A 45,386-nucleotide genomic window follows, 5' to 3' on the forward strand; every position below is an offset into this window, starting at 1 on the left:
GTTATACCCTAAGAGCAAACCACCCTTTTTAAGGGTGGTTCTGATTGGGCTTGTTCGTTTTTTATAAGAGGGGTGGTACTTGATGTGTGCTGTTTTTGAATTTCTTCAGGCCTTGTGTCCGGTTGCAACTATTTTTTTGACGGGATTTGTTGCATGGCGTGACACGACACACATGCATAAGGAAGAAGCTCGTCGAAGAGAGGCGGACATGCTGTCTCAGCCCTCTTCGGTTGCCGCTTGGCTCGAAGGCGATTTACGGGGCTTATCGCATATTGTTATTCGAAATGACAGCGATCTTCCTATTTATGAGGTCGTGGTTACCGTTGTTATCACTAAAGGACATGGATGTACTAAAGGAGAAGACTTAAAGGGCTGCAGCGAATATCGGAAAAAGTTCGCCCTGATTCCTCCTGGGCTCTATATTGCCGATGTCGACATGAATGGTTTTGGTGGCATGCACAGATTTCCATTGATTGAGATTGGTTTTATATGTGCAAACGGAAAGTCGTGGGTTCGCCGTGGAGATGGATCACTTGATCAAATTGACTCATCTCCCATCCTCCATTTTGAACTGGGTTTGCCCGTTGAATTTGATCCCGTCGTTCCTTACCAAATCGGATGATGCAGTTTTGTTCTAACCGTTGTTGGTTCACGGTCGCTTCTAATGGGTTGGCGGGAAGTGGGATTCGGTCGGCGTCGCGCCTCGCCTTTCTCAGTGCCGCTACGGATCTCTGGCGGCACATATAACGTTTGACGTGCTGGTCGGGTACCAATTGGAGGATGGTCTGAAAAAGGGGCGAGAATCTAGGATTCCGTTGATGGACAATAAGGGATTCATGAAAGAGCCGAACATCGAATGAAATACCTACATGCGGCGCGATGGCTATTGATTTAAGTTGCAATGTCGGTAGTTGTTGACGGTTTCGTTCTTGCGGACCGTATACGTGCAGTAAATGGGCAAGCGGTAATTGCCGTAGATGCATGCCCCGGTAACTACGGACGCTTCGAGCGGATCGCCCTGCCCGCCAGGCAGGCCATGGTAGTAGCCGGCCGCGTTCATATAGAATCGCCCGTTCATCAGGTCGTCGATGTACGCCTCCTTGGGTGCGAACTTTAGCAGGTAGGCGATGTCGTTGTTGGGCATGGTGTTTCATTTCTTGAGTAGTGATGTCCCGGGCCGCTTTGTGCGTTCGGGGTGCTTGCTACCAAGGTAATGGCGCTAGGCTGGACCCTCGTGCCGGGAGTGGTGTGTGGCGTTTGCCTGGGCTGTGCTATTTCGAGTTGACTGGGTGGTCAAGAAGTTAAGACTCGCGTCGGCTCCATTTGTCATGTCCACAAATCCGTTGGTGTTTGGTGTTAGCATCCCTAGTGTTCGCCTTGCTAGGGACATTGTTAATTGCCACAGGTATGGCTATTGCTCTATTAGGGGGATTCCCTTGGCAGATCTAGTCCATGTTTTGCCGTTCAAATCGGTGAGTGTCGAAGCTCAGAAAGCGCTCTCAAAGATTGAGTATCTCGAGGGCGATTCTGTAACCAAAGTGAAAGAGTATGACGACGTTGTACGGTCACTTTGGGAGGTTAACCAACTGTATGAACAGTTTCGATGGAACTATGGTGAACTGAGGCGCTTGGTTCCGTGCGATCAGTTCGACTTCTTACCCGACGGCTTTGCCAATGGGGGTTTTGGCGAGAGGACTGTCGTTAACGCTGCCTTTGGAAATTATGTTTCCGCAGCCCGCGGTCTTGTCGATAGAATGCAGGCAGTTATGCGGATGTATGACCGAGGTTCAAATAAAGAACTATATAAAGACTATTGGGAACTACCTTCTTCTTGGTATGACCAAGGTGGCCTCTACGTTTTTATGTATGAGATTCGAAATCCAGTTCAGCATGGTCAAACCGTTGTTTCGCTTGTCAGGGAAAATGGTGTGACTAGGGTCAGATTTGATCTTGATCAAATTGTTGATATGCGCGAATACAATACCTCGCCAAAACTTCGCGCCTTTCTAAACAAGACAATTTCGAAAATCAAAGACCATGATTCATCCGATTGTCCGTATCTTTGTTTTCGTTATACAAACATGAGTTACAACGAACTTGTTATTGAGTTATTCTGTCATTTCCTGAAATGTGCTGAGCCTAGAGTGCGCGCCGCTCGCAAGGATATGCATAGTTTGCTATTACAACACAGTAAAGCAGTCGGCAAGCTGGGCGGCTCTTCCTTTGTTGCATATGTTGATGGCGATATGACCCATGTTTATGATGAAGTTGATGTTGATCCGGTTAAGCAATTAAAAGATATACACCGAAAGGCGCGGAAGCATCTAAAGGATGCTCAAAATGCAATTGCGGCTGAGCGAAGGTTAATTCGCTAGAGAAGATCACACTCATGTTTCGAAGTCTTTCTTTCTTAGTCGACCGAGATGTCGATCGAGTTCGTACAAGGCGTCAATGTAGACTTGGGCTGAGTTGCGGATATCGCACATATCCAGGCAACATCTTTCAAAATGTAGCTTGCTATTTTCTGTTTTATTTCGGCGGCAGGTCATTAGTGCAATTTCGTTGTCCTCGACACTGTCGGTTTCTTTGAATCCTTTTGGTGTGATGCGATAGATCACTCTGCCCGGATATGAGTCGAGAAGGCTTTTCCGTCGCATATCAATACAAATTCGTCCTTCTGGACCAAAGCCGTATTCTTCATGCCTCGTCGAATTTAAGGGGTGTGCAATTACGATTGAGCGAACCGCCTCAAGATAATTACGTGCCTCTGTGAGTTCATTCTGTCTTGAGAACTCGAATTTGGTTCTAATTACTTCTTTCAAGCAGGCGTAATTAATCTGCCAGTATGCATCTTTAATCCAGGTGGCAAGTGCTACCAGAAATACGGTGTCCTTAATGTTGGGAGAAAATCCGTCTTTGATGGCAGCATTAAAGTCCTGAATGCTGTAATTAGCCTTAAGAATAAGATCAGACATTAATTCATAGTGATCTAGGTCTTTCCAAGGCCACTTCTTCCAAATGCCGCCTTTGCCTTCGCCAAGATCGTCCGTGGTTTTTAGAGGTTCGATTGATTGCACGTTGTTCCCGCCTACTTGAGTTCCGCTCGGGCTCCTCATCGTTGTACGTTGTTAATTATCATAACGACACGACGGCAAAGCGAGGGGTTGGGTCACATTTTCTGGTACCGTCAAGTTTCTTTCGCAAATTGATTTAGCCGTCCTCGGCTCCGTCTCCTTCTAGCCCTCCGCTTTTCCCTTCAGCTCGTCCATCTCTTCCGGTTTGGACATGTCCAGGTACCTCCTCTTGCCCCATTCGTGCTCCGCCATGCACTTCAGCCTCGCTGACACCAGCATGAGGGCCGATTTGCCGTCCGGGAAGGTTCCGACGGCCCTCGTCCTCCTCCTGATCTCGCGGTTGATGCGCTCGATCCCGTTGTTCGTCCTGATTCGGTGCCAGTGCTTCGGCGGGAATTCCGTGTAAGCAAGTGTCTCGGCGAGCCCGCCGCGCACCGTCCTCGCGGCCGCTCCGAGCCGTACCGACTCCAACTCGTCCGCCACCTCCTCGGCCTTCCTGCCGCATGCCTCGCGCGTGGATCGCCTTCAACATGCGCGCCATGGCCTTTCGCCTGGTCACGGAACCCCTCCCGGCACGTTGCGGTAGAGATGCACCGTGTGCAGCGCTGGCAGCGGGTCCCCCGGGGAACATTTCCTCGAGCGCGCCGAGCATCCCCGTGCACTAGACTCGACCTCCCCGGCCCCGGTGACGAGCTTTCTGGCGTAGTGGCCGCCGCGGTGGGCCTCCCGGCCCGCCGCCCTCTCGTAGCGCCCGGTCCCGACGAGCTCGGACGCCTCCTCGTCGAGCAGCGCGTTGAGCGTCTCCTCGACGGTCTTCCTCACCAGATTCTTTATGTCCTTGCGCAGCGACTCCTCGTCGACTGTTACGATGTTCGCAGACACGGCCCGTGCCCCTTTCGTCGTTGATTTGTTGTTTAGCCGCTAGAAATCATATGACGGGGCGCGGGCCGTGTTCCGCTATGCGGTTGTCAATTTGCGAAAGAAATTATGCGTCACCATTGCGCTCCTTATGGTTGTCAATCCGTGCTATCAACTTTCTCGGCTTCGTAATGGCAGGCTTCATGGGTGTTCCTTGTCGTGTGTGCTTCGCTTATTTAGTTTCTATGTCCCTGATGACAGATGTCGCTGAAAACTTCAATCAAGTTGGCACTGCGCAGCATCGCGTACGACATCTCGGATTGTTTGTGCGCGGCGTTGTCGCCCGCCTCGATTCCATACGCTACGGCGCCTGGGGCGTGCGTCCGTCGATTTCGAGCACGTGGTAGTGTCGAGAAAGTTGGTGTAGCGTCCGATCCGAAGCGAGTCGGCCCGGCGTCCTGGAACCTGGAACACGGTTGATATCCTATGCCGCCTCGATCCTGTCCGTAAGCTCGAGGCCCGATTCGATTATCTTCCTGGCTCCGCTTCCAGCCGCGCCCAGTCGACCGTCCCTTCGATCTCGCACGTGCGACCCTCGTCGTAGAGCTCGCTCATCTTTGCCTCCGAAAAGGCACCTCGACTCCTGCCATGCCTCGTCCTGCTCGCTCATGACCGAGCCGGCCAGACGCATCAGCGATGCCGTCGAGGGGAACGCCTGCACCACCCTCGACCTGCACTTTATCTCGCGGTTTGTCTGCTCCTGGACGTTGGTGATGCGCAAGCGCTTCCTGTGCGACAGCGGGAAATCGTGGTATGCCAGGGCGTCCGGCTCGGCCTCCTCGAGGATTGCCACCGCCCTCGGGCAGCACCCTTTCAGCATGTCGCACGCCCGCGCGGTACATGGCGGTCACGGTGGCGGCGTCGCGCCTGCGGAACACCTGTGAGACGATCCTGCCCACGCGGCGCCTGAGCTGCCAGGAGCCGGCCTCGCGCATGCAGCCGCGGCAATGGGTGCGGAATCGCGTACTCGTTGTCGCTAGATGGCTTCTACATTAAAGTGATATGTAAACAGGGTTAATCTGTTCTGGATGTAAGGGGATTGCGTGATGAAAACTCAGTTATTGGTTTACAGGCAGCAGAATTGCGGATTCACGGAAACAAATGACCTTACGATTAGGGAATTTAGCAAGGCGGACGCATTCGATGCCTTTGATCTAACAATCATTGACCTGCAAGATAATCATTTATGGAAAAGCGATTTCTCTAACGATAAGCTAATGTACGATCATGCGGACATATCCTCTATCCGGCAAATGATGCTGCAGTCAAATAGTGCTAAATGTATCGTCACGCTCCCACAAAACTACAGGTATTCATATTGCTATGGATATAACCTGGGGACTCATGCGGAGGAATACAAGCACAATAAACCGCTAAAGGATTTTATTAAAGATTTTGCTGACTCTCCGATAGGCGAACTGTTCCCCTTGCCGCTTCGAATTTGTTTTGGAAAATCGAAAACTATCCTATCAAATAAAGAGTTTCATTCAGATTTTTCTTTCAGCACGCCGTTTACTGCTTCTTCTAAGCCACTATTAGTTTCGAACGCTTCTACAGTTACAGCTGTACTGATATCCGAGACCTTCGCAGCTACTACTCTTCAGATTAATAATAATGACGAACTATCGACGGTTGTTGATGGTATTTTTCCAGCTAAAGTGCAGCCTGCTCGTACTCCTGATTGGCTGGACGAAGTTGAATATCATGATGAAGAAGCGCAAAGAGTACGAATTAAAGAGATTAACGAGAAAATGGCTCTCCTCAACGAGGAGAGGAAAGGAATTGAGGAAGTACTTTCTGATTATCAGAACATTAAGTCGGTCCTTTGCACCAAAGACTTCGACCTCGAAAACAAAGCTCGTCATCTCTTGGCAAAGATTGCCGAGGTTGATGAGGACTTTCAAGACAATAAGGAAGAGGATTTTAGGTTCTCATACGATGACACTCTCTTTTTAATAGAAATAAAAGGTAGCAATGGTGGGTTAAAACGACAGCATGTGTCTAAGACATATGATCATGTCCAAATTAAAGCCGATGCTATGGAAGACGAAGGATGCTCCGGTAAGTTAAAAGGTGTCCTTATATTTGCATCGCAAATTGAAATTAGACCCGGAGAGCGCGATCCGTTCCCTGCTACTCAGATTGCAATTGCTCGTAAAAATGACATTGCAGTTCTTTCGACTGAGACGTTGCTTCGTTGCTATGAAGCCTATATAGAGAAACGTCTGACTTCGGCTTCTTTTAAGGAGACCTTGCGTCAAACGTGTGGGCTTATAGGCATAGATGCGTTTGGGTTAGACGCATCCGATCACTGCTAGCGAATAGTGAGGGTGGCGACTGTGGTGAATTTGGTGTACCGGTCAATCTCAGTGGTCAAAGGCCAAAAGTTAAAAAATCGTACATAATTTATGCACCAAGGCGCCATTAATTGCATGAGTCGATTTCTCATAAGCTGTTTAATCAAAGCAAGAATGGGAATAAAGCTTACTGCCCATCGCGAATTGGCGATGGGGTACGCTACTGCCGTCAATATCGCAAACGACGCAATTCCGACGTTCGCAACATTGACACCAGCGTTGCCTGCGGCTAGCTGGATAAGGGCTTCGATGGTCATAAGTACCAATTCCTCGCTTTCGTCTAGTATGCCATAGGCAAGCATTGCTTTAGGTGGCCGCGAAAGCGTTGGCTGCACTTGCTGCGCCTTTAATTAGCCTGTCCGGGGAGGGTTAGCCGCCGCTTGTTGATCCGGACAGGTTGATTTATTTGGGGGTATTTTGGCCGAGTTCGATATCACTCGTATTCCTCGATATAGTTCCAAAAGTTCATATGCCCATTTTGATCATAGGGTTTCTTTTGCCGAAGCTCAGACCAAGATCTTAGATTCAGAGTACGTTTCCCACCACGCGTTCTACCCTTTAATTTCCAACGAGATCATTGCTGTTCGGTATCGTGGAGGTAAGCGAAGCTGCAAGGTTCGCAATATCGCTTATGCCTCTCATTTTGATCACCGCGTCCTCCAGTACTACTCTTATCTGTGGTCGGACTTATATAACAAGAAGGCTATTGCCGAAGAGTTTAATGAGGTTGCCGTAGCATACCGCTCTTCCCTTTCATCAGACTGCGCCGTAACTGCTGCCAGCAATATTTCCTCAGCTAAAAAGGCTTTCGATTATATACGCGAGCAAGATTCGGCTTTTGTGCTTACGGGTGATTTCGAGAGCTTCTTCGACAACTTAAATCATGCTCATCTAATGACGTCGTTGCGTTCGTTGTTTCCCAGTGGACGCTTACCGGACGATCACTATCAAGTCATTAAAAATATCCTTCGCTATTCGTGCTGGCCTATTGCTGATTTGGCTGCTCGACATGAATTGCCATGGCCAGCAATCGATCCTACTCGGGAGAAAATGATCAATGAAGCGGCTATCGAACTTCGGTTCAAGTCTATTCGTGAACTTAATAAGCTAGATGTTATCTTGCCAAAGTCTGAATTTCTTGCAAACAAGAGCAATATTATTACCAGACCTTGGGTACGGGATGGCTCTGCGCTGGGCATTCCTCAGGGTCTTGCCGCAAGCGGAGTGCTCGCTAACATTTATATGGCCGATATCGATATGAAAGTCAGACTTGCCGTTGAACGAGTTGGCGGCTTGTATCTTCGTTATTGCGATGACTTTATTGTTGCCGTTCCAAAGTCTGGCTTTGATGCACTTGTAGAAGCCATCAATTTAATGGCCGATGTCGATTCCGTTAAACTGCAACCTGAGAAAACCAAGGTGTTCCGGGTTGATGGCGACGGAGTTGCTCAGCTTGATTTTGAAAGCGTTCGTGCAGGTAAGGTCTATTCGTACTCCGGTGCACATCCGGCGCAGAAAGTTAGTTTCCTGGGGTTTGACTTTGACGGGCGCGTTGTAAGACTTCGACAGTCTACGGTTGGAAGGTACCATAAGCGTCTCCGTGAGGCGGCCACTGCGATTGCGCGTTCTAATGAGGGAGAGGGGAGACACGCGTCCAAGAAACGGGTCTCTGCTTTGTATCAACATTATTCGCCGCTTGGTATTAAGGGAAGAAGGTTATGCCCATCGGGTGATGCTGGCCCTTCTGTATTTTCTCGCTATGGGAACTTTCTTTCCTACGTAGCGAGAGCCCAAAAGGCGTTTCCAAATGATCCGATTGCCCCTGATGAGGCTAAGATTTACAGGAAGATTCAACGCTTGAGTGCTCGGTAATTTTTCTGCTATAGCTCCGATCGATTTCGACTACAAATAGACGATTAATTAAAACAATTGATAGTTGCCGGTCGCTGTTACTCGGTAGCTCCCTTCGTTTGTCCATGTGGGACGCTATAATTCCCAAAAAGACAAGGGTTCAATTATAAGGGGTTGGCTTGGCGAGTAATCTATCCGTGACGGTCATGGTTGGCAATGGATTTGATTTGTCGGCAGGGTTGAAGACAAGCACCACTAGGTTTATGGATTTCTTCTCCAAAAACCATGCTTCGGATGAAGGCCCAGTTGGCCGTTTGGCAGGTTGTATCGAAAAAGAAGGAGCGCGGGAGTGGGCCGATTTTGAGAAAAAATTAGGTGAGTACACTTCCAATCTTGAGGCTGACGAGGAAGACCCAGTTGAATCCGCGCTTGATTGCAAAGAAGCAATAGATATCGATCTTGCCGCTTTCATCGCATTGGAAGATAAAAGGGCAACCGATGAATTCATCGAAGCTAACTCTGAATCTGTTATGGCCTCTTTGTCATATTGGTACTCTGCGTTGCAACCTCTGGAAAGACAGCGGATTCTTGGTCACTATTCAACTGATTTTGTGCTGAGTGTTTCGATTGTCACATTTAACTACACTACGTTACTTCCTCGTATATTTAACGCTGTCGAAGCAAACGGGTGTGCTGCCCCTGAGGATGGCTTGGGTGTTTCTTCTATCCGGCTCACTCGACTTGTCCAAGCTCATGGTGCTCTCGGACGTGAACCCATATGCGGAGTTAATGATGTGTCCCAGATTGGATCGGACGCTCTTTCCAAAAACGAAGATATTGCGTCCACCTTTGTAAAAGGCGAGATACAGAAGCTATTCGGTTCCGTCGATGACCATAAAGCAGAAGATTTTATTCTTAGGTCCAATATACTAATAATTTTTGGTTTGTCGCTTGGAGAGACGGATATACGCTGGTGGGAAACTGTGGTGAAGCTTCTAAGATCAGGCGAAAATCGCTTTGTTTTGATAGCTTCGACTGAAACTGTATCCGCTAGAAGGAGCCCTGCGTCTTTCCGCCGTTTTTCAAAAGAGCTTAAGGAAAAATTGTTGAGCCGCGGCGGCGCGAACGATGATGAGAAGCGATTGCTTTCCGAACGAATTTTTATTATCCCCGCCGGTTCAATTTTCAGATTTAAAAGCCATATTCCTGATGCTGATTAGGTCTGATATATGATCGCTTCGATTAATGAGCGACTCATGAGAGGGCTCAAAGGTTGATTTGCGAGTTTGATGGCATTGGATTGACGACCACCGAGTGTCTCTCGTTCACCTCAATGGTTCTTCTAAAGACGGAGTGTTGGCGTTACCAGCGTAGTGGCGGTATGGAGGCGTTGCGGTCATTATCTGGGGATCGGAATTGGTCAAAATCGTTTGACTATTAGTGGCTAAAATCGCCCGGCGCTAACGATGAGCCGAAGTGCTATCACGGCCTTTACTAAGAAAACTGATCTCATGACGGGGTGTTCGTTGGCGCATTCAAAAAACTATCTGCTTTGAAAGGCTACCTATCCAATGAACCCGCGCATCTCTCATCAGCTTCTTGTTCTCGGTAACGGTTTTGATATTACATGCGGTTTAAATTCTCGGTTTGTTCAGTTCTTCAGACCGAGGATGGCTGTTATCGATAATAATAAAAACATCAGTAAAAATGGCTGGGCAAAAACTCTCTCTGCCTCAGGTATTACCGCCTGGGACTTGATTCTCTATTTCCGTAAAGAATTTGCTGATAAAGGCTATGACGTTAATTGGAGTGACGTCGAGTTAGCGGTCTCCAATGTTATCGAAATGGAGCGCAACTCTGGGGCGCTTCCGTCCTCCTCACCTATTGATAGACAACATTTTGTCGCTATTCGAACTCTCCTCGAGTATTTTGTGTTTCTGCAGTCTCATCCCTGGATTAAATGGCCGAATCACTATTTAACACAATTGAATGAGAAGATCGAAAAATCGACTGGATACGATTGGGGCAAACTGCAAGAAGACGTTTTCCGCGAAATGCGTGAAGCGGGATATTTTGAAGATGACGACGATTCCGGGCGTCTCCACACTGTCTCCGATATCTTCCCCTATACGTATGCGGATATTGATGACTATCGAGATGCGTTGAAGGAGCAAACGCCGGGTCTTGCTGTCGAAGTCGTTGCTAGCTTTCTCTGCGGCGTATATGTGGACGTTAAAAGTTGGACGCAAAACCCTCTTCGTTCGGTGCTCGAACAAGAGCTTCATAAGCTAGAAGCTGAGTTCAGTCGATATCTTAGTCGCGAAGTAAAACTTAACAACGAGTATTACGAGGCTTCGGAATAGCTAATGGAACAGTTGTTGTCTGGCATAGCGAGCTGGGATGGCGGTTGCGTTACAGCGGCTACTGTGCTCAGTTTTAACTACACAAGCCCGTCGATTCCATCAGTTTGGCGGAGCGAGGCGACGTTTAAATTCATTAATATCCACGGCAAGCTTAACGGAGATATTATCTTTGGTGCCGATGGTACAAACTGTATGGATGATCCTGGGGCGGCAAGATTTTTTAAGACATTTAGAATTATTCGTTCTGGGAGGCCCGGCGGGGGAGAGCCAATTGCATTTGGCGCGCCATTAAAAGAAGAACCTCGAGAAACAGTTGTTATCAAAGTGTTCGGGCATTCTCTTGCGAAGGCTGATTACGCTTATTTTCAAGCAATATTTGACATTGTTGATATATATACAGGTCCGGTTGAACTGGTGTTTTTCTACAAATCCTATTGCGAAACTGCTCGTGAGGAGCTGCTCCTTAATATATCAAGGCTGCTTGACTCGTACGGCGCATCAATGGACAACCGGGATCACGGGAAGAATTTGATGCATCGGTTGATTTTGGAGGGGCGGCTGTCTGTCGTTGAACTTCCATGATGATTGGGGATTTGTGGCCGTCCTCAGCCAAGGCATAGCCTTTTGTTTGTGCTAATCGTCAGTACCCCTGCACCACTATTTCAACGCGATTATTCACTGACCCCGTCACGAGTAATTTTGTCCGCGCGATAGATTAGTCTTTTAATCGGTTTGCCACATTTAAGCTGGCGTGAGTATGTATCTTCTTGTGTCTTCGGCGTGCGCCTTATTTTAGCGGGGAGCGATTTGGCATTTGAAGATATGTATGGTTGGCTACCTTGACGAGGAAGATGGTGGGCATTGGAAAACAACGACCAACGCTACAAGGTTATCGATCACGGTGGCCTGATGGAGTTTCTTCGAGAGGATATGATTGATCAGCTTCGAGGGGAGGAGATGACTCTTAGCACCCTTTCGGGTGAGAATTTTTATACTCCTCGCAATAGCCTTCTAGAAGTCTGTCGAGAGTATCTTGAGCGCGATCCCCAAACCGATGCGGTTTTGATCCAATATCCCCATGGGATCATTCTCGAACAATCTAAGAGGCGATTTTTCTATCGAGGCGAAAAGCAGATTTATCCACGGTCTGAATCATCGCTCAAGAGAAAACTTCGACAGTTTAGCAATATTAAAGACCAAGAGCTGTATCGTCTCGTGGCAGATATGCGGCTATTTGAGTTCAGCCGCTTTATTGATCAGTTTCAGTCCGTGCGGGAATGGAATCGTTGCGATGTTCTTTATGAACTTTTGGGTCAGCATTACGGCTTGGAGACCAATTGGCTGGACGTGACGAACGATTTCTCATCGGCGCTCTTTTTTGCAACTTGCGTTTGGGATAAAGGCCGCTGGCGTCCGCTTTCGCATCGGGACATCGAGCGAGATGAGTGTTCCAAATGGGGCGTTATTTATAGAAAGAGCGCTGCGCGTGTTGGGCTGGACGAATGCATGCGCATGGGAAAGTACATTCATCGCTTGCATGAGCCGCGTCCACTATTAAAGGATGTTGGGAGTAACATCCCCGTTCCAATTGGATACCAGCCTTTTGTGCGTAGCTTTATCCAGAGTGGTTACGCAATATATGACCGCGGAGCAATGCCGCTGCAGGAGGACCCTTCCTTTGAGCAGTACAGGTTTGAGCAAGACCCTGAATTTTCCAAAGACATTTTTGACATGATGAATGGCGGGAAAAGGATTTATCCGGATGAAAGTCTTACTGAGGCGCTTCCAATTATTGGCTCAATTGCGTGCGCGACGTCATTTCCCAAGGAAGCCTTAAACTACACCCTTACAAGGAGCCATTATTATCGTGCCGAAGATTTTGGAGCAGCGCTAGCCGATCTATCTAATTTTCGAGTGGATGGAAAGCCTATCGAGATTAAAGCTGAACATCCCTGGAGCCTGCCGCGTTACCTAAGAAGGCGGGTTGATCGTCTTGGTAAAACGGAGAGGCGAATAATGGACAGCCTCCAGATGACAACTAGACTATCTCCAATGAGTCGTGGTCTTGAAATTTGGGCGCCATGGATGCTTCCAGAATGCGAGTCCGATCGGGGTGTCCTAGATATGGATCCCAGAATGATTGATGATGGGAACCATACGGTGTTTACGGATCGGTTCTACTTTCGCATGATGTACAGCACGATGATGGGAGAGCTAAGCCCATTTTAGGGCGGAAACGCTTCTTTTCCTATTAGCGGGGTACGTTCAATTGGCGAAAGCGGCTGAGAAAGTGCCTTAGCCAATCAACATCAACTGTTATCTAATGATTAGGCGCTGATGCTCTATTGGGCTGCATTATTTGTTCCATAAGTTGGTTGGTGCCCGTGCGATTACGAGTGATATTTATAGCAATATACAAACAAATGTTCTATAATTTATTAAATTGTGAAGTTGGGAGGCGTTAAGGTGGAAGCCGAAAGAAATGACATTGTAGACAGCGTTGTTAGCCTGATAAATGGAGTGGGCCGTAGTCCCTATCTATTCGTTGGCTCGGGGTTTTCCCGTAGATATATGGGGACCGACGATTGGGACGGCTTGTTAAGACACCTTTGCTCCCGTCTTTCTGATGATCCTTTTCGACTCGATTCCTACCTCGCCCGCTGTTCAGATAATCCTGCTTATGGCGCTTTGCCCTCTGCCGCGACTATGCTTGATAAAGATTTGCGGATAGCCGTGCTCGAAGAGCCTCGGTTCGCTTCTTTTAGAGATGATCATGCGGAAGATGTTCGTGGGCGTAAATCTGTTTTAAAGATCATGGCTGCCGAGAGGCTATCCTCGTTTACGCCTCGCCATATGACTCATGAGCTCGATACTCTGAAGGAGGTTGGCAAGCGGCGCATTTCTGGAGTCATTACAACCAACTATGACTGTCTATTGGAGTCACTGTTTCCAGAGTTTAAAGTTTTTGTAGGTCAGGACGATCTTGTCTTTCACAGAACTTTTGAAATGGGTGAAATATATAAGATCCACGGGTCTATGGATAATCCTGAATCTATGGTTCTTGAGGAGGCGGATTACGCAAAACTCGCCGAAACCCAGGATTACTTGGCGGCCAAGCTGTTAACTATTTTTATGGAATACCCAATTATTTTTATCGGTTATTCCCTTAACGACCCCGATATCCAAGCTATCCTCATGTCGATTTCGCGCTGCCTCGGTTCAAACAATCTTGCTTTGCTTAGAGAGCGCTTTATCTTCCTTACTAGGGGAGAAAATGCAACTTCAACTCATTCGTTTACTTTTCCAGGTATTGGCGAGATAAGCATGACCGAGATTAGGACGAACGATTTTGGTGCGGTGTATGAAGCAATCGGACAATCCAAATGTTCCTTCTCGCCCAGGATTATTCGTGAGCTGCGCAGGAGCATCTACGCCTTGGCTGATGAGGGCGATCCGAATGACTCTCTGGTAGTCGAAGCGAGTTTTAGCGACCTCGAGAGACTTCCGGAGGGACAGCATCTTGTGCTGGGTATCGGTGTTGCGAATGCTTCTTTAGGGCACGGGCATATGGTCAAAGCCGAACTTTTATATCGTGATGTTGTGTTTGATGACGAACATGTTGCTCCTAAGCTTGCCGTCGAGGAATATCTTCCTTCGCTGCTTGCTTCTAACTCGGGTGGTTTGCCCATGTATAAGTATTTAAGCGCGTATTCAGGGGAAGTTCTTAATCCAAGGATGCTAAAGGAAATAGATGAGAAGAAGGATTTAGATGCTTTTCTAAACAACAGCCTACGAAAGGCAAAAGGTTGCTATCATCTTTCGGGAATTAGACACTCGGTTCAGTCTGTTATAGCCAACGAAGGCTTTGAGGAAGCATTTAAAAAGCTTGTGCTACTCGAAGAAGACGAGATCGATCTAAATAAGTTGCTTGAATATCTGAGGGCGCTCATCACGGACGATCGCAAGATAATCCACGGTAATAGCGAGCTAAAACGGCTTATTAGAATGTATGATTTCCTTAAGTACAAGAAGGCCTTCGACATATCGGCTACTAGTGAGTAGTCCCACCTAGCGTCTATGAAGAAGGCCATCTTTGTAAACTATGGCATCTGAGCGTATAGTGCGAACACCACGTTCAAATGCATACTTAATATAACGCTTTCTGCTTGAAATCACAATGGTGTCAGTTTCGACCTGCCAATCAAGGGAAGATGGTGTAGAGAATCTTCCTGCAATACAAAAGCTCTTTGGGAGCTTTAAGGGTGACGCTTTCAAACTGAGAGTGTTGCCCTTTTTTCATGTATGCAATGTGTGGCGTACTAGCCAAGCACCATCCCGGCAATGGAATGATCGAGCATGGGCGGCTTCTACTGATTGACGTGATCGTGGTCAAACAAGTGATATCGATTAGAATTAAATCAATTGCGCTGGAAGCCTTCGGGCGACACCTGAAGAGGGCTGATGCGTCGGCCCGCTTTTTTGTTTGGATGTAAGACTCGGCCTGGCATAACAAGGATTTCATTTGGGGAGAAACAAATATCCGGCGGTTTTCCGCTTCGTGACGCACGGTTTAAGCGTGCTTTTCGGAAGTGCGGGGAAAAATCGGAAACCTCCGAGCATAAACAGAATTTCGGCAACAAAACCGCAGGTCGCGGAAGGCTGAAACGGGGGCCTGGTCGACCTATCTCAGGTTTTCACCGCACTTCCGGAATTGCTCGACGGAAGTATGCGGCAAATTTCGGAACCCTCGAGCACGTCGTCCTTTTCATGAAAAGAACCCGCAGGTAGAAGCGTTGCCACTATCCAGTGTGGTTGACGTGTCTAGAATTTGCCGCACACTACCGGATTTTGCATAAGCTCGACTGGTTTGTTTATCGACTGGGGCAGAGGAATCTTGTCTGGACCTCGTTATATGTATTTAAATGGATGAACTTAACCTATAAGTTAAGTTCAGCTAGAAATGGGAGGTGCCCTTTGGCAGAAGGATATGATCTTGTCGAATATAGAGACCTCAAGGGTCGACCGTTTTGGGAATTGACGGCTTCTTCCGACAACTCTCAATTCCAGAAAATGTTGTCAGACCCTAAGCGGAAATTAACCGCTCGAACAATGATCGGCCGGAATAGCACGTCAGCTTGTGGAATCTGAGCGTTGACTTTTATACTTGGCTTTCGAAACGGAGAACACAATGAATAAAGTAGATTTATCTGATTTTTACGCCGAGACAGAAACTAGCGAAACACGCGCTTATGAACACGCGCTAGATATCGAGTTTATTGTTCATCGCGAGATGAAGCATTTGGGTTTAAGCAAAAGCGATTTGGCAAAGCGTATGGGCGTGAGCCTTCAGTCGCTTTCGAAGCTGTTGAATTCTCAGCCCAATATGACGCTGAAAACGATCGCTAGGTTCGAGCTTGCTTTGGGTATTAGGATCGTTCCGCAGGTTATCGTCAGCTATTCCAAAGAGTTGCCGTTTCTTTCATCCGATGATTCAGTGCGAGAGCAATGTGCATTGCCTGCCATTCTCCCTGCGGAGCTGTCAGCAGATTGTGATGTAGCTTTTCAGAGCGAATACCAGCCTCTCAATGAGCCTGGGTCGGACGAGTTGCCACTCCCACATCCTCTAAAAAAAAGTTCTTAAAACAGCCTTAAAGGCGTTCCAACTCGCGTTGACAGCGTAAAATACGCATGTTTGACTATGACTAAAGTGGATTTTAGGGGAGGGGTGCGCTATGGAGGTGCTGGTTGTTGGCAACACCGCATATGTTGACGATGACTTTTGCGCCAAGGCGTTCCCCGGGGACCACGTTAAGGTCGTCGCTGCCGCGGAAGCGCGCCGCGACGAGTCGTCGCCCCATGCCTCGTGGAAAGAGCTCCTCCAGCACCTGGATCAGGCCTACGAGTTCGACCGCGTGGTCTACCTGTCTAATTTCCTTACCCCGCATACCGATACCGTGGGCGATATCGAGCTGCTGCGCTCGGTCTTTCGTACGTGCGCGGGTCGCCGGGTCCAGCTACTGTATGTAGCGGGGCCCGCGGGTGCTGAGGGTGCCGCCGATGCCGCGGGGCGAACGGGCAAGGGCATTATCGCGCACGCAGCCAACGACCTGTGCCGCTACTACGCTGCTCGCGAGGGCGTTCAGACCAAGATCCTGCGCGTGCCGTTCCTGTATACCGCGTCTGCCGCGCTGGAGGACCCGTTTTTGGTGCCGCTGTTCGACGCCTGCTCAACCGGATCGGCCGCTCTGCAGGGCGCGCAGGATGCGGCGTTTCCCCTGCTGTGTGCCGAGGAGCTTTCGGTGCTGGTACGCCGTATCTTCGACAGCTGGAATGGTAACTTTGAGACGCTCGACGTAGTCGATACCTTCCATCACACGGTGGGTGAGGTGGGCGAGGCCCTTCAGGCACTGTTCCCAGGACTCTCAGTTGCCTATGGCGATTCTGCCGGCTATGCCCTGCCTGCCAGCGACGTCGCTCGCGTGCGCTATGGCTGGTTTCAGCGCTACGACTTGCTGCGCGACCTCTCGACCATTCAGGCTCGCTGGGATGCTGGTCGTGCAAAGAAGGTCAACCCCTTGCGCGCGGCCATCGACCGCATTCAAATGCGCACGCTGCCTGTCAAATGCCTGGAGACGGCAGCCGCCTGGGTGCTCTTCGAAGTGCTGGAGCGCTTGTTCTCCCAATCGACCCAGCTCAACGTGCTCGATTATCGCCTGCTCTACGTGGTGCTGATCGGCACGCTGTATGGCTTGGACTTTGGCCTGGTTGCGGCGCTGCTGGCGTCGGTGGGTTTGGCCGCGAGTTACTTTACTCTGTACGGCTATACCTTCCAGGGCCTGTTCTACGAGCCGTCCAACTGGCTGCCGTTTATTGCGTACTTTGTTGTGGGTGCCGTGTGCGGCTATGTGCAGCTGCGCAACAGCGAAGCCATTAGGGCGGAGCGCGATCATAACGAGTTAGTGCGCAACCGCAATACGTTCCTTACGCAGCTCTACCACGACGCGATCGAGGACAAGCGCGCGTACAGGCGCCAGATCGTGGGTCGCCACGACAGCTTTGGCAAGATCTTTGCCGTGACGCAGGAGCTCGACGTGTTCAACCCACGCGACATCTATCGCAAGTGCTGCGAGCTTCTGGGCGAGATCCTCGAGAACGATTCGGTGACGATCTACCATGTTTCGGGCGGGGCATTTGCACGTCTGGTGGCGGCAAGTCCCGCGATTGCCGAAGATGCCGCACGTTCGCTCACGCTTGAGCAGCTTGCACCTCTTTTGGGCGATGGGGGTCGTTCGAATCTGTGGGTGAACCGCGAGCTGACGCCGGGGCTTCCCATGTTTGGATACACGATCGAGCGCGATGGGGCACCCGCCGTGTTGATCTTTGTGCGTCGCGCGGCCGAAAACCAAATGACGCTCTATTACCAAAACCTGTTCCGCATCTTGTGCGGCCTGGTCGAAAGCGCGCTGGGCCGTGCCTTTGACTATGAGGCGGTGGCACAGGATAAACGCTGCGTTGACGGCACTTGCGTGCTCAAGCAGGCTGCCTTTGGCCAAGAGCTCGCGGCCGAGCAGGCGCTGGCAGATGGCAAGATGGGCAGCTTTTTGCTCCTGCGCGTGGTACCGGGCATGGAGCCTGTCGGCGAGCTGGTGGGCGCAATTGGGTCGGCAATCCGCGAGAGCGATGCGGCGGGCCTGGTCGATGGTGACATGCTCTACCTGCTTATGCGCCAGGCAAAGGCGTGCGATCTGCCCATTATCCGCGAGCGCCTGAGCGCAAAGCAGATTGCGGTGGAGCCCGTTGACGGCGAGGACATCGTGGCGCTGCTGCAGCACATCTCTTACACCGGTGACGGTGAGGGGGGTGCCGCTTGATCTTGCTTGTCGTTGCTGCCGTCTTGCTGCTGATTCATGCGCTGGTTTGCCTGATGCTGTGGACGCTCATGAAGTTGGGCCTGCTGCCGGTGCGCGGGCACATGCTGGCTGTAATAGTGCTGGTGCCGCTGTGGGGCCCGTTGCTGGTGGTTCTGCTATCGGTCCGCAGCGCGGTGTTTGGCGAGGGGCTGAAAGAGTCTGCGCTGGAGTCGCTGCGCTTCAACGACGACCTGCATCGCAGCATCCTAGTGCACGAACGTGATGCCGATGCAGGCGTAGTGCCGCTCGAGGAGGCGCTCATCGTCAACGACCCGGCAGAACGGCGCCGCCTAATGCTCTCCATGCTCACCGAGGAGCCCGACGCGTACCTGGCGCAGCTGCAGGCGGCTAAGCTTAACGACGACGTTGAGGTGGCTCACTATGCCGCGACGGCGGTGGCGCAGATCTCCAAGGAGTCCGACCTTAAACTGCAGCAGCTGGAGCGTGCCTTTAAGACGGACCCGAGCGCGCAAAACCTCAACGAATACTGCGATTTTCTTGGTGAATACTTGGGCTCGGGCTTGGCTGAGGGGCGCGTGGCTCAGATTCAACGCCAACAGTACGCGCGCTTGCTTGCGCGTCGCTGCGAGCGCGAGGACACCCTTGAGCTTCGCATTCGATACGCGACGGCGCTGGCCGATGTCGGACAGATCGACGAGGCGCAGGCCGTGACCGACCAGCTGGTGCTCGACGTGCCCGAGGAGCAGGAGGTTTGGATGCTTTGCCTGCGCCTGGCGGTGATGCGCCGCGACGGTGACGAGGTCCACCGCGTGATCGATGCGATTGACAAACAGCATGTATACTTGAGCGCCGCCAACCGCGAGGAACTGGCGTTTTGGCGCAACGGAGAGGAGGCCCGGTGAGCGTGGTACAGCATATCCGCGACCGTGCGGGCCATTTTCGCTGGATGGGGCTGCTTGTGGTGTGGGCGGTCTTTATTGCCATGGCCGCCGTGCTGCTGGTGGAACGTGCCGGCGTGCAGTACAGTGCGGGCCAGCATAAGCTGGGGATGCTTGCCGCCAACGATGCGGTGCCGGCCTCCTCGGCGATGTTTGGCCAAAAGCCCACGTGCCTGGTCATTACCGATTCCGACCAAGCTGGCGTCGAGGACGTAAAGGAGCAGTTTGACCAGATCCTGCTCGACATGAAGATCGCGCACCGCGACGTGGACCTTGCCCTGGACGGCGTGGGTGCCATTCCCTCGCTGACCTCCTTCGATCGCGTGATTTTGCTCATGCCGTCGCTCGATGGGCTCGGTACGCACCTGAGCGACATTATGAGTTGGGTGAGTGCCGGTGGTTCGCTTATGCTCGCCATGCCTCCGGATAACTCGAGCTATTTGCAAGTGATTGCCCCCAAGCTTGGCATTGAATCGGCCGGATATGACTATGTAAAAGCCGAAAGCATTGTGCCGAGCGAGGACTTTATGCTGGGCGGGGGAGAGCGCTACGAGCTCTCGGACCCCTTTGATTCGTCGCTTTCGGTTTCGCTGCGCGAGACGGCTCGTGTGTGGGCTAAGACCGGCGATGCGGCCGCCCCGCTCATTTGGTCGAATGACTGCGGTAGCGGTCGCACCGTGGTGTGCAATATCGGTATCTATGACAAGGTCATGCGCGGTTTTTACGCCGCGGCGATCAGCCTGCTGGGCGATGCCACGGCCTACCCCGTCATCAACAGCGCCGTCTTCTATCTGGACGACTTTCCCAGCCCCGTGCCCTCGGGCGACGGCACCTACATCAAGCGCGACTACGGGCTTTCTATCGCCGACTTTTATACCAAGGTCTGGTGGCCCGATCTGCAAAAGCTCGCGCAAAAATATGGCGTTCGCTTTACCGGCGTGATGATCGAAAACTACGAGGACGCGGTCAACCAGACCGAGCCTGCGCGCCAGGCCGATACCACGCAGTTTCGCTACTTTGGCGGCATGCTGCTGCAGATGGGCGGAGAGCTGGGCTTTCACGGCTACAACCATCAGCCTCTGGCGCTCTGGGATACCGATTACGGCACGCTGTATGACTACAAGACCTGGAAGAACAAGGAAACGCTCGTCGCATCGCTCAACGAGCTTATCGCTTTCCAGGACGAGGTGCTGCCCAACGCGCACGGCTCGGTTTACGTGCCGCCGTCAAATATCCTTTCGGCCCGTGCGCGCAAGCTTATCGGCACCGACGTTCCGCGCATTAAGACCATCGCCAGTACGTATTTTGAGGATGGCACCGATCTGCCCTACGTTCAGGAGTTTGGCGTGGCGAGCGATGGCATTGTGGAGCAGCCGCGCATTGTTTCGGGCGGCATGGTCGACGATTCCTATATGCGCCTGGCTGCCGTGTCCGAGCTAAACATGCACTATGTGAGCACGCATTTTATGCACCCGGACGACCTGCTCGATCCCGATCGCGGCGCCAAGGAGGGCTGGGAGGTCTACAAGGGCGGCCTGACCGACTACCTGGACTGGCTTAGCAAGTCTGCGCCCGACCTGCGGCGTCAGACCGGTTCGGAATGCTCGGGCGCCATCCAGCGCTTTTCGTCCGTGACGGTGAGCGTGGATACCAGTGCGGATGCTTGGACGCTCAGCCTGGGCAATTTCCACGACGAGGCGTGGCTCATGTTCCGCGCCAACAACGGTGAGCCGGGTGCAGTCACGGGTGGCGAGATTACGCATCTGACGGGCGACCTGTACCTGGTCAAAGCCACGGACAAGACGGTGACCATTGCGCGCAAGGAGGGTGGCGACAGATGAGAATCTGCTTGGTACTCGAGGGTTGCTACCCCTATGTGCACGGCGGCGTATCTACCTGGATGCATGGCTATATCCAGGCCATGCCCGAGCACGAGTTTGTGCTGTGGGTGATCGGCGCGCATGCTGCCGACCGCGGCAAGTTTGTCTACGAGCTGCCCGGCAACGTGGTCGAGGTGCACGAGGTGTTCCTGGACGATGCCCTGCGGCTTTCGGGCGAGCAAGAAGAGGCCGACTTTAACGCCCGCGAGCGCGAGGCGCTGCGTCGCCTGGTATCGCTCTCCAATCCGGACTGGGACGTACTATTTGATATCTTCCAGCGCCGTCGCGTGCATCCGCTCTCGTTTTTGCAGAGCCGAACGTTTATGGACATCTTCCGCGACGTGTGCCTGGCCGAGTATCCCTACACGCCCTTTGCCGATGCATTCCACACCATGCGCTCCATGTTGCTGCCCGTGCTCTACCTGTTGGGCAGCGAGGTGCCGGTGGCCGATGTGTACCATGCCATCTCGACCGGCTACGGTGGCCTGCTCGCCTGCCTGGGCTCAAGCGTTCACCATGCGCCGGTGCTGCTGACCGAGCATGGCATCTATACCCGCGAGCGCGAGGAAGAGATCATTCGCGCTGACTGGGTGGTGCCGTCGTTTAAGGATCGCTGGATTCGCTTTTTCTACCTGCTTTCGGAGGAGATCTACCGCCGCCCGCCGCGTGACGAGTTTGTTCCATAACGCCCGCAAGACGCAGATCGATATGGGCTGCGATGCGGACAAATGCCTGGTCATCCCCAACGGCATCCAGTTCGACCGCTTTAAGGACATTCCCTTAAAGCCCGATGACGGCTGGGTGGACATTGGCGCGGTGGTGCGCCTGGCGCCCATCAAGGACGTCAAGACCATGATCTATGCGTTCTTTGAGCTGCACGAGCGCCTGCCCAAGGTGCGCCTGCACATTATGGGCGGCGTGGACGACGAGGAGTACGGCGCTGAGTGCCACGCGCTGGTCGATACCCTGGGCGTGCGCGACCTGATCTTTACCGGCCGCGTCAACGTGGTCGAGTACATGGAAAAGCTCGACTTTACCATTTTGACGAGTATTTCCGAGGGCCAGCCGCTCAGCGTGCTGGAGTCGCTCGCTGCGCGTCGTCCCTGCGTGACGACCGAGGTGGGCTGCTGCCGCGAGCTGCTCGAAGGTGCCCCGGGCGACGACTTTGGCGTGGCGGGTTTTGTGACGCCGCCCATGTATCGCAAGGGCTTGGCCGATGCCATGGAGCGCATGTGCGTGAGCCGCGCCCGTCGCATTGAGATGGGGGAGCGCGGGCAGCGTCGCGTTGCCACGTACTTTTTGCACGAGCAGATGCTCGCCAACTATCGCGCGCTGTACGACGAGACGGCGTGTGCGTTTAACCTGCCCAGAGAGGGGGAGTAGCCGGTGGCCGGAATTGGTTTTGAGCTCAAGCGCCTGTTTAGGCGCAAGGGCCTGTTTGCCACGATGCGCGCTTACGGCTACGCCGGCATCGTATGCACGGGCCCCATGCTGCTGGGTGTGCTGCTGCAGGTAGGTATTTTGGTGCTGTGCGGTCTGTGGGGTGTGGGCCGTGCCAACCAGGACTTGCTGGTGTGCATGGTGACCTTCACACTGCTGGCCTCGCTTACGCTCACGAGCTTTTTCTCCATGCCGGTCACGCGCTTTTTGGCTGATATGTTGTTTGCCGAGCGCGAGGACGAGATTCTGCCCTCGTTTTGGGGCTCCAATGCTGTCATGCTCGTTGCGGGCACGGTGCTCTACGGTGTCTTTCTGCTGTTCTCGGGCGCCACGCTGCTGCAGGGGCTGCTATGCCTGTGGCTGTTCAACATTATGATCGTCAACTGGAACGGCATGAGCTATCTCACGGCCATCAAGGACTATCGAGGCATCCTGTGCAGCTTTGGGGCCGCCATTGGCGTGGCGTGCCTGTGCGCCCTGGCCGCGCTGGCACTGGGGCTGCCGCCGGTCGAGGGCCTGTTGGCATCAGTTGCTCTGGGCTACGGCGTCATGCTCGTTTGGGACGTGGTGCTGCTGTACCGGTATTTTCCGCAGAGTGACCGCAGCCCCTGGCTCTTTTTGCAATGGCTCGATCAGTTTATGCCGCTGGCGCTCACGGGCCTGTTTACCAACCTGGGGCTCTTTGCGCACCTGGTGATTATTTGGGCGGGACCCATCGGCGTGCAGGTCAAGGGCTTGTTTTATGGCGCGCCCTACCACGACGTGCCGGCGCTTATCGCGTTTTTGACCACACTCGTCACGACCGTCAACTTTGTGGTGTCGGTCGAGGTCAATTTCTATCCGCGCTACCGTGACTACTACAGCCTGTTTAACGACGGCGGCGTGGTGGGCGATATTGTGGTGGCCGAGGAGGAGATGCTCTCCACGCTCAACAGCGAACTGCGCTTTTGCGCGCTCAAGCAGCTGTTTGTGACGGCGGCGGTCATTTCGCTCGAGACCACAGTGCTCTCGGCCCTGCCGCTGGGCTTTAACAACCTTATGCACGGGTATTTTCGCACGTTATGCGTAGGCTACGGCCTGTATGCCGTGGGCAACACGATCCTGCTTATCTTGCTGTACTTTACCGACTACAAGGGAGCCGTTCTGGCCTCGGGCCTGTTTGCCGGTGTGGCGGGGCTGGCGACCGCCGTGTCGTTGCTTTTGCCGCAGCAGTTTTACGGCTTTGGCTTTTTGTTGGGTGCGGTGGTGTTTTTTATCGTGGCCCTGCTGCGGCTCGATACCTATACCGCCAACTTGCCGTATCGTATCCTGAGCCAGCAGCCCATTGTGGCGACCGACAAAACGGGTCGCTTTACACAGCTGGGCCGCTTGCTCGACCGTGCCGAGCAGCGCTATGAGGAGTGCCGCCGCAAGGGCGTGCCGCACGGCGCGTTTGAGCGCGCAGTAGTTCGCGTGTATCGCAACCATTGGGGAGGTTCTGATGATCGATAAGTTGATGTCTCGCCGCTGTCTGATCGAGGCGGCTGCCGGCGCGCTGCTGCTTTCGGGCTGCTCATCTCAGGACGAATCCTCGACCAAAAAGGTCAAAAAGCAGGACAAGATTAAAAAGGCCGAGGCCTCGGGCGAGACCAAGCATCTGCGCGATAAGGACGAGCTGTACGAGGTCTACGACGACTCGGGCATTGTGACCATGTACCTGACGGTCTCACGCGGCAACAGCTCCGAGAACACTGATCATAGCTGGGCCGAGGTCAACACGTACTCGGTGTATGACTACGCCGATATGGGTGTGACGCGTTATCAGGTTATGGGCCTGCTGCAGGCGGGCGACGAAGAGGGGCCAGTTTCTGGCGAGGTTGGCTATGGCGAGGAAGCGCCCAATGCCACCGTGCAGGTGCGCGGCCAGACGTCGAGCTCCTACACGCAAAAGAATTACAAGGTGGAGCTCAAAAAGGGCAAGGGCACCTGGCGCCAACAACGCGCGATTGCGCTCAACAAGCACATGGGCGAGGGCATGCGTTTTCGCAATATGATGGCCTATGATCTTATCCGTGGGATTCCCCAGATGATGGGCCTGCGTACGCAGTTTGTGCATCTGTGGGTGTGCGACCAGACCGAAAAGTCCAACGATACCTTTGAGGACTACGGCCTGTTTACGCAGGTGGAGCAGCTCAACAAGACGGCGCTTAAGGCACATGGCCTGGATAAGAGCGGGCACCTGTATAAGGTGAACAGCTTTGATTTCCATCGCTACGAGGACACCATTAAACTTGCCGACGATCCCGACTACAACCAGGCAAGCTTTGAGGGCATGCTCGAGATCAAGGGTGATTCGGACCACACCAAGCTCATCGAGATGCTCGATGCGCTTAACGACGAATCGCAAAAGATCGATGACGTGCTCGACACCTACTTTGATACCGAGAACCTGGTCTATTGGCTGGCGTTTCAGATTCTGACGGGCAACTGCGATACTCAGAACCGTAACTGCTATCTGTACAGCCCGCTCAACTCCAATACGTGGTACATCCTCGATTGGGACAACGACGGTATGCTGCGTAAGCTGGAGCTTTCTCTTGCCGGGTTTTCGGACTATGCGAGCTGGGAGCGCGGCGTAAGCAACTACTGGGGCAACGTGCTATTCAATCGTGCACTGCGTAGCAAATCGTTCCGCAGCGAACTCGACCGCGCCGTAAAGGACCTGCGCTCGTATATGACCGAGGCGCGCCTGAGCAAGATGATCAAACATTATCGCGAGGTTACCGAATCGCTGGTCTTTGCTTCGCCCGATATCGACCATCTGCCTGTCACCAAGGATCAATACGAGCAGATCGCCGCGGCGATTCCCTCCGAGATCGAGGAGAACTACAAGAGCTTTCGCGAGAGCTATAAAAAGCCCATGCCGTTCTACATTGGCGTGCCGCAGATCGATAACGGTAAACTGCGCATTAACTGGGATGCTTCGTACGACTTTAAGGCGCGTGACATTCGCTATACCGTGGAGCTGGCGCGCGACTATGCCATAAGCGACGTGCTTTTTAAGGCCGAGGACGTACTGCTTCTCGAGGTGACCTGCGATGCGCCCGATACCGGCCAGTATTTTGTGCGCGTGCGCGCTGCCAACTCAGACGGCTATGCCCAAGATGCGTTTGACTACTATGTGACCGACGACGGCAAACACTACGGCATGAAGTGTTTTTACGTGCAAGACGGCGGTAAGGTCGTGGAGGACACGTATGAGGAGGGCTAGCGCGCTGCTTGAGCGCTTGGCGGCCCCGCCCGCACGCGCCACGCAGGAGCGTTACCGCCACGAGCTCAAATATCTCATTAACGAGGGCGAGCACGCCGCGCTTGCCTGCCGCATGGCGCCGGTTTTTAAACTGGATAAGCATGCGCGGGCGGGTGGTTACACCATTCGCAGCCTGTACTTTGACGACTACTGCAACTCGGCCTACGAGGAAAAAGACGCCGGTATTCTCATGCGCAAAAAGTATCGCGTGCGCATCTATAACGGCGGCGACAAGGTGATTAAGCTCGAGCGCAAAAAGAAGTACGGCAGCTGGATCTACAAGGAGGACGCGCCGCTCACGCGTGGCGAGTTTGAGCAGATTCTGGCCGGTGACTACGACTTTTTGCTGAGGAGCCCCTATCCGCTCTGTCGCGAGTTCTACATCGAGTGCATCTGCAATATGATGCGCCCACGGACCATCGTGGACTACGAGCGCGAGCCGTGGGTGATGGACGAGGGCACCGTGCGCATTACCTTTGATAGCAACGTGCGTGCCGCGGTGGGTAGCTTTGACATTTTTGACGCGACCTTGCCTGCATTGCCCGTGCTGGAGCCCGGCAAGCTGGTGATGGAGGTCAAGTTTACGGAGTTTTGCCCGCAGCTGGTGCGCGATATGGTGCCGCCAGGTGCGGCCGAACTCACGGCGGTCTCTAAGTACTGCCTGTGTTACGAAAAGACCGCCTACCTGCGCGGATTTACCTACTGGGAATCGGATTTTGAGAACCGAGGGGATTTTTAGACCATGAGCACCAGGGACTTTTTTAAGAACTCCGTCTTGGAGGCGTTTGGCCAGGTCGACCCTGCCAAGATCGGCCTGTCGCTGCTCGTGGCGCTCGCCATGGGCATCCTGATCTACTACGTGTACAAGCGCTTTTTTACTGGCGTGGTCTATTCGCGCAGTTTTGCCGTGACGCTCGTGGGCATGTGCGTGCTTACCTGCATGGTCACGCTCGCGATCTCGACGAACGTGGTCATCTCGCTCGGTATGGTCGGTGCTCTGTCCATCGTCCGTTACCGTACGGCGGTCAAGGACCCGCTCGACCTGCTGTATCTGTTTTGGGCCATTACCACAGGCATTACGGCAGGCGCCGGTATGTATGCGCTCGTAGGTCTCACGGCAGTGGTGATCGTGGTGATGATCGCCGGCTTTGCGAGCCACCAGGACAAGGCGCGCGTTTACATGATGGTCATCCACTACACGGGCCTGACCACCGGCGACGATATCGTGCGTGCATTTGGCCGCACCAAGTTTACCGTGAAGTCCAAAACCATGCGCGGTGACAAGGTGGAGATGGCCGTCGAGCTGTTCTCTGATTGCGTTGATATGCCCTACGCCGATGCGATTCGCGCGCTCGACGGCGTTGAGGACTTGACGCTCATCCAATACAACGGCGAATATCACGGCTAATTTTGTTCCGGCGTTCTAACGAACGCCGGACCGCTCGACGCTGCGCGGGCATCTGCCGGGCGATCTGCCGCTCAAACCGTCGCTCGCGTACATGAAGTACGCGTCGCTCCTCTTTCACGGCACCTCGCCACGACCGCTGCCCGCTCGCTGGCGCGTGCTCTTCCAGGATGGCTAATTTGGTTCAGTTTTATTATTTAAGGGACGGTGTCGCGTGGACGTGCAACAGTTAGAAGAGGCCTGGGCTGCAAGGGCTGGTGCGCGTGAGGCGCGTCTTGTTGCGGCCTCGCATGTGCCGGCGGCGCTGTCGATGCTGGGGATTGTGCAGCCCGGCGATCGCTTGGTGGCCTTTGCGGACGACTTTGCCGATGCGTTTGCCTGCGGCTTTGATGGCTACGATGTTGCGCTGGTGGGGGAGCCCGCGGCTGCGGCGTTTGCTGCTGCGTCCGAGGGCTTTGATGCTTCGTTTGATGCCGAGGGGCCGCACCTGTGGTGGTTCGTCAACTCCATCGGCGGGTTTGGTCTGCGTGTGCCCGACCTTCGCGCTCTGGGCCGCGCGGCTCGTGAGTCGCATGCGCTGCTCGTGGTTGATAACACTGTGTCGGGCGTCTTTGGGTGCAACCCGTTGCGTCTGGGCGCCGTGCTTTCGCTCGAGGCGCTCGACCGCGTGTGTGCCGGCGTTGCGCCGCGCAAGCTTGTCGCCGCTTCGGTGGCGCGCTCGCAGCTTAAGCGCCATCGCGTGGATGCCGCCGCAGAGTGCGCGCACGCGTTGTTTGCGGGCTGCGGTGCGCCCGCGCTTGACCTGTCTGCCGAGGAGACCGACGTGCTAGAACGCGGGCTGTCCTCGCTCGATGCTCGCATGCAGGCGCACTTCGATCGCGCCCGTGCTCTGGCCGAGTATCTGGCTGCTAACGAGATGGTGTGTAACGTTCGCTATCCTGGGCTGGGTTCGCATCCCGATCATGCGGCTGCAACGGGAATCCTCGAGCACGGCTTTGGCCCGGCAGTTGAGTTTGACCTTATCGTGCGAAGTGCGGGTGAGCTGTTCGACACATTGCCGGGGGAGTTCCGCACGTCGCCCGCCGGCGGCGCAACGACACGCCTTTCGGCCCCACGCGGCAAGCAGGGGGGAACCATCCGCCTCTTCGCCGGCACCGACGACCCCCTGGTTGTAGCGTCCACCCTAGACAACGCCCTTCGCAAGTTAGCTACTCTTTGATGCTGGCGATGAGGTCGTCGGCTTTGGTGGCGATGACGTTGTTGATGTCGGCCTGCAGCTCCTCGTACACCGCTATGGCTCGTTCGCCGGAGGGGGTGAGCGTGGATCCGCGGGCTCCGTCGCGCTCGATGAGCTTGCAGCCCAGCTGGCCTTCGGCCTCGTTCACGATGCGCCAGGCCTTGGAATACGCCATGCCCATGCTCTTGGCGGCGCGGTTGAGCGAGTGCTCGCGGGCGATGCCCTGCAGCAGCAAGACACAACCGTGGCCGAACACGCCCGGCAGATCTTTGTCGCACGCTTGAATGACCAACTTTGCCGTCGTCTTGTACTCCATGTGCTCCACGTCTTCCCGCTAAAGTGTTTGCTGGGCAAACGCAAAGCCTGCGTCAAACCCTCGTGTGCTCTTTCTAAACCATGCATTGTAGCAGTCAAAGTGCGTTAAGATACTTCCCCAGTATTGGGCGCCCAAGGTTGGGCTGGGTCCTACGAGGCCTGCAGCCGACCGGTCGCATGGAAAAAGGAGAAACATGGCTACGTTCTTTCCCGGTGAGTCCCACACGTTTTCGGAGTATCTGCTGGTCCCTGGTTACTCGTCCTCGCAGTGCATCCCCAACAACGTCTCTCTTAAGACGCCGCTAACCCGCTTCAAGCGCGGTGAGAAGCCGGCAATCACCCTGAACATCCCCATGGTTTCCGCCATCATGCAGTCCGTCTCGGGCGTCGACATGGGTGTCGCGCTCGCTACCGAGGGTGGCCTGTCCTTCATTTACGGTTCTCAGACCCCCGAGTCCGAGGCTGCTATGGTCAAGGCCGTTAAGGATCACAAGGCTGGTTTCGTTCAGTCCGATTCCACGCTGACACCCGACATGACCATGGAGCAGGTCATCGAGCTCAAGGAGAAGACCGGCCACTCCACCATGCCGGTCACCGACGACGGCACTCCCAAGGGCAAGCTCCTGGGCATTGTCACCAGCCGTGACTATCGTCCCAGCCGCGATGACCACCAGAAGAAGGTCTCCGAGTTCATGACCCCGCGCGAGCAGCTCATCGTGGGCGACAAGAACATCAGCCTCAAGGTTGCCAACGACGTCATCTGGGACAACAAGCTCAACGCCCTGCCTATCGTTGACGACAACGATCACCTTATGGGCATCGTCTTCCGCAAGGACTACGACAGCCACAAGACCAACCCCAACGAGCTGCTCGATAACGACAAGCGCTATATGGTCGGCGCCGGTATCAACACCCGCGACTATGCCGAGCGCGTGCCGCTGCTCATCGAGGCCGGTGCCGATGTCCTGTGCATCGACTCTTCCGAGGGCTTCAGCGAATGGCAGAAGCGCACCATCGAGTGGATCCGCGCCAACTACGGCGAGGACGTCAAGGTCGGTGCCGGCAACGTCGTCGACGCTGAGGGCTTCCGCTTCCTGGCCGACTGCGGTGCCGACTTCATCAAGGTCGGTATCGGCGGCGGTTCCATCTGCATTACCCGCGAGACCAAGGGCATCGGCCGTGGCCAGGCCACCGCGCTGATTGACGTCTGCCGCGCTCGCGACGAGTACTACGAGGAGACCGGCATCTACGTGCCCGTGTGCTCCGACGGCGGCATCGTCTACGACTACCACATGACGCTCGCCCTTGCCATGGGTGCCGACTTTATGATGCTGGGCCGCTACTTTGCTCGCTTCGACGAGAGCCCGACCGAGCGCGTCAACGTCAACGGCCAGTACATGAAGGAGTACTGGGGCGAGGGTTCCGCGCGTGCCCGCAACTGGCAGCGCTACGACCTGGGTGGCGCCGCGAAGCTCAGCTTCGTCGAGGGCGTCGACTCCTACGTTCCCTACGCCGGCTCCCTCAAGGACGGCGTGGGCGGCACGCTCTACAAGGTTAAGTCCACGATGTGCAACTGCGGCGCCCTCTCGATCCCCGAGCTCCAGGAAAAGGCACGCCTGACCCTGGTCTCCTCGACCTCGATCGTCGAAGGCGGAGCCCACGACGTCGTAGTCAAGGACTCCCAACAGAGCGTAACGTATCGATAAGATAAGACCTGCACATAAAGGTTGAGCCTCAACCACGTTATTTAGATAAAGCGAGATGCCTGCAAGTCGCAGGCATCTCGCTTGTCGTATTTGCTATCATCATGCGAGTTAACCTTAGGGTCGGGCGGCTTAGCTTTGTTCGCTACAAGTTCCGCACGCAAAGAAGAGCACTTAATGTGCTCTTCGTCTTGCGCAGGATTGTTCGCAGTAGCGAGTAAAGCTAAGCCGACCGACCCCAGCTAAGATTAAAGGAGCTGATATGTGCGATTGCACAGATCATAAGGATGAGATCCCTGCCTACGACGCGCAGGCCATTGAGTCCCGGTGGATGAAGGCGTGGGACGACGAGAACCTCTTTGCCGTCGACACCGACGCCACCAAGCCCAAGAAGTATGTGCTCGAGATGTTCCCGTATCCGTCGGGCGACCTACACATGGGCCACGCGCGTAACTACACCATCGGCGATGCCATGGCCCGTCAGGCCCGCATGCGCGGCTTTGACGTGCTGCACCCCATCGGCTTTGACGCCTTTGGCCTGCCCGCCGAGAACGCCGCCATCAAGCACAACACGCAGGCTGCCGCCTGGACGTATAAGAACATGGACCAGGCGCTCGCCACGATGAGGCGCATGGGCTTCTCCTACGACCTGGATCGCACCGTTAAGACCTGCAGTCCCGACTACTATCGCTGGGGTCAGTGGATCTTTGAGAAGATGTGGGAAAAGGGCCTGGTCTATCGTAAGAAGAATCCGGTTAACTGGTGCCCCACCTGCAAGACCGTTTTGGCTAACGAGCAGGTGACCGAGGGCAAGTGCTGGCGTTGCGGCACCGAGCCCGAGAAGCGCGATCTTGAGCAGTGGTACTACAAGATTACCGAGTACTCCCAGGAGTTGCTCGACGACCTGGAGAAGCTCCCTGGCTGGCCCGAGCGCGTCAAGCAGATGCAGGCCAACTGGATCGGCCGCTCCGAGGGTGCCGAGGTCGACTTTACCCTGTGCGACGCCGATGGCGAGCCCATCGAGGGCGACGAGGGCAAGATCACCGTCTTCACCACGCGCGCCGACACGCTCTTTGGCGTCTCCTTCTTTGTCCTGGCTCCCGAGTACGCCCGTCTGCACGAGCTCGTCGAGGGCACGGAGTACGAGGCGGCCGTCACCAAGATCGTTGAGGACTCTAAACACATTTCTGCCGTCGAGCGTGCCCAGGGCACTCTCGAGAAGCACGGTGCCTTTACCGGCCGCTACGTGGTGAACCCCGTTAACGGCGAAAAGGTCCCCGTGTGGGTTGCCGACTACGTCGTGGCCGACTACGGTACCGGCGCCGTCATGGCCGTTCCCTGCGGCGACCAGCGCGACTTTGAGTTCGCACGCAAGTATGATCTGCCGATCGTGCCGATCATCCTGGACGATGACGACCGCGCAGCCGTCGAGGCCAGCGGCGAGACTATCGATACCTTCCATGCCGAGACCGTCGACTGGGATTGCGCCCATGCCGCCGAGGGTACGCTCGTCCAGTCCGGCAAGTACACCGGTATGCGCGGCGGCAAGCACTCCGAGGGCGAGTCTGCCATCGTGGCCGACCTCGAGGCCATGGGCTGCGGTCGTCGTAAGGTCGAGTTCCGTCTGCGCGACTGGCTCATCAGCCGCCAGCGCTATTGGGGTAACCCCATCCCGGCCATCCACTGCGAGCACTGCGGCATCGTGCCCGTGCCCGAGGACCAGCTGCCGGTGACGCTGCCCGAGAACCTTGACCTGGGCGCCGGCGAGACCCTTGCCGAGTGCAAGGAGTTCTACGAGACCACCTGCCCGGTCTGCGGCCGCCCGGCCAAGCGCGAGACCGATACCATGGACACCTTTACCTGCTCCAGTTGGTATTACCTGCGCTATACCGACCCGCACAACACTGAGCTGCCCTTCTCCCGCGAAGCCGCCGACCGTTGGATGCCCGTCGATAACTACATCGGCGGCATCGAGCACGCCATCCTGCACCTGCTCTACAGCCGCTTCTTTACCAAGGCGCTGCGCGACCTGGGCCTGCTGAGCGTGGACGAGCCCTTCACCAACCTGCTGTGCCAGGGCATGGTTAAGGACGAGAACGGCGACACCATGTCCAAGTCCAAGGGCAATGTCGTGCCCCCGAGCTCGGTTATCGAGCCCTACGGTGCCGACACCATGCGTCTGGCGATCCTGTTTATCGCCCCGCCCGAGAAGGACTTCGACTGGGATCCCAAGGCCGTTGAGGGCGCCAACCGCTTCATCAAGCGCGCCTGGCGTATCGTTTGGCAGCTCGTCCAGTCCGGCGACGCCAACGTGGCCTTCGACAAGTCCGCGCTCGACGAGGTTGCGATGAAGCTCTATCGCGAGCGTCACCGCACCATCGCCAAGTGCACCGAGGACTTCGATCGCGGCCAGTTTAACACCGCGATCTCGGCCGTCATGGAGCTCGTCAACGCGGCGAGCGCCTACCTTAACGCCACCGAGGGCGCATCGCGCGACAAGGCGCTGTGCTATGGCGTGGCTAAGGACATCGTGAGCGTCCTTGCCCCCATCTGCCCGTTCTGGGCCGACGAGCTGTGGCACGAGGCCCTCGGCTGTGAGGGCAACGCCTACACCGCCGCCTGGCCCGAGTTCGACTTGGCCGAGTCCATCGAGGACACGGTGCAGATTGTCGTGCAGGTGCTCGGCAAGGTTCGTGGCCGCATCGACGTAGCCCGCGATGCCTCCAACGAGGAGATGCAGGCTGCCGCCGAGGCCGCTGTCGCCAAGTGGACCGAGGGCAAGACCGTTGTCAAGGCCATCTGCGTGCCCGGCAAGCTGGTTAACCTGGTGGTCAAGTAAGCGCTGCGCGCATAGCTGACATCAAAAAGCGAGGGGCGATTCCGTAGGGAGTCGCCCCTCTTTTTGGTTAAGGACACTTGCGACAACACCCAATTATCCATTTCTTGTGGAGAACCTGTGCTCACGCTGACCTGCGGGTTTGTGTTGTGGTTGCACGTTTGTGCAGGTATTGGTATAGTTTGCTTGCAAATGAAGTTGTAATTGAAAGAAGTGGGGTTTCGGCCCCGCTTCTTTTTTGTATGGATGGAGGTGCCGCAATGGTCAAGACCAAGACCGAGCAGGCGATCATCGACGCGCTCGAGGCCGTCGCTCCCCAGTACGATGTCGACATCGTCGACGTCGAGCTCGTGGGTGCCACCAAGGCCCCCTGCGTGCGCGTGCGTATCGAGGGTGCCGAGGGTCAGAGCCTGTCGCTCAACGATGTCACGGCCAACACCAAGTGGGTCGGCGATGTGATTGAGGAGCTCGATCCCATCTCTTCGAGCTACACGCTCGAGGTGTCGAGCCCGGGCATGGCGCGCCCGCTGCGCCGCCCGTGCGACTTTGCCCGCTTTGTGGGCGAGAACTGCGAGCTCACCTCCACCGCCACCGAGGGCCGTCGCAAGTACACCGGCAAGATTGCCGCCGCGACCGAGACGAACGTGACCCTCGAGCTCGAGGACGGCGAGTCCGTTACCCTCGATTTCTCTGATGTTAAAAAGTGCAAGTTGAAGCCCACCTACGACTTCAAGCCCGCGAAGGAAGGAAAGTAAGATGGCAGCATCCGACATGATGTCCGCCCTGATGGAGCTTTGCCAGGAGAAGCACATCGACCAGCTCTACCTGATCGACCGCCTGGAGCAGTCGCTCGCCAAGAGCTACGCCGAGATCCTGCATCTTGAGTGGGGCGCCAAGGTGACCATCGACCGCACCACCGGCAAGATCTATGTCTACCGCCTGGAGCCGATCGACGATTCCATGGACGAGGAGGGCAACTTCACCGAGTTCGAGGAGATCGACGTTACCCCCAAGAACACGAGCCGCATCGCCGCCCAGCACGCCAAGGCCGAGATCAACGCTATCGTGCGTAACTCCGCCCGTGAGCAGATCTACGAGGAGTTCTCCGGCCGCATCGGTGACCTCATCAGCGGTACCGTGCTGCAGTCCACGCCCGACTTCACGATCGTCAAGATTCGCGAGGGCGTCGAGGCCGAGCTGCCGCACTTCGATCAGCGCCGTTACGAGAACGAGCGCAACGAGCGTCCGATGGGCGAGCGCTACCTGCACAACCAGCATATAAAGGCCGTGATCATCGACGTTCGCGACCCCAACTCCAACCTGCAGCCGGTTCGTGGCGAGCACAGCCGTCCGCCGATTGTCATCTCCCGTACCCACCCCGAGCTCATGCGTCGTCTGTTTGAGCAGGAGGTGCCCGAGATCTATGAGGGCACCGTCCAGATCAAGTCGATCGCCCGCGAGCCCGGCCAGCGTTCCAAGGTCGCTGTCCACTCGCTCGACGACCGTCTGGATCCCGTGGGTGCCTGCGTCGGCCCCAAGGGCAGCCGTGTTCGCGCTGTCGTGGGCGAGCTCCGTGGCGAGCGCGTCGACGTCATCCTGTGGGATGCCGATCCTGCCGTCTACGTCGCCAACGCCCTGTCGCCCGCTAAGGTCACCCGCGTCCTCATCGACGAGGAGAAGGCCTACGCCGGCGTCATCGTGCCCGACGACCAGCTGTCCCTTGCCATCGGCAAGGAGGGCCAGAACGCCCGCCTCGCCGCGCGCCTGACCGGCTGGCACATCGACATTAAGTCCGAGACGCTTGCCGCCGACATCCTCAAGAACGTTCCCGTTCACGAGGAGCCCGCCGCCGACCTGATCGGTGACGAGGAGGACGAGGACGTCCGCCGCTGCGAGTACGTGTCCGAGGACGGCGTCCAGTGCCGCAACCAGGCTCGTCCCGGCTCCCGTTTCTGCGGTGTCCACGACACCGACGCCTTCGATGATGCGGAGGACCTGATCTAGCGCGCGGTCGCGCCGGGCGGGTCCCGGCGCGTCTCCCTCGCTCGTTCAGTCTCTAGGCACCCAAGGTGCCAGAAAGGGTAGGTGAAGTCATATGGCAAAAGTCCGTGTGTCCACCCTGGCCAAAGAGTTCGGCATGACCTCCAAGGAACTGATGGGTCATCTCGCCGAAATGAAGATTCCCGCTAAGTCCGCGTCCTCCACTTTGGAGGACGCCTATGTCGCCATGGTCCGCAAGCAGCTCGCCTCGGTGATCGAGGCCCGCGCTCAGGAAGTCGAGGCCGCCAAGCAGGCCGAGGAGCAGGCAGCTGCCGCCGAGGAGGCCGCTCGCGCCGCCGAGGCCGAGCGCGAGCGCATCGCCGCCGAGAAGGCACGCGAGGAGGAACGCCGCCAGTTTGCCGCAGCCCAGGCTGCCGAGGAGGCTGCCCGCGCCGAGGCCGAGGCCAAGAAGAAGGCCGAGCAGGAGCGCCTTGCCCGCGAGAAGGAGGAGGCTGCCCGCGAGGCCCAGCGCCGCGCCGTTCCCGCTTCCGACTCCGGTTCGCGCTTCCGTTCGCTGCTCGACCAGATCGCCGCACAGGAGACCGTGCTCAAGGAGAAGAAGGACGCCGAGGACAAGGCCAAGGCCGAGCGCGCCGCCGAGCGCGGTAACCGTCGTGGCGGCAACAATGATCGCCGCGGTGGCCGCCGTAACGATCGTAACGCCTCCGACAACAACTCCGAGCGCAACGCCTCCGAGAGCCGTCCGCACAGCCATCGCACCAACGCCAGCAACAACGTCGCTGCTGGCATGGACTTCCCCAACCCTGATAAGCAGGGCAAGGGCAAGAAGCGCAAGGGCGGTCACAACAACGAAGAGGACCACTACAGCCGTATGGCTCGCGAGGCCGAGGAGTACAGCCGCGAGAAGGTGCTCGAGGAGGCTCGTGCCGCCGTCGAGGAGGCCTCTCGCGAGTCCACCGGTCGCCGCAAGAAGCGCAAGGAGAAGCGCGAGCGCGAGGCTGCCAAGGCTCAGGAGGAGCGCAAGATAGAGGAAGCGCTGGCCCAGGGCGTGAACCCCGAGGAGCTCGACGCCATCAAGGTTTCCCAGGGCGTTACCGTCCAGGAGCTCGCCGAGGCGCTCGACGTTCCGGCCAACGACATCATCAAGCGCCTGTTCCTACTGGGTACGCCGCTCACCATGACGCAGTCCATGTCCGATGACCTCGTCGAGCTCGTTGCCGACGACCTGGGTCGTCAGATCAAGATCATCACCCCCGAGGAGGAGAACACCTTCTCGTTCTACGACGATCCCGCCGACCTTAAGCCGCGCGCCCCGGTCGTCACCGTCATGGGCCACGTCGACCACGGCAAGACGAGCCTCCTCGACGCCATCCGTCACACCGGTGTCGCTGCCGGCGAGGCGGGCGGCATCACGCAGGCCATCGGTGCTTCGCAGGTCATGATTAATGACCGCAAGATCACCTTCATCGATACCCCGGGTCATGCCACCTTTACGGCTATGCGTGCCCGTGGTGCCAAGGTGACCGACATCGTTATTCTGATCGTGGCTGCCGACGACGGCGTCATGCCCCAGACGGTCGAGTCGATCAACCACGCCAAGGCCGCCGGCGTACCCATCGTCGTCGCCGTCAACAAGATCGATAAGCCGGGTGCCAACCCCGACCGCGTGCGCCAGGAGCTCACCGAGTACGGCGTCATCCCCGAGGAGTGGGGCGGACAGAACATGTTCGTCAACATCTCGGCCAAGCAGAAGATCGGTATCGACGACCTTCTGGAGACCGTGCTGCTCCAGGCAGACGTGCTCGAGCTCAAGGCCAACCCGGACACCTTTGCCTCCGGCAACGTCCTCGAGGCCAAGCTCGACAAGGGCCGCGGCTCGGTCGCTACCGTGCTCGTGACCCGCGGTACCTTGCACGTGGGCGATACGCTGGTCGCCGGCCTTACCTACGGCCGCGTCCGTGCTATGCTCGACCCCAAGGGTCGCGCCGTCACCGAGGCCGGTCCCTCCGACGCCGTCGAGATCCTGGGCCTGCAGTCCGTGCCCAACGCCGGTGACGAGTTCCGCGTGTTCGAGGACGAGCGTGAGGCTCGCGCGCTTGCTGACGAGCGTTCGCTCAAGGCCCGTATCGAGGAGCAGAGCCGCGTCAAGCACGTCACGCTCGAGAACCTCTTCGAGACCATTGCCGACGCCGAGGTCAAGGAGCTCAACCTGATCATCAAGGCCGACGTCCAGGGTTCCATCGAGGCCCTTCAGGACTCGCTCGACAAGATGGATCAGTCCGAGGTTCGCATCAACACGATCCACTCCGCCGTTGGTGCCATCAACGAGACCGACGTCGTCCTGGCCGACGCCTCCAACGCCATCATCATCGGCTTTGGCGTCCGCCCCGACGGTAAGGCACGTTCCGCCGCCGAGCGCGAGGGCGTCGAGATCCGTTGCTACGACGTTATCTACAAGTGCCTCGAGGAACTTGACGCTGCCCGTATCGGCATGCTTAAGCCCACCGAGGTCGAGGTCTCCACGGGTACCGCGACCGTCCTGGACACCTTCAAGGTGCCCAAAGTCGGTATCGCCGCCGGTGTCCGTGTCGAAGAGGGCGAGATCGCCGCGACCGATTCCGTGCGTCTGGTGCGCGACGGCATCGTGGTCTTCAACGGCAAGATCGCCTCGATGCGTCACTACAAGGACGAAGCCAAGAGCCTCAAGAGCGGTTCCGAGGGCGGCATTGGCCTGGAGAACTTCCAGGACATCAAGCCCGGCGACCAGATCGAGGGTTACCGCATCGACCAGGTTGCCCGTACCGAGTAGGGGGTAGCGCTATGAAGCAAACGCAGGCAACCCGCCGTCTGGGCGAGCAGCTTCGCGAGAAGCTCGGTTATATCCTGCTCTTTGAGGTTTCCGATCCGCGTCTCGACCTGGTTACTTTGACCGCGGTCGAGGTCGCGGTGGACCGTTCGTTCGCGCGTGTGTTCGTGTCGTGCGATGCGAGCCGCTACGACGAGGTCATGGAGGCGCTCGCAAGCGCTAAGGGCCGTATTCGCAGTCTGTTGGCTCGCTCGCTCGATTGGCGTGTTACGCCCGAGCTCGATTTTCGCATCGATCGCTCGACCGATGAGGCCGAGCGCATCACGCGTGCGCTGGAAAACGTTCCCGCCACGCTTGCGATCGAAAAGGACGAGGACGGCTATCCGATAGCGGATGCCGCCCAGGAGGCAGCTTTAGATGACTAATTCCGCCGACCTCGCCTCGTGCGAGTCTGCAGATATTCAGCGACGCATCCTCGAGCTCATCGAGGGTGCGTCCTCCATTGCGATTTCGGGACACACTTCTCCCGATGGCGACGCCCTGGGCTCCGTGTTGGGTCTGGGCCTTTCGCTCATGAAGTTTTTTCCCAACAAGGACATTGCGCTGCTGTTGGCAGACGATGATCCGGTTCCGCGTATCTACCGCTTTATGGAAGGCTCCGATCGCCTGGTGCCGGCATCTGCGTACACTGGCAATCCTGACCTGTTCATCTCGGTGGACGTACCGGTCGTAGAGCGCCTGAACAACTCCGCCGAGGTGCTTCGTCGCTCCAAGCATGTGGTGTGCTTCGATCACCATCCGGCGCGCGAGGAGTTTGCCGAGCTCAGCCTGAGGCGCGTCGAAGCTGCAGCCTGCGCCATGATCATCGACCGCTTCTTGGACAATTGCGGCATTGTCGCACGTGATGGCGTTGCGACCTGCCTGCTGTGTGGCTTGGTTACCGATACCGGCCGTTTTCAGTATCAAAATGCCGATGCCGCCGCGTTCCATGCAGCCTCGCGTCTGGTTGCCCACGGTGCCGATCCGGCGCGTGTGGCACTCGAGGTTTACCAGAGCATGCGCGTTGAGTTTTTGCACCTCAAGTCCATCGTTATGGGCCGCATCAAGACGGTGGCCCACGGGCGCGTCGCGTATAGCTACGCGTACCAGAGTGACCTTGAGGCCTGCGGTGTCACCTCGGATGAGTGCGACGGCCTGGTCGATGTGGTTCGCTCGGTGATGGGCGTCGAAGTCTGCCTGTTCCTGAAGGGCATTGAGGGCGATAGCAAGGTGCGCGGCAACCTGCGCTCCAAGGGCGACCTCAACGTGTCCGAGATCGCTGCTGCTTTTGGCGGAGGCGGACATCCCGCTGCCGCCGGTTTCTCCAACAACGGAACGATTCTCGAGACGCTCACCGTGGCACTTCCCATGCTGGCCGAACTGGTAGGGGAGGATCCCGCTTCGGTGACCGTCGAGCTTTAACTTTTTGGATGGTACATGGCTCGTCGTACGCCTTCTCAACTGAATATGCTGCTCGCCGTCGATAAGCCGGTGGGCTGCACGTCCCACGATGTGGTCTCGCAATGTCGGCGCGCCCTCCATGAGCGTCGCGTCGGCCATGCCGGCACGCTCGACCCCATGGCATCGGGTGTCATGGTGGTGGGTGTTGGCCAGGCTACTCGTTTGCTGGGCATGCTAACCCTCGATACCAAAAGCTATGTCGCCGACATCTCGTTTGGCGCCGAGACCAATACCGATGATGCGGAGGGCGAGGCGGTCCGCACGGTGGCTGTTGCCAACGAGCTCCGCGATCCTGCCTATGCCCGTGAGCGCTTGGCCGCTTTGCTGGGTCCGCAGATGCAGGTGCCGCCGGCGTTTTCGGCTATCTCGGTCAATGGCGTTCGCGCCTACAAGTCTGCTCGCGAGGGCAATGCGGTGGACCTACCTCCGCGCCCCGTCGAGGTCTATGCCGCCGACCTGATCGCCGTGGGAGGCGAAGGTGATACGTGTGTGTGGACCGTGGCGTTCTCAGTGAGCAAGGGTACCTATATCCGTGCGCTCGCTCGCGATTTGGGCCGCGCCTGCGAGAGCGCCGCGCACATTTCCGCGCTGCGCCGCACGGCCTCCGGTGTTGTTTCCATTGGCGCTTGTCATGCGGTCGAGGAGTTTTCTCCCGAGTCCGCGGCTGGCTTTGCCCTGGATCCCATTGCGGCCCTGGGCGCCACGCGTGTTGACTTGCCGGGCAATCTTGCCGACGATCTGCTCTGCGGTCGACGCATTCCCGTTGAGCGTGCGCTTGCCGATTTCGATACCTCGAAGTCGCCTTTTGCGTTGGTGCTCGATGGGGGACTCAAGGCGCTCGCCCGCATCGAGGGTGGCCGCTTTGTCATGGAGCACGTGTTTCCGCAGGCAATCGGCGGTGTTCGATGATGTTGTCCGCTCACGAGCTCGCGCGTATTTTTTTCGCGGGCGAGTCGGACGTGGCTCACATCGTTACTGCCGATGCGTTTGATAAGTGTGAGCACCTGGGTGCCGCATCGATTGCCATCGGCGTGTTCGACGGCGTTCACCGTGGACACCAGGAGCTCATTGCGGCGCTTGTTAGCGATGCGCGCGCCCATGATTGCAAGGCGGTCGTGGTCACTTTCGATCCCGATCCGGACGTTGTGGTGAGTCCTTCGCCCGCTCAAAAATTGATGACGACGGCCGACCGTCTACATGCCTTGGCTCAGACCGGGGTCGATGCGGTGGTGGCCGTTCCCTTTACGCCTGAGGTTGCGGCACTCGACCATGTTGCTTTTCTCTCGCTGGTGTCGCGTCTGGTCGACATTCGTTCGATTCGCGTTGGCAGCGACTTTAGGCTGGGTCGTGGCGGTGCTTCTGGTGTTGCCGAGATGCGCTCTTGGGGTTCCGAGCGCGGCGTTGACGTGTATGGTCACGACCTGCTTTGCGAGGGCGGTGAGGCCATTTGCGCCACCCGCATTCGTCATGAGCTGGGACAGGGCCATGTGGAGCTTGCTGCTGAGTTGCTCGGCCGCCCGTATATGCTGCGTGGCGGTGTTATTCGTGGCCGTCACGAGGGTTCTGACATGGGCTTTCCCACGGCAAACCTGCAGGTTCCCGACGGCATTCAGGTGCCTGCCGATGGTGTGTATGAGGGTCTGGTGCTCGTCGATGACATCGCGTGGCCCGCTGCCGTTAATGTCGGCCTGCCGCCGACGTATGCCGACGATGCCGCTTCATCGCATCTCGAGGCTAACTTAATTGGTTATACGGGCGACCTGTACGGCGCTTCCGTTTCGCTGGCGTTTACGCGCTGGCTGCGTCCCTCGCGTGTGTTCGAATCGCTGGATGAGTTGATCTCGACCGTCGAGGGTAATATCGAGGATATTCGTCACAACTTGGGCGAGCAGGGGGTGAGTATCCGTGATTAGCGATGAGGAAAAAGACCAGGTACGCGCTGCGTCCGACTTAGTTGCCATCGTGCAGGAAACGGTTGAGCTCAAGCCCCGCGGCCATGAGTTTTGGGGTTGCTGCCCCTTCCATGGCGAAAAGACGCCTTCTTTCCACATTATCCCCGCTACGCAGGTCTGGCACTGCTTTGGCTGCGGCGAAGGCGGCGACGTCTTCACCTATATCATGAAGCGCGAAAACCTGAGCTTTCCCGAGTCAATCCGCTATTTGGCCGATCGTGCGGGTATTGAGCTGCATGACACCGGAGATCGTCGCGAGCGCGGTACCAAGCGTGCCCGCATCTACGATCTGTGTGCCGAGACCGCCCAGTTCTACCACACCATGCTTATGCGCGGTAAGGACGGCCGTCCACGCGAGTACTTTGCCAGCCGTGGTATGGGTTGCGACGTCTGCCGCCGCTACTGCCTGGGCTTTGCACCGGGCCGCAACGCGCTGGTGTCGCACCTGTCCCAGGCGGGTTTTACCCCGCAGGAGATGATCGACGCCAACGTTGCCGTGAGCCGCGGGCGCGGGCAGCTTGCCGACCGCTTCTACGACCGCGTGATGTTTCCCATCTTTGACGAGCAGGGTCACAACATTGCCTTTGGCGGGCGCATCATGGGTGACGGCCAACCCAAGTACCTCAACACCGCCGAGACGAGCGTGTTCCATAAAAAGCGAAACCTCTATGGCTTTAACTGGGCCAAGGAGTTTATCGTCGCGCAGGATACGGCCATCGTGGTGGAGGGCTATACCGATTGTATCGCCTGCTGGGAGGCGGGGATCAAAAACGTTGTCGCCACGCTGGGCACCGCGCTCACGGAGCATCACGTCAAGACGCTCACCCGCTTTGCCAAGCGTATCGTGTATATGTTCGATGGCGATGCCGCGGGCCAGAAGGCCGCCCGTCGCGCGATTCAATTTATCGAGCAGGATTCGATGGACCTGCGCTGCGTGGTGCTGCCCGACGGCAACGACCCCATGGAGTTCATCACGGCGCATGGTGGACAGGAGCTTCAGGCGCGCATCGACGCTGCCGAGCCGCTCATGGACTTTGTCTACCGTTCGCTGCAGGAGTCGAGTGACATCACCACGCCGGGCGGTCGTGCCAAGGCACTGGAAGATGCGCTGACGCTTATCTATCCGCTGCGCGATAGCTATATGATCGACACATACTTTATCCAGATTGCCGATCTGCTGGGTTTGGATCTGGAGACGGTTCGCGCGAGTTCGGGTCGCGTGTTTCGCGATGTCGCCAAGCGCGAAGATGCGGAACGACGTCGTGAGCAGAACTATGAACGCCAGCGGGCGCAAGCCGAGCGCTCTGGTAGCGCGGGCGGTCGGACGTCTGGTTCGCAGGGGGCATCTCGCGGTGCTTGGGCATCGGGCGCGACGCCGCCGGTGTCCGCGCCGGTCGAAGAAGAGCCGTATGACTACGTCCCGCTCGATGCCTACGGTGCCGCGCCCGTGGAGGTCGTCGACGACCTGCCGCCGATCGATGTGCCTGATGGTATGGGTGCTGTGCCTGTGACTGATGGTTCGGGCGCTCCGGCTGCGGCGGCGCCGATGGTTCTTACTGATCTTGAGCGCAAGTCCTTGGCAGGGGAGCGCGAGCTGTTGACGATGCTCACGAGCTACCCCGACCTGTTCCGCACGTATGCCGACCGCATCTGCTCTATCGAGTGGGTTGACCCACGTCACGAGTCCATCGCATGGGCCGTTCTGGCAACGCCGCCGGGAACCGATCCTGCAGCCTGCATGGATGCGGCGCGCTCGGTCTGTCCCGAGGCGGCAACGCTTGTGAGTGCCGGGCGCATCTCCGCGACGAGCAAGCACCCCACCGAGACGAACATCGTGTTCATGCTCGATACGCTCGAGCTCTACACCATCAAGCGCCGCATGCGTGCCGCACAGGCCAAGCTGCGCCAGGACCGTTCGCTCGATGATGAGGCCCGTCGCGCGTTGACCGTGCAGGCCGCGCAGGATTCGCAGCGTCAACGCGAGCTGCAAAAGTCTATCGGCGGCGTGGCGGACCCGTTCCGTTTGATCGGTCTGGAGGCCGCAGGCACCGAACAGGCCTAGATGTTGTGGTCAACCAGCGTATTCTCGCCTATATCCAGTCCTCTTTTTGGGTATAGACGCCTATGTGTGTGCTAAAGTATTGAGTCCTGTGGACTATGAAGGGAGAATCTGTGCCAAAAAAGACTGAGAGCACGGGTACTGGGCTGGAATCCTACGTTGCAAAGCTCATGGGCAACGGCTCAAACAGGACTTCGGTAACCGAGGACGAGATTCAGGTCGCCCTGAAGGATATCGATGTTTCTGACGAGCAGCTCACCGCGGTGTATTCCGCGCTGCGCAACAGCGGCATCCAGATTATCTCCGCGAGCGGTAACGACGACGCCCCCATGGACGTCGACGATGACGATAACGATACCGATACCGACGATTTCGATGACGACGACGAGCACGATTCCGGCTCGCTCGACGATCACGAGCTCAAGATGGCCCGTCAGGCCGATGCCGAGATGGGTTCTTCCAAGAGCAAGAAGAAGCGCACCGTGCGCACGTCCCGTTCACGCTCCCGCGTGCGTGGCATCGATGCCTCCACGGTGATGCTGACCGGCGATCCGGTTCGTATGTACCTCAAGGAGATCGGCAAGGTCGACCTGCTGACCGCCTCCGAAGAGGTCGATTTGGCCATGAAGATCGAGGCCGGTCTCGAGGCCACCGAGAAGCTCGAGGCTGCCGATGCCGGCGAGCTCGAGCTCACGCGTGCCGAGATGCGTCGTCTTACGCGCATTGAGAACGTGGGCCTCGAAGCCAAGCAGGCACTCATCAGCGCAAACCTGCGTCTGGTCGTCTCCATCGCCAAACGCTATGTCGGCCGCGGCATGCTGTTCCTTGACCTGATCCAGGAGGGCAACCTCGGTCTGATCCGCGCCGTCGAGAAGTTCGACTACCAGAAGGGCTTTAAGTTCTCCACGTACGCCACGTGGTGGATCCGTCAGGCCATTACGCGCGCCATTGCCGATCAGGCCCGTACCATCCGTATTCCCGTGCATATGGTTGAGACTATCAACAAGCTCGTCCGCGTGCAGCGCCAGCTCCTTCAGGACCTGGGTCGCGACCCGACCCCCGAGGAGATCGGTGCCGAGATGGACATGAGCGCCGACCGCGTCCGCGAGATCCAGAAGATCTCGCAGGAGCCCGTGTCGCTCGAGACCCCCATCGGCGAGGAAGAGGATTCCCAGCTGGGCGACTTTATCGAGGACTCCCAGGCTATCGTTCCGCCCGATGCCGCCAGCTTCTCCATGCTGCAGGAGCAGCTCACTCAGGTGCTCGACTCGCTTGCCGATCGTGAGCGCAAGGTTATCGAGCTGCGCTTTGGCCTTGTCGACGGGCATCCCCGCACGCTCGAGGAAGTCGGCCGCGAGTTTGGCGTCACGCGCGAGCGTATCCGCCAGATCGAGTCCAAGACCTTGGCCAAGCTCCGCCACCCGAGCCGCAGCAGCAAGCTGAAGGACTACATCGAGTCATAACCTCGCAAGCAAGAAGCGCCCTCAAGCACATCCGCTTGGGGGCGCTTTCATGTGGTCATTGGGGACGTCCCCAATGACTAGGTGGTTGATTTCCGATCTCAGCCGAACACATTGAGCAAATAGGCCAT

37 protein-coding genes and 1 pseudogene are annotated in these 45,386 nt (G+C 56.5%); 31 read left to right on the top strand and 7 right to left on the bottom strand.

Annotation, left to right across the window (positions count from 1 at the left end; genetic code table 11):
• The first annotated feature begins 79 nt into the window (after window positions 1-79).
• Window positions 80-622 (top strand): hypothetical protein, encoded by a 543-nt coding sequence (locus DWZ15_RS07965; RefSeq protein ID WP_147352323.1) that lies wholly within the window; start codon window positions 80-82, stop codon window positions 620-622.
• Window positions 623-883: 261 nt separating this feature from the next.
• Here the strand turns inward: DWZ15_RS07965 and DWZ15_RS07970 are convergent, their stop codons facing one another.
• Window positions 884-1,144 (bottom strand): hypothetical protein, encoded by a 261-nt coding sequence (locus DWZ15_RS07970; RefSeq protein WP_118450340.1) that lies wholly within the window; start codon window positions 1,142-1,144, stop codon window positions 884-886.
• Window positions 1,145-1,436: 292 nt separating this feature from the next.
• Between DWZ15_RS07970 and DWZ15_RS07975 the strand changes: the two genes are divergently transcribed.
• Window positions 1,437-2,375, top strand: a complete 939-nt coding sequence (locus tag DWZ15_RS07975; RefSeq protein WP_147352324.1) for a hypothetical protein — start codon at window positions 1,437-1,439, stop codon at window positions 2,373-2,375.
• 12 nt (window positions 2,376-2,387) lie between these two features.
• Here DWZ15_RS07975 and DWZ15_RS07980 read toward each other — a convergent pair whose 3' ends face one another.
• From DWZ15_RS07980 to DWZ15_RS07990, 4 genes and pseudogenes are all read right to left on the bottom strand, one after another.
• Window positions 2,388-3,077 (bottom strand): hypothetical protein, encoded by a 690-nt coding sequence (locus tag DWZ15_RS07980; protein ID WP_118450344.1) that lies wholly within the window; start codon window positions 3,075-3,077, stop codon window positions 2,388-2,390.
• Window positions 3,078-3,236: 159 nt separating this feature from the next.
• Window positions 3,237-3,590 (bottom strand): annotated as a pseudogene (locus DWZ15_RS10710) (transposase); the annotation flags it as partial.
• Between the two features lie 39 nt (window positions 3,591-3,629).
• Entirely contained in the window at window positions 3,630-3,956 is a 327-nt protein-coding gene (locus DWZ15_RS10715; protein ID WP_233544690.1) for a transposase, read from the bottom strand.
• Window positions 3,957-4,416: 460 nt separating this feature from the next.
• Window positions 4,417-4,785, bottom strand: coding sequence for a transposase (locus DWZ15_RS07990; protein ID WP_158572518.1), 369 nt, complete (start codon window positions 4,783-4,785; stop codon window positions 4,417-4,419).
• A 253-nt stretch (window positions 4,786-5,038) separates the two neighbouring features.
• On the opposite strand from DWZ15_RS07990, the gene DWZ15_RS07995 reads away from it, so the two are divergent.
• Window positions 5,039-6,310, top strand: coding sequence for a hypothetical protein (locus tag DWZ15_RS07995; RefSeq protein WP_118450348.1), 1,272 nt, complete (start codon window positions 5,039-5,041; stop codon window positions 6,308-6,310).
• Here DWZ15_RS07995 and DWZ15_RS08000 read toward each other — a convergent pair.
• Entirely contained in the window at window positions 6,307-6,684 is a 378-nt protein-coding gene (locus DWZ15_RS08000) for a hypothetical protein (RefSeq protein ID WP_118450350.1), read from the bottom strand. The genes DWZ15_RS07995 and DWZ15_RS08000 overlap by 4 nt on opposite strands.
• 82 nt (window positions 6,685-6,766) lie before the next feature.
• Between DWZ15_RS08000 and DWZ15_RS08005 the strand changes: the two genes are divergently transcribed.
• The 17 genes from DWZ15_RS08005 to DWZ15_RS08085 all read left to right on the top strand — a co-directional run bounded on the left by DWZ15_RS08005 (window position 6,767) and on the right by DWZ15_RS08085 (window position 28,605).
• Window positions 6,767-8,221 carry a reverse transcriptase domain-containing protein gene (locus DWZ15_RS08005; RefSeq protein WP_118450352.1) on the top strand — a complete coding sequence of 485 codons (1,455 nt, stop codon included), beginning with the start codon at window positions 6,767-6,769 and terminating at the stop codon, window positions 8,219-8,221.
• Window positions 8,222-8,406: 185 nt separating this feature from the next.
• Window positions 8,407-9,420: an AbiH family protein gene (locus DWZ15_RS08010; protein ID WP_233544691.1), complete on the top strand. Its 1,014-nt coding sequence runs from the start codon at window positions 8,407-8,409 to the stop codon at window positions 9,418-9,420.
• A 351-nt stretch (window positions 9,421-9,771) separates the two neighbouring features.
• On the top strand, window positions 9,772-10,563 hold the full coding sequence (locus tag DWZ15_RS08015; protein ID WP_118450356.1) for an AbiH family protein: 792 nt from the start codon (window positions 9,772-9,774) through the stop codon (window positions 10,561-10,563).
• 3 nt (window positions 10,564-10,566) lie between these two features.
• Window positions 10,567-11,145 carry a hypothetical protein gene (locus DWZ15_RS08020; protein WP_118450358.1) on the top strand — a complete coding sequence of 193 codons (579 nt, stop codon included), beginning with the start codon at window positions 10,567-10,569 and terminating at the stop codon, window positions 11,143-11,145.
• A 279-nt stretch (window positions 11,146-11,424) separates the two neighbouring features.
• Window positions 11,425-12,792, top strand: a complete 1,368-nt coding sequence (locus tag DWZ15_RS08025; RefSeq protein ID WP_118450360.1) for an FRG domain-containing protein — start codon at window positions 11,425-11,427, stop codon at window positions 12,790-12,792.
• A 237-nt stretch (window positions 12,793-13,029) separates the two neighbouring features.
• Entirely contained in the window at window positions 13,030-14,625 is a 1,596-nt protein-coding gene (locus DWZ15_RS08030; protein ID WP_118450362.1) for an SIR2 family protein, read from the top strand.
• Window positions 14,626-15,751: 1,126 nt separating this feature from the next.
• Complete coding sequence (locus tag DWZ15_RS08040; protein WP_118450366.1) at window positions 15,752-16,204, top strand: helix-turn-helix domain-containing protein; 453 nt, start codon at window positions 15,752-15,754, stop codon at window positions 16,202-16,204.
• 91 nt (window positions 16,205-16,295) lie between these two features.
• Entirely contained in the window at window positions 16,296-18,434 is a 2,139-nt protein-coding gene (locus tag DWZ15_RS08045) for a DUF4118 domain-containing protein (protein WP_118450368.1), read from the top strand.
• Window positions 18,431-19,336 (top strand): hypothetical protein, encoded by a 906-nt coding sequence (locus DWZ15_RS08050; RefSeq protein WP_118450370.1) that lies wholly within the window; start codon window positions 18,431-18,433, stop codon window positions 19,334-19,336. Before DWZ15_RS08045 ends, DWZ15_RS08050 begins: the two co-directional genes overlap by 4 nt.
• Window positions 19,333-21,213, top strand: coding sequence for a DUF2194 domain-containing protein (locus DWZ15_RS08055; RefSeq protein WP_118450372.1), 1,881 nt, complete (start codon window positions 19,333-19,335; stop codon window positions 21,211-21,213). The genes DWZ15_RS08050 and DWZ15_RS08055 overlap by 4 nt, the downstream gene beginning before the upstream one ends.
• Window positions 21,210-21,938, top strand: a complete 729-nt coding sequence (gene pelF, locus DWZ15_RS10820) for a GT4 family glycosyltransferase PelF (protein WP_199580056.1) — start codon at window positions 21,210-21,212, stop codon at window positions 21,936-21,938. The genes DWZ15_RS08055 and pelF (DWZ15_RS10820) overlap by 4 nt, the downstream gene beginning before the upstream one ends.
• Entirely contained in the window at window positions 21,919-22,635 is a 717-nt protein-coding gene (gene pelF / locus DWZ15_RS10825; RefSeq protein WP_199580057.1) for a GT4 family glycosyltransferase PelF, read from the top strand. The genes pelF (DWZ15_RS10820) and pelF (DWZ15_RS10825) overlap by 20 nt, the downstream gene beginning before the upstream one ends.
• A 3-nt stretch (window positions 22,636-22,638) precedes the next feature.
• Complete coding sequence (pelG, locus tag DWZ15_RS08065) at window positions 22,639-24,183, top strand: exopolysaccharide Pel transporter PelG (RefSeq protein ID WP_118450374.1); 1,545 nt, start codon at window positions 22,639-22,641, stop codon at window positions 24,181-24,183.
• A complete protein-coding gene (locus tag DWZ15_RS08070) occupies window positions 24,173-25,942 on the top strand; it encodes a CotH kinase family protein (RefSeq protein ID WP_118450376.1) in 1,770 nt (589 codons plus the stop codon). Before pelG ends, DWZ15_RS08070 begins: the two co-directional genes overlap by 11 nt.
• On the top strand, window positions 25,929-26,720 hold the full coding sequence (locus tag DWZ15_RS08075; RefSeq protein ID WP_118450378.1) for a polyphosphate polymerase domain-containing protein: 792 nt from the start codon (window positions 25,929-25,931) through the stop codon (window positions 26,718-26,720). The genes DWZ15_RS08070 and DWZ15_RS08075 overlap by 14 nt, the downstream gene beginning before the upstream one ends.
• A gap of 3 nt (window positions 26,721-26,723) precedes the next feature.
• On the top strand, window positions 26,724-27,389 hold the full coding sequence (locus tag DWZ15_RS08080) for a DUF4956 domain-containing protein (RefSeq protein WP_118450380.1): 666 nt from the start codon (window positions 26,724-26,726) through the stop codon (window positions 27,387-27,389).
• Between the two features lie 211 nt (window positions 27,390-27,600).
• Entirely contained in the window at window positions 27,601-28,605 is a 1,005-nt protein-coding gene (locus tag DWZ15_RS08085) for a PLP-dependent transferase (protein WP_118450382.1), read from the top strand.
• Here the strand turns inward: DWZ15_RS08085 and DWZ15_RS08090 are convergent.
• Window positions 28,595-28,939, bottom strand: a complete 345-nt coding sequence (locus DWZ15_RS08090; RefSeq protein WP_118450384.1) for a winged helix-turn-helix domain-containing protein — start codon at window positions 28,937-28,939, stop codon at window positions 28,595-28,597. The two genes, DWZ15_RS08085 and DWZ15_RS08090, sit on opposite strands and share 11 nt — an antisense overlap.
• A gap of 193 nt (window positions 28,940-29,132) precedes the next feature.
• Here DWZ15_RS08090 and DWZ15_RS08095 point away from each other — a divergent pair, with 193 nt between their 5' ends.
• The 11 genes from DWZ15_RS08095 (at window position 29,133) to rpoD (ending at window position 45,258) form a co-directional block, all read left to right on the top strand.
• Entirely contained in the window at window positions 29,133-30,644 is a 1,512-nt protein-coding gene (locus DWZ15_RS08095) for an IMP dehydrogenase (protein ID WP_118450386.1), read from the top strand.
• 259 nt (window positions 30,645-30,903) lie between these two features.
• Window positions 30,904-33,480 carry a leucine--tRNA ligase gene (gene leuS / locus DWZ15_RS08100; RefSeq protein WP_118450388.1) on the top strand — a complete coding sequence of 859 codons (2,577 nt, stop codon included), beginning with the start codon at window positions 30,904-30,906 and terminating at the stop codon, window positions 33,478-33,480.
• Between the two features lie 257 nt (window positions 33,481-33,737).
• Window positions 33,738-34,232 carry a ribosome maturation factor RimP gene (gene rimP / locus DWZ15_RS08105; RefSeq protein WP_117790388.1) on the top strand — a complete coding sequence of 165 codons (495 nt, stop codon included), beginning with the start codon at window positions 33,738-33,740 and terminating at the stop codon, window positions 34,230-34,232.
• 1 nt (window position 34,233) lies between these two features.
• The gene (gene nusA / locus DWZ15_RS08110; RefSeq protein WP_117629484.1) at window positions 34,234-35,481 is read left to right on the top strand and encodes a transcription termination factor NusA; all 1,248 of its coding nucleotides are present in this window, start codon (window positions 34,234-34,236) and stop codon (window positions 35,479-35,481) included.
• Window positions 35,482-35,572: 91 nt separating this feature from the next.
• The gene (infB, locus tag DWZ15_RS08115) at window positions 35,573-38,287 is read left to right on the top strand and encodes a translation initiation factor IF-2 (RefSeq protein ID WP_117629485.1); all 2,715 of its coding nucleotides are present in this window, start codon (window positions 35,573-35,575) and stop codon (window positions 38,285-38,287) included.
• An 11-nt stretch (window positions 38,288-38,298) separates the two neighbouring features.
• Window positions 38,299-38,709 carry a 30S ribosome-binding factor RbfA gene (gene rbfA / locus DWZ15_RS08120; protein WP_117629486.1) on the top strand — a complete coding sequence of 137 codons (411 nt, stop codon included), beginning with the start codon at window positions 38,299-38,301 and terminating at the stop codon, window positions 38,707-38,709.
• A complete protein-coding gene (locus DWZ15_RS08125) occupies window positions 38,702-39,745 on the top strand; it encodes a bifunctional oligoribonuclease/PAP phosphatase NrnA (RefSeq protein ID WP_117629487.1) in 1,044 nt (347 codons plus the stop codon). Before rbfA ends, DWZ15_RS08125 begins: the two co-directional genes overlap by 8 nt.
• A gap of 15 nt (window positions 39,746-39,760) precedes the next feature.
• Window positions 39,761-40,693, top strand: a complete 933-nt coding sequence (gene truB / locus DWZ15_RS08130) for a tRNA pseudouridine(55) synthase TruB (RefSeq protein WP_117629488.1) — start codon at window positions 39,761-39,763, stop codon at window positions 40,691-40,693.
• A gap of 50 nt (window positions 40,694-40,743) precedes the next feature.
• Window positions 40,744-41,697 carry a riboflavin biosynthesis protein RibF gene (gene ribF / locus DWZ15_RS08135; protein WP_233539738.1) on the top strand — a complete coding sequence of 318 codons (954 nt, stop codon included), beginning with the start codon at window positions 40,744-40,746 and terminating at the stop codon, window positions 41,695-41,697.
• Complete coding sequence (gene dnaG, locus DWZ15_RS08140; protein WP_118450390.1) at window positions 41,690-43,798, top strand: DNA primase; 2,109 nt, start codon at window positions 41,690-41,692, stop codon at window positions 43,796-43,798. The genes ribF and dnaG overlap by 8 nt, the downstream gene beginning before the upstream one ends.
• 110 nt (window positions 43,799-43,908) lie before the next feature.
• Window positions 43,909-45,258, top strand: a complete 1,350-nt coding sequence (rpoD, locus tag DWZ15_RS08145; protein ID WP_055286388.1) for an RNA polymerase sigma factor RpoD — start codon at window positions 43,909-43,911, stop codon at window positions 45,256-45,258.
• Window positions 45,259-45,386 lie beyond the last annotated feature (128 nt).

Source organism: Collinsella sp. AF29-7AC (genome assembly GCF_003475665.1).
In the GTDB taxonomy this organism is placed as follows: domain Bacteria; phylum Actinomycetota; class Coriobacteriia; order Coriobacteriales; family Coriobacteriaceae; genus Collinsella.

Excerpts from the sequence above, each read along its gene's own strand:
- DWZ15_RS07970 (WP_118450340.1), bottom strand. The coding sequence starts at position 1,144 with ATGCCCAACAACGACATCGCCTACCTGCTAAAGTTCGCACCCAAGGAG.
- DWZ15_RS07995 (WP_118450348.1), top strand. The coding sequence starts at position 5,039 with ATGAAAACTCAGTTATTGGTTTACAGGCAGCAGAATTGCGGATTCACG.
- DWZ15_RS08010 (WP_233544691.1), top strand. The coding sequence starts at position 8,407 with ATGGTTGGCAATGGATTTGATTTGTCGGCAGGGTTGAAGACAAGCACC.
- DWZ15_RS08015 (WP_118450356.1), top strand. The coding sequence starts at position 9,772 with ATGAACCCGCGCATCTCTCATCAGCTTCTTGTTCTCGGTAACGGTTTT.
- DWZ15_RS08020 (WP_118450358.1), top strand. The coding sequence starts at position 10,567 with ATGGAACAGTTGTTGTCTGGCATAGCGAGCTGGGATGGCGGTTGCGTT.
- DWZ15_RS08040 (WP_118450366.1), top strand. The coding sequence starts at position 15,752 with ATGAATAAAGTAGATTTATCTGATTTTTACGCCGAGACAGAAACTAGC.
- DWZ15_RS08045 (WP_118450368.1), top strand. The coding sequence starts at position 16,296 with ATGGAGGTGCTGGTTGTTGGCAACACCGCATATGTTGACGATGACTTT.
- pelF (WP_199580056.1), top strand. The coding sequence starts at position 21,210 with ATGAGAATCTGCTTGGTACTCGAGGGTTGCTACCCCTATGTGCACGGC.
- DWZ15_RS08070 (WP_118450376.1), top strand. The coding sequence starts at position 24,173 with ATGATCGATAAGTTGATGTCTCGCCGCTGTCTGATCGAGGCGGCTGCC.
- DWZ15_RS08075 (WP_118450378.1), top strand. The coding sequence starts at position 25,929 with ATGAGGAGGGCTAGCGCGCTGCTTGAGCGCTTGGCGGCCCCGCCCGCA.
- DWZ15_RS08080 (WP_118450380.1), top strand. The coding sequence starts at position 26,724 with ATGAGCACCAGGGACTTTTTTAAGAACTCCGTCTTGGAGGCGTTTGGC.
- DWZ15_RS08090 (WP_118450384.1), bottom strand. The coding sequence starts at position 28,939 with ATGGAGTACAAGACGACGGCAAAGTTGGTCATTCAAGCGTGCGACAAA.
- DWZ15_RS08095 (WP_118450386.1), top strand. The coding sequence starts at position 29,133 with ATGGCTACGTTCTTTCCCGGTGAGTCCCACACGTTTTCGGAGTATCTG.
- leuS (WP_118450388.1), top strand. The coding sequence starts at position 30,904 with ATGTGCGATTGCACAGATCATAAGGATGAGATCCCTGCCTACGACGCG.
- rimP (WP_117790388.1), top strand. The coding sequence starts at position 33,738 with ATGGTCAAGACCAAGACCGAGCAGGCGATCATCGACGCGCTCGAGGCC.
- nusA (WP_117629484.1), top strand. The coding sequence starts at position 34,234 with ATGGCAGCATCCGACATGATGTCCGCCCTGATGGAGCTTTGCCAGGAG.
- infB (WP_117629485.1), top strand. The coding sequence starts at position 35,573 with ATGGCAAAAGTCCGTGTGTCCACCCTGGCCAAAGAGTTCGGCATGACC.
- rbfA (WP_117629486.1), top strand. The coding sequence starts at position 38,299 with ATGAAGCAAACGCAGGCAACCCGCCGTCTGGGCGAGCAGCTTCGCGAG.
- DWZ15_RS08125 (WP_117629487.1), top strand. The coding sequence starts at position 38,702 with ATGACTAATTCCGCCGACCTCGCCTCGTGCGAGTCTGCAGATATTCAG.
- truB (WP_117629488.1), top strand. The coding sequence starts at position 39,761 with ATGGCTCGTCGTACGCCTTCTCAACTGAATATGCTGCTCGCCGTCGAT.